61 protein-coding genes, 1 other RNA gene and 1 riboswitch (2 of these 63 running past the window's edge) are annotated in these 54742 nt (G+C 60.8%); of the genes, 23 read left to right on the top strand and 39 right to left on the bottom strand.

Features of this window, described 5'->3' with window-relative positions; all coding sequences use genetic code 11:
- The 7 genes from BBG20_RS05135 to rsmI form a co-directional block, all read right to left on the bottom strand.
- Window positions 1–873, bottom strand: the 5' portion of a protein-coding gene (locus tag BBG20_RS05135) for a UDP-N-acetylmuramoyl-L-alanyl-D-glutamate--2,6-diaminopimelate ligase (protein ID WP_065900812.1). The gene continues 591 nt to the left of window position 1, outside the view; the window shows 873 of its 1464 coding nt (coding positions 1–873); its start codon is at window positions 871–873; its stop codon lies beyond the left edge, outside the window.
- Window positions 873–2615 carry a peptidoglycan D,D-transpeptidase FtsI family protein gene (locus BBG20_RS05130; protein WP_168167055.1) on the bottom strand — a complete coding sequence of 581 codons (1743 nt, stop codon included), beginning with the start codon at window positions 2613–2615 and terminating at the stop codon, window positions 873–875. The genes BBG20_RS05135 and BBG20_RS05130 overlap by 1 nt, the downstream gene beginning before the upstream one ends.
- Window positions 2615–2908, bottom strand: coding sequence for a cell division protein FtsL (gene ftsL, locus BBG20_RS05125; protein WP_003188663.1), 294 nt, complete (start codon window positions 2906–2908; stop codon window positions 2615–2617). The genes BBG20_RS05130 and ftsL overlap by 1 nt, the downstream gene beginning before the upstream one ends.
- Window positions 2905–3852, bottom strand: a complete 948-nt coding sequence (gene rsmH / locus BBG20_RS05120; RefSeq protein ID WP_065900808.1) for a 16S rRNA (cytosine(1402)-N(4))-methyltransferase RsmH — start codon at window positions 3850–3852, stop codon at window positions 2905–2907. Before rsmH ends, ftsL begins: the two co-directional genes overlap by 4 nt.
- Window positions 3849–4304, bottom strand: a complete 456-nt coding sequence (gene mraZ, locus BBG20_RS05115) for a division/cell wall cluster transcriptional repressor MraZ (RefSeq protein WP_003171868.1) — start codon at window positions 4302–4304, stop codon at window positions 3849–3851. The genes rsmH and mraZ overlap by 4 nt, the downstream gene beginning before the upstream one ends.
- 354 nt (window positions 4305–4658) lie before the next feature.
- An RNA gene (gene rnpB / locus BBG20_RS05110) (RNase P RNA component class A) lies at window positions 4659–5012 on the bottom strand.
- Between the two features lie 95 nt (window positions 5013–5107).
- Window positions 5108–5980, bottom strand: coding sequence for a 16S rRNA (cytidine(1402)-2'-O)-methyltransferase (rsmI, locus tag BBG20_RS05105; protein ID WP_065900806.1), 873 nt, complete (start codon window positions 5978–5980; stop codon window positions 5108–5110).
- 209 nt (window positions 5981–6189) lie between these two features.
- Here rsmI and BBG20_RS05100 point away from each other — a divergent pair, with 209 nt between their 5' ends.
- From BBG20_RS05100 to BBG20_RS05085, 4 genes are all read left to right on the top strand, one after another.
- Window positions 6190–8001 carry a penicillin-binding protein activator gene (locus BBG20_RS05100; protein WP_065900804.1) on the top strand — a complete coding sequence of 604 codons (1812 nt, stop codon included), beginning with the start codon at window positions 6190–6192 and terminating at the stop codon, window positions 7999–8001.
- On the top strand, window positions 8001–8372 hold the full coding sequence (locus BBG20_RS05095; RefSeq protein WP_065900802.1) for a YraN family protein: 372 nt from the start codon (window positions 8001–8003) through the stop codon (window positions 8370–8372). The genes BBG20_RS05100 and BBG20_RS05095 overlap by 1 nt, the downstream gene beginning before the upstream one ends.
- A 92-nt stretch (window positions 8373–8464) precedes the next feature.
- Window positions 8465–9058 carry a phosphoheptose isomerase gene (locus tag BBG20_RS05090; protein ID WP_007972584.1) on the top strand — a complete coding sequence of 198 codons (594 nt, stop codon included), beginning with the start codon at window positions 8465–8467 and terminating at the stop codon, window positions 9056–9058.
- A complete protein-coding gene (locus BBG20_RS05085) occupies window positions 9055–9636 on the top strand; it encodes a BON domain-containing protein (RefSeq protein ID WP_065900799.1) in 582 nt (193 codons plus the stop codon). The genes BBG20_RS05090 and BBG20_RS05085 overlap by 4 nt, the downstream gene beginning before the upstream one ends.
- A 68-nt stretch (window positions 9637–9704) precedes the next feature.
- Here BBG20_RS05085 and BBG20_RS05080 read toward each other — a convergent pair whose 3' ends face one another.
- From BBG20_RS05080 to BBG20_RS05050, 7 genes are all read right to left on the bottom strand, one after another.
- The gene (locus BBG20_RS05080) at window positions 9705–10478 is read right to left on the bottom strand and encodes an OmpA family protein (RefSeq protein ID WP_065900796.1); all 774 of its coding nucleotides are present in this window, start codon (window positions 10476–10478) and stop codon (window positions 9705–9707) included.
- Window positions 10479–10712: 234 nt separating this feature from the next.
- A complete protein-coding gene (locus tag BBG20_RS05075) occupies window positions 10713–11357 on the bottom strand; it encodes an MBL fold metallo-hydrolase (RefSeq protein WP_065900793.1) in 645 nt (214 codons plus the stop codon).
- A 148-nt stretch (window positions 11358–11505) separates the two neighbouring features.
- Window positions 11506–14235, bottom strand: a complete 2730-nt coding sequence (locus tag BBG20_RS05070; protein ID WP_065900790.1) for a LuxR C-terminal-related transcriptional regulator — start codon at window positions 14233–14235, stop codon at window positions 11506–11508.
- A gap of 249 nt (window positions 14236–14484) precedes the next feature.
- Window positions 14485–15849, bottom strand: a complete 1365-nt coding sequence (locus BBG20_RS05065; RefSeq protein WP_065900787.1) for a DUF1329 domain-containing protein — start codon at window positions 15847–15849, stop codon at window positions 14485–14487.
- Window positions 15850–15879: 30 nt separating this feature from the next.
- Window positions 15880–17748, bottom strand: a complete 1869-nt coding sequence (locus BBG20_RS05060) for a DUF1302 domain-containing protein (RefSeq protein ID WP_065900783.1) — start codon at window positions 17746–17748, stop codon at window positions 15880–15882.
- A gap of 330 nt (window positions 17749–18078) precedes the next feature.
- Window positions 18079–19761, bottom strand: coding sequence for a fatty acid--CoA ligase (locus tag BBG20_RS05055; RefSeq protein WP_065900780.1), 1683 nt, complete (start codon window positions 19759–19761; stop codon window positions 18079–18081).
- 131 nt (window positions 19762–19892) lie between these two features.
- Window positions 19893–20525 (bottom strand): LysE family translocator, encoded by a 633-nt coding sequence (locus BBG20_RS05050; RefSeq protein ID WP_025855566.1) that lies wholly within the window; start codon window positions 20523–20525, stop codon window positions 19893–19895.
- A gap of 84 nt (window positions 20526–20609) precedes the next feature.
- On the opposite strand from BBG20_RS05050, the gene BBG20_RS05045 reads away from it, so the two are divergent.
- The 3 genes from BBG20_RS05045 (at window position 20610) to BBG20_RS05035 (ending at window position 23449) form a co-directional block, all read left to right on the top strand.
- On the top strand, window positions 20610–21575 hold the full coding sequence (locus BBG20_RS05045; protein WP_065900777.1) for a 2-hydroxyacid dehydrogenase: 966 nt from the start codon (window positions 20610–20612) through the stop codon (window positions 21573–21575).
- 30 nt (window positions 21576–21605) lie between these two features.
- A complete protein-coding gene (locus tag BBG20_RS05040) occupies window positions 21606–22604 on the top strand; it encodes a class I SAM-dependent methyltransferase (RefSeq protein WP_065900774.1) in 999 nt (332 codons plus the stop codon).
- Between the two features lie 50 nt (window positions 22605–22654).
- Window positions 22655–22776: riboswitch (yybP-ykoY riboswitch) on the top strand.
- An 88-nt stretch (window positions 22777–22864) separates the two neighbouring features.
- Complete coding sequence (locus tag BBG20_RS05035; RefSeq protein ID WP_004372026.1) at window positions 22865–23449, top strand: TMEM165/GDT1 family protein; 585 nt, start codon at window positions 22865–22867, stop codon at window positions 23447–23449.
- A 93-nt stretch (window positions 23450–23542) separates the two neighbouring features.
- Here the strand turns inward: BBG20_RS05035 and BBG20_RS05030 are convergent, their stop codons facing one another.
- From BBG20_RS05030 to BBG20_RS31620, 4 genes are all read right to left on the bottom strand, one after another.
- The gene (locus BBG20_RS05030) at window positions 23543–24361 is read right to left on the bottom strand and encodes a M48 family metallopeptidase (protein WP_065900771.1); all 819 of its coding nucleotides are present in this window, start codon (window positions 24359–24361) and stop codon (window positions 23543–23545) included.
- A gap of 275 nt (window positions 24362–24636) precedes the next feature.
- The gene (locus BBG20_RS05025) at window positions 24637–25257 is read right to left on the bottom strand and encodes an SOS response-associated peptidase (RefSeq protein ID WP_065900768.1); all 621 of its coding nucleotides are present in this window, start codon (window positions 25255–25257) and stop codon (window positions 24637–24639) included.
- A 36-nt stretch (window positions 25258–25293) separates the two neighbouring features.
- Window positions 25294–25554, bottom strand: a complete 261-nt coding sequence (locus BBG20_RS05020; protein ID WP_064450739.1) for a putative signal transducing protein — start codon at window positions 25552–25554, stop codon at window positions 25294–25296.
- 11 nt (window positions 25555–25565) lie between these two features.
- Window positions 25566–25748, bottom strand: coding sequence for a CPXCG motif-containing cysteine-rich protein (locus tag BBG20_RS31620; protein WP_083221335.1), 183 nt, complete (start codon window positions 25746–25748; stop codon window positions 25566–25568).
- Between the two features lie 133 nt (window positions 25749–25881).
- Here BBG20_RS31620 and BBG20_RS05015 point away from each other — a divergent pair, with 133 nt between their 5' ends.
- Window positions 25882–27045 carry a 1-acyl-sn-glycerol-3-phosphate acyltransferase gene (locus BBG20_RS05015; RefSeq protein WP_177343919.1) on the top strand — a complete coding sequence of 388 codons (1164 nt, stop codon included), beginning with the start codon at window positions 25882–25884 and terminating at the stop codon, window positions 27043–27045.
- Window positions 27046–27201: 156 nt separating this feature from the next.
- Here the strand turns inward: BBG20_RS05015 and BBG20_RS05010 are convergent, their stop codons facing one another.
- Window positions 27202–27459: a hypothetical protein gene (locus BBG20_RS05010; protein ID WP_065900763.1), complete on the bottom strand. Its 258-nt coding sequence runs from the start codon at window positions 27457–27459 to the stop codon at window positions 27202–27204.
- Between the two features lie 184 nt (window positions 27460–27643).
- On the opposite strand from BBG20_RS05010, the gene BBG20_RS05005 reads away from it, so the two are divergent.
- On the top strand, window positions 27644–27853 hold the full coding sequence (locus BBG20_RS05005; RefSeq protein ID WP_065900761.1) for a hypothetical protein: 210 nt from the start codon (window positions 27644–27646) through the stop codon (window positions 27851–27853).
- Between the two features lie 57 nt (window positions 27854–27910).
- Here the strand turns inward: BBG20_RS05005 and BBG20_RS05000 are convergent, their stop codons facing one another.
- Complete coding sequence (locus tag BBG20_RS05000; RefSeq protein ID WP_065900759.1) at window positions 27911–28495, bottom strand: YajG family lipoprotein; 585 nt, start codon at window positions 28493–28495, stop codon at window positions 27911–27913.
- A 194-nt stretch (window positions 28496–28689) separates the two neighbouring features.
- On the opposite strand from BBG20_RS05000, the gene BBG20_RS04995 reads away from it, so the two are divergent.
- Together BBG20_RS04995 and mqo are read left to right on the top strand one after the other, a co-directional pair.
- Window positions 28690–28923 (top strand): hypothetical protein, encoded by a 234-nt coding sequence (locus BBG20_RS04995; RefSeq protein ID WP_065900757.1) that lies wholly within the window; start codon window positions 28690–28692, stop codon window positions 28921–28923.
- A 727-nt stretch (window positions 28924–29650) separates the two neighbouring features.
- The gene (gene mqo, locus BBG20_RS04985; protein ID WP_065900751.1) at window positions 29651–31159 is read left to right on the top strand and encodes a malate dehydrogenase (quinone); all 1509 of its coding nucleotides are present in this window, start codon (window positions 29651–29653) and stop codon (window positions 31157–31159) included.
- 69 nt (window positions 31160–31228) lie between these two features.
- On the opposite strand, the gene BBG20_RS04980 is transcribed toward mqo, so the two are convergent.
- The 4 genes from BBG20_RS04980 to BBG20_RS04965 all read right to left on the bottom strand — a co-directional run bounded on the left by BBG20_RS04980 (window position 31229) and on the right by BBG20_RS04965 (window position 33255).
- Window positions 31229–31516: a PA4642 family protein gene (locus tag BBG20_RS04980; RefSeq protein WP_065900748.1), complete on the bottom strand. Its 288-nt coding sequence runs from the start codon at window positions 31514–31516 to the stop codon at window positions 31229–31231.
- A gap of 186 nt (window positions 31517–31702) precedes the next feature.
- Window positions 31703–32191 (bottom strand): hypothetical protein, encoded by a 489-nt coding sequence (locus BBG20_RS04975; RefSeq protein WP_065900746.1) that lies wholly within the window; start codon window positions 32189–32191, stop codon window positions 31703–31705.
- Window positions 32192–32226: 35 nt separating this feature from the next.
- Window positions 32227–32694, bottom strand: coding sequence for a WbuC family cupin fold metalloprotein (locus BBG20_RS04970; protein ID WP_065900744.1), 468 nt, complete (start codon window positions 32692–32694; stop codon window positions 32227–32229).
- 3 nt (window positions 32695–32697) lie between these two features.
- Entirely contained in the window at window positions 32698–33255 is a 558-nt protein-coding gene (locus BBG20_RS04965; RefSeq protein WP_025856323.1) for a hypoxanthine-guanine phosphoribosyltransferase, read from the bottom strand.
- A gap of 164 nt (window positions 33256–33419) precedes the next feature.
- Between BBG20_RS04965 and upp the strand changes: the two genes are divergently transcribed.
- Window positions 33420–34058 carry a uracil phosphoribosyltransferase gene (upp, locus tag BBG20_RS04960; RefSeq protein ID WP_024073483.1) on the top strand — a complete coding sequence of 213 codons (639 nt, stop codon included), beginning with the start codon at window positions 33420–33422 and terminating at the stop codon, window positions 34056–34058.
- A 2-nt stretch (window positions 34059–34060) separates the two neighbouring features.
- Window positions 34061–35335 carry a uracil-xanthine permease family protein gene (locus BBG20_RS04955; RefSeq protein ID WP_058422983.1) on the top strand — a complete coding sequence of 425 codons (1275 nt, stop codon included), beginning with the start codon at window positions 34061–34063 and terminating at the stop codon, window positions 35333–35335.
- Window positions 35336–35465: 130 nt separating this feature from the next.
- On the opposite strand, the gene hisC is transcribed toward BBG20_RS04955, so the two are convergent.
- The 10 genes from hisC to BBG20_RS04905 form a co-directional block, all read right to left on the bottom strand.
- The gene (hisC, locus tag BBG20_RS04950) at window positions 35466–36518 is read right to left on the bottom strand and encodes a histidinol-phosphate transaminase (protein WP_065900742.1); all 1053 of its coding nucleotides are present in this window, start codon (window positions 36516–36518) and stop codon (window positions 35466–35468) included.
- Between the two features lie 3 nt (window positions 36519–36521).
- The gene (hisD, locus tag BBG20_RS04945) at window positions 36522–37847 is read right to left on the bottom strand and encodes a histidinol dehydrogenase (protein WP_065900740.1); all 1326 of its coding nucleotides are present in this window, start codon (window positions 37845–37847) and stop codon (window positions 36522–36524) included.
- A 128-nt stretch (window positions 37848–37975) separates the two neighbouring features.
- Window positions 37976–38611 (bottom strand): ATP phosphoribosyltransferase, encoded by a 636-nt coding sequence (gene hisG / locus BBG20_RS04940; RefSeq protein ID WP_003188599.1) that lies wholly within the window; start codon window positions 38609–38611, stop codon window positions 37976–37978.
- A 230-nt stretch (window positions 38612–38841) separates the two neighbouring features.
- On the bottom strand, window positions 38842–40107 hold the full coding sequence (gene murA / locus BBG20_RS04935; RefSeq protein ID WP_065900737.1) for a UDP-N-acetylglucosamine 1-carboxyvinyltransferase: 1266 nt from the start codon (window positions 40105–40107) through the stop codon (window positions 38842–38844).
- A 23-nt stretch (window positions 40108–40130) separates the two neighbouring features.
- Complete coding sequence (locus BBG20_RS04930) at window positions 40131–40370, bottom strand: BolA family protein (RefSeq protein WP_017845972.1); 240 nt, start codon at window positions 40368–40370, stop codon at window positions 40131–40133.
- Window positions 40371–40484: 114 nt separating this feature from the next.
- A complete protein-coding gene (locus BBG20_RS04925) occupies window positions 40485–40790 on the bottom strand; it encodes an STAS domain-containing protein (RefSeq protein ID WP_065900732.1) in 306 nt (101 codons plus the stop codon).
- Window positions 40787–41434 carry an MlaC/ttg2D family ABC transporter substrate-binding protein gene (locus BBG20_RS04920; RefSeq protein ID WP_065900730.1) on the bottom strand — a complete coding sequence of 216 codons (648 nt, stop codon included), beginning with the start codon at window positions 41432–41434 and terminating at the stop codon, window positions 40787–40789. Before BBG20_RS04920 ends, BBG20_RS04925 begins: the two co-directional genes overlap by 4 nt.
- Window positions 41435–41445: 11 nt before the next feature.
- Window positions 41446–41913: an outer membrane lipid asymmetry maintenance protein MlaD gene (gene mlaD, locus BBG20_RS04915; protein WP_003171814.1), complete on the bottom strand. Its 468-nt coding sequence runs from the start codon at window positions 41911–41913 to the stop codon at window positions 41446–41448.
- Complete coding sequence (gene mlaE, locus BBG20_RS04910) at window positions 41913–42710, bottom strand: lipid asymmetry maintenance ABC transporter permease subunit MlaE (RefSeq protein WP_060754952.1); 798 nt, start codon at window positions 42708–42710, stop codon at window positions 41913–41915. The genes mlaD and mlaE overlap by 1 nt, the downstream gene beginning before the upstream one ends.
- Window positions 42710–43519, bottom strand: a complete 810-nt coding sequence (locus tag BBG20_RS04905) for an ATP-binding cassette domain-containing protein (RefSeq protein WP_065900728.1) — start codon at window positions 43517–43519, stop codon at window positions 42710–42712. The genes mlaE and BBG20_RS04905 overlap by 1 nt, the downstream gene beginning before the upstream one ends.
- A 311-nt stretch (window positions 43520–43830) precedes the next feature.
- Between BBG20_RS04905 and BBG20_RS04900 the strand changes: the two genes are divergently transcribed.
- From BBG20_RS04900 to BBG20_RS04855, 10 genes are all read left to right on the top strand, one after another.
- Entirely contained in the window at window positions 43831–44805 is a 975-nt protein-coding gene (locus BBG20_RS04900; protein WP_065900727.1) for a KpsF/GutQ family sugar-phosphate isomerase, read from the top strand.
- A complete protein-coding gene (locus tag BBG20_RS04895; RefSeq protein WP_034118123.1) occupies window positions 44806–45330 on the top strand; it encodes a KdsC family phosphatase in 525 nt (174 codons plus the stop codon).
- Window positions 45331–45338: 8 nt separating this feature from the next.
- Window positions 45339–45911 (top strand): LPS export ABC transporter periplasmic protein LptC, encoded by a 573-nt coding sequence (gene lptC, locus BBG20_RS04890; RefSeq protein WP_065900725.1) that lies wholly within the window; start codon window positions 45339–45341, stop codon window positions 45909–45911.
- A complete protein-coding gene (gene lptA / locus BBG20_RS04885) occupies window positions 45898–46473 on the top strand; it encodes a lipopolysaccharide transport periplasmic protein LptA (protein ID WP_065900724.1) in 576 nt (191 codons plus the stop codon). The genes lptC and lptA overlap by 14 nt, the downstream gene beginning before the upstream one ends.
- A complete protein-coding gene (gene lptB, locus BBG20_RS04880) occupies window positions 46473–47198 on the top strand; it encodes an LPS export ABC transporter ATP-binding protein (RefSeq protein WP_016974288.1) in 726 nt (241 codons plus the stop codon). The genes lptA and lptB overlap by 1 nt, the downstream gene beginning before the upstream one ends.
- Window positions 47199–47396: 198 nt before the next feature.
- Window positions 47397–48890, top strand: a complete 1494-nt coding sequence (locus tag BBG20_RS04875; RefSeq protein WP_065900722.1) for an RNA polymerase factor sigma-54 — start codon at window positions 47397–47399, stop codon at window positions 48888–48890.
- A gap of 75 nt (window positions 48891–48965) precedes the next feature.
- Window positions 48966–49271: a ribosome hibernation-promoting factor, HPF/YfiA family gene (gene hpf / locus BBG20_RS04870; protein ID WP_003171804.1), complete on the top strand. Its 306-nt coding sequence runs from the start codon at window positions 48966–48968 to the stop codon at window positions 49269–49271.
- Between the two features lie 10 nt (window positions 49272–49281).
- Window positions 49282–49746, top strand: a complete 465-nt coding sequence (gene ptsN / locus BBG20_RS04865; protein ID WP_065900720.1) for a PTS IIA-like nitrogen regulatory protein PtsN — start codon at window positions 49282–49284, stop codon at window positions 49744–49746.
- A gap of 2 nt (window positions 49747–49748) precedes the next feature.
- Window positions 49749–50606, top strand: coding sequence for an RNase adapter RapZ (gene rapZ / locus BBG20_RS04860; protein WP_065900719.1), 858 nt, complete (start codon window positions 49749–49751; stop codon window positions 50604–50606).
- Window positions 50607–50622: 16 nt separating this feature from the next.
- Entirely contained in the window at window positions 50623–50895 is a 273-nt protein-coding gene (locus BBG20_RS04855) for an HPr family phosphocarrier protein (RefSeq protein ID WP_016974292.1), read from the top strand.
- Window positions 50896–50982: 87 nt separating this feature from the next.
- Here the strand turns inward: BBG20_RS04855 and BBG20_RS04850 are convergent, their stop codons facing one another.
- The 5 genes in view from BBG20_RS04850 to BBG20_RS04830 are tightly spaced (at most 34 nt apart) and all read right to left on the bottom strand, a layout consistent with a single transcriptional unit that may run on beyond the window.
- Window positions 50983–51876 (bottom strand): ZIP family metal transporter, encoded by an 894-nt coding sequence (locus tag BBG20_RS04850; protein ID WP_065900716.1) that lies wholly within the window; start codon window positions 51874–51876, stop codon window positions 50983–50985.
- A 34-nt stretch (window positions 51877–51910) separates the two neighbouring features.
- A complete protein-coding gene (locus BBG20_RS04845) occupies window positions 51911–52522 on the bottom strand; it encodes a superoxide dismutase (RefSeq protein ID WP_065900714.1) in 612 nt (203 codons plus the stop codon).
- 1 nt (window position 52523) lies between these two features.
- Window positions 52524–52967 (bottom strand): hypothetical protein, encoded by a 444-nt coding sequence (locus BBG20_RS04840; protein WP_065900711.1) that lies wholly within the window; start codon window positions 52965–52967, stop codon window positions 52524–52526.
- Window positions 52968–52994: 27 nt separating this feature from the next.
- Window positions 52995–54371: a class II fumarate hydratase gene (locus BBG20_RS04835; protein ID WP_065900708.1), complete on the bottom strand. Its 1377-nt coding sequence runs from the start codon at window positions 54369–54371 to the stop codon at window positions 52995–52997.
- Window positions 54364–54742: the 3' portion of a FagA protein gene (locus tag BBG20_RS04830; protein ID WP_065900706.1), read on the bottom strand. Its footprint extends 17 nt past the window's final position; 379 of the gene's 396 nt are visible here — the last part of the coding sequence; its start codon lies off the right edge, out of view — the gene reads right to left on this strand; it ends in the stop codon at window positions 54364–54366. The genes BBG20_RS04835 and BBG20_RS04830 overlap by 8 nt, the downstream gene beginning before the upstream one ends.

The raw sequence follows: 54742 nt of genomic DNA, 5'->3' as shown, positions 1-54742 counted from the left end.
CAGGCTGCTGCGCAGATGGTGTTCGCCTTGTGGCGTCACCAGCGTGGCGCGCACGCCTTCGTCATTGAACTGGGCGTCGCGGCAATACAGGTAGGCGCTGGCATCTTCCAGGCTATAGCTGATCAGGCGCGACTCACGGTCTTCAGCCGCCAACTGCCGACCGAATTCGTCGTCCAGGTTCACTACCCGGCACTTAAGGTCATTCCAGGCAAACAGCTTGGCCTTCTCGGCGGCGTAGGCTTGCATGGTGCCGTGGTAGTCCAAGTGATCGCGGGACAGGTTGGTCATCACCGCCACATCGAAGGCCAACGCGGCAACACGCCCCTGGTGCAGCCCATGGGACGAAACCTCCATGGCAACCGCCTTGGCACCGGCCTTCTTCAGGTCGGCCAGGGTCGCTTGCACGGCAATCGGGTTCGGCGTGGTGTGCAGGCCGCTTTGCAGCGCGCCGTAGAAACCGGTGCCCAGCGTGCCGACGATGCCGCAATGCTGGCCCAACAGGTCCAGCGCTTGCGCGACAAGCTGGGTCACGCTGGTCTTGCCATTGGTGCCGGTCACGCCGACCAGGTTCAAGTGACGGCTCGGGTCACCATAAAAGCGCCCTGCAATGTCCGACAGCTGCGCAGCCAGGCCTTTGACCGGAATCAACGGCACGTCAGTGATCGGCAGCACGGTGGCGCCTTCGACTTCATAGGCCACGGCAGCCGCGCCGCGCTGCAGGGCATCGGCGATATGCGCACGACCATCGTACTTGCCGCCAGGCACCGCCAGGAACAGGTCACCGGCGCGCACATTACGGCTGTCCAGGCTCAGCTCGCGGATCAACAGATCGCGACCGGCATGGGCAAAAATCTTGTTCAGGCTAAGAGACATCAGCCGCGCCCTCCATTGGCTTTTGCGGCAGCGGCCGGTGGTCCGGCGTTCGCTTGTTGGGTCGGCGGCAGATTGTCCGGCGTGATGTTCATCAGGCGCAGGGTGCCGGACATCACTTTGCTGAACACCGGTGCCGAGACCAGGCCACCGAAGTAACCGGCTTTACTCGGTTCATCGATGACCACGACGATGGCGTAGCGTGGATCGCTCATCGGGCCGAAGCCTGCGAACAACGAACGGTAGGAGTTTTCGGCGTAGCCCTTGGTGCCCACCGAGGTCTTACGCGCGGTACCCGACTTGCCGGCCACGTGATACGCCGGCACCTGCGCACGGAACACACCGCGCGGTGCTTCGATCACTTGTTGCAGCATGCCTTGCATGGTCTTGGCGACGTTTTCCGGGATCACCTGGGTAGCTTTCGGTGCCTCGTCGACATGGATCAGGCTCAGCGGAACCATGCGGCCGTTGTTGGCCAATACAGAGAAAGCGTGCGCCAACTGAATCGCTGTCACCGACAGGCCATAGCCATAGGAAAGCGTGGCCGTCTCGGCCTTTTTCCAGTCGCGGTAGTTGGGCAGGTTGCCGACACGCTCGCCTGGGAAGTCCAGGCCGGTAGGCTGGCCGAGACCGATTTTCTGTGCCAGGTGGTAGATGGTCTCGCCGCCGATATCGAAGGCGACCTTACTCATGCCCACGTTACTGGAGTTGATCAGGATACCTGTCAAATCCAGCACCGGACCTTCGGTACGGGATACGTCACGAATGGTGTATTTGCCCAACTGCAAGGTACCCGGATACACCTCGACCTTGTCGCTGGGTTTCCAGCGCCCGGTTTCCAGGGCAGCACTCATGGAGATGGCTTTCATGGTCGAACCCGGCTCGAACACGTCGATCATGGCGCGGTTACGCATCATCGCCGGTTGCAGGTTGCGACGGTTGTTCGGGTTGTAGGTCGGCTGGTTGACCATGGCCAGGATCTCGCCGGTCTTCACGTCCATGATCACCAGGCTGCCGGCCTTGGCGCCGTTCTCGATGATCGCGTTACGCAGCTCGCGGTTGGCCAGGTATTGCAGGCGCAGGTCAATGGACAACGCCAAGGGCTTACCGGCCTTGGCGTTTTTGGTGACCTGGACATCCTTGATCAGTCTGCCGCGCCGATCCTTGATGACTTGTCGTTTGCCGGGAACCCCGGCCAGCCATTCATCGTAGGCCAGTTCCACGCCTTCGCGGCCGTGGTCATCGATATCGGTGAAGCCCACCATATGCGCGGTGGTTTCACCGGCCGGGTAGAAACGACGGAATTCCTCGATGCCATATACACCGGGGACTTTAAGGTCGAGCACCTGTTGGCCCTGCTCGGGAGTCAGGCCGCGAACCAGGTAGATGAATTCTTTGTTGGCCTGGGCCTCCAGGCGTTCAGCCAAGGCTTTCGGGTCCTGGCCGAGGGCGACGGCGAGTGCCGGCCAGCGGTCCTTGGCCACCTGCAGCTCTTTGGCGTTGGCCCACAGGGTCGTCACCGGCGTACTTACGGCCAGCGGCTCGCCGTTACGGTCGGTGATCAGGCCGCGGTGTGCAGGAATAGGAATATGACGCAGGCTGCGGGCATCGCCCTGGCCGATCAGGAAGTCGCGATCGACCACTTGCAGGTCGATGATCCGCCAGGCGATCGCCCCCACCATCAGTGCCAGCAAGCCGAGCACCAGGCGGAAGCGCCAAGGGTAGAGTGCGCCTTCGAGTTTCATCATGGCGCCACCATCCGAACTTCGGCCGCGCCCGGGATGTGCATCTTCAGCTGTTCGGTGGCCAGCACTTCGATACGGCTGTGGGCGGTCCAGGTGCTTTGTTCCAGGATCAACCGACCCCATTCCGCCTGGGCCTTATCGCGCACGCTCAACTCCCCGTAGAGGGTGTTGAGCAACTGGCGGTTCCAGTGGGCGCTGTAAGACACCGCAATCGCGGACACCAGCACACCGACAAACAGCAGCAACATAAAGAAGCTGCCGCCCGGGAGGGGCTTGGCGAAAAGCTTGCTCACCGCAACTTCTCCGCAACACGCATGACGGCACTGCGGGCACGCGGGTTGGCCTTGAGTTCGGCTTCGGAAGCGAACTGCGCTTTGCCATGGATTTTGATTTTCGGCACAAAGGCTTCGAAACGTACCGGCAGGTTGCGCGGCAGGTTATCGGACTCGCCCTTGACCAGGCGACGCATGAACAGTTTGACGATGCGGTCTTCCAGGGAGTGGAAGCTGATCACCACCAGGCGACCGCCCACTTCCAGCGCCTCGAGGGCAGCCTCGAGGCCAGCCTCCAGGTCGCCCAATTCGTTGTTGACGTGAATGCGCAGGCCCTGGAACGCGCGAGTTGCCGGGTTCTTGCCCTTTTCCCACGCAGGGTTGGCGACTTTCAGCACCTCGGCCAGATCGGCAGTGCGCTCAAATGGCTGGATTTCGCGGCGCTCGACCACGGCACGCGCCATGCGACCGGCGAAGCGTTCTTCACCGTATTCCTTGAACACACGGGCGATTTCTTCCACCGGTGCAGTGGCGATGAACTGTGCGGCACTGACACCACGGGTGGGGTCCATGCGCATGTCGAGCGGACCGTCGTTCATGAAACTGAAACCGCGCTCCGGGTCGTCAAGCTGTGGCGAGGACACGCCCAGGTCGAGCAAAACCCCGGCCACCTTGCCCGCCATGCCGCGCTCGGCCACTTCGGCACCCAGCTCGGCAAAGCTGCGCTGCACAACGACAAAGCGGCCGTCTTCGGCCGCTAGCGCTTGCCCGGTGGCAATCGCTTGAGGGTCTTTGTCGAACCCGAGGAGCTTACCGTCAGATCCGAGCTGGCTGAGTATCAAGCGGCTATGCCCGCCCCTGCCGAAGGTGCCATCCAGATAGCAGCCATCCGCGCGTACGGCGAGAGCCTCAACGGCTTCGTCAAGCAGTACGGTGATGTGGTTAAAGCCGCTATCAATAGTCACAGGATCAAATCACGCAGTTCATCAGGCATCGCGCCCGGTTGTTGAATAGCAGCCAGGTCAGCTGCAGAAACAGCATCCCAGGCATCTTCGTCCCACAATTGGAACTTGTTCAGTTGGCCGACCAGCATTGCGCGCTTATCGAGCTTGGCGTACTCGCGCAAACGCGGGGGCACCAGGAAACGACCACTGCCATCGAGTTCGAGGTCGACGGCATTACCAATCAGCAATCGCTGCAGACGGCGGTTTTCTTCACGCAATGAAGGCAAGGCGCGCAACTTGGTTTCAATCAACTCCCACTCATCGAGGGGGTAAACGCACAAACAAGGGTCAACGGCATCGATGGTGATGATTAACTGTCCGGAACTTCGCGAAATGAGCTCGTCACGATACCGGCTCGGCATGGCGAGACGGCCTTTTGCATCGAGACTGATAGCGTTAGCTCCGCGAAACACAGATGCGTTTCTCCAAATTTTAGCGTTTTACGTTCAAAAAACCCACTTTGTGCCACTTTCCGCCACTTGCGCACACTATAGGAATGCGCCTACCACACCGTCAAGGCGCGGATTCAAGGAAAAGCCTTACAGAACGGAGATTTAGGAGCGTAAAAGGAGGAGAAACCAGAGTTCGGCGATGTTTTGGGCCCAGCAAGCGCAGTTAGCTCAAAGAGCTATGGCTTAAAGTTAAAGTGATTTATTAAGAGTAAGATTTTTTTGGTATTACGAAGATGCATCTGCCAATGATTCGGCAGGGAGGGATTCTTGCGTTATTACCGGGTTTCTGCCCGAGATTCGGACAAAAGGAAAAAGGTGGAGAGTCGATCTGTAAGCCGGGTTCTGTCTTGAACAGTCATTCGTCTACGATGGCCATCACTGGACATCTTTAGCAACCTACCCGGTCCCAGCGCGGGCCACGCCTTGGGACCCTATTTGGTCTTGCTCCAAGTGGGGTTTACCTAGCCACGAACTGTTGCCAGACGTGCGGTGCGCTCTTACCGCACCTTTTCACCCTTACCGGCACCGAAGTGCTTAGGCGGTTATTTTCTGTGGCACTTTCCGTAGGCTCACGCCTCCCAGGCATTACCTGGCACTTCGCCCTATGGAGCCCGGACTTTCCTCCCCCCCCTAATTTTCATAGAGGGCAGCGACTGTCCAATCGACTCTCCGCCGCGCAGGTTAACGGCACGGCGGCTTGAGGACAAGTATTAAAGTGCAGCATTGCCATCACGTTCAGACGGAATACAGGATTAGCTGCGGAACTATTCGGTTTTCTGTTTATCCAGCGCAACTTGATACAACAGGTTCTTGCGCACCCCGGTAATTTCCGCTGCCAGGGCTGCCGCGCGCTTGAGTGGCATTTCCTTGAGCAACAAATCGAGGATGCGCGTCGCCTCACTGCCCACGGCGTCGTCCGCTTCCGGCGCAGTCCAACCTGCCACCAACACCACGCACTCGCCGCGCTGCTGGTTACTGTCACCCTCGACAAAGGCGCGCAGCTCTTCAAGCGGCAGCCCCTTGAGGGTTTCGAAGGTCTTGGTCAGCTCACGGGCAAGCAGCGCCAGGCGCTCGCCGCCGAACACCAGCTCCATGTCCTGCAGGCATTCGAGAATCCGATGAGGGGCTTCGTAGAAGATCAGGGTGCGCGGCTCTTCCTTCAAGGCCTGAAGACGCGCACGCCGCCCCACCGCCTTGGCGGGCAGGAAACCCTCGAAAATAAAGCGGTCCGACGGCAATCCTGCCGCGGATAATGCAGCGATCAGCGCGCACGCTCCCGGAACAGGCACTACATTGATACCAGCGGCCCGCGCCTGGCGGACCAAGTGATAGCCCGGGTCGGAAATCAGCGGTGTGCCCGCATCGGAGATCAGTGCCACATCGTCGCCGGCCAGCAAACGCACGATAAAACGGCTGCCTTCCTCCCGCTCGTTGTGCTCGTGGCAGGCGGCCAATGGCGTGCTGATACCAAAATGCTGCATCAAGCGCTGGGAGTGCCGCGTGTCTTCGGCCGCGATCAATTTAACCTCGCGCAACACTTTCAGCGCCCGGGCACTGATGTCGTCCAGGTTGCCAATGGGCGTCGCCACGACAAAAAGCGAGCCTGCAGTGGAATTCAAAGGACCTGGAGCAGTCAAAACGCACACCTCGATGGTTGGCAAAAGCCATATTGTAGCGCGTAGGCGCTTTGAAAAAATGCCATCAAGGCCGATGCCTTTTCAGCCGTCGACGCCCGACAGCAACATTTGCACCACCTAAATCGACGGTTTCACGCCAGTAACATCGCGCCTGGGCCAGTGCTTGGGTACAATTCCACGCTAATTTGATCGGTATCAGGAACACTTACATGATCGCTTGCCTGCGGCTGCTCTCCGCCCTCTGCCTCGCTGCCTTGCTGGCCGCTTGCGCCAGCTCGCCCTCGTCCAGCCTTGGCGACCTTCCACGGACCCCGGACGCCAGTATCGAGCAACTGCTCGAACAGGCCACTACCGCCAAGACGCCAGAAAAGGCCGCATTACTGCGCCTGAGTGCGGCTGACATGGCCTATAAGCAGAACAATCCTGGCCGCTCGGCGCAGATCCTTGCGCAGGTGCCACTGGACGTCCTCAAGCCAGCGGCGCAAGTCTTTGCCAGCACCCTGGCCGCTGAGCTGGCGATGGCTCGCAACCAGCCCAAGGCGGCGTTGACCGCCCTGAACCATCCAAGCCTGCAAAGCCTGAAGGACCTGCCGGCCGAACAGCAGATCCGCACCGGCAGCGTGCATGCCCGCGCTTATGAAGCCGATGGCCAGACGTTGGCCGCCGCCCGCGAACGCGTGGCCATGGCCCCGCTGCTGACCGGCGACGCCGCCCGCAGCAACCATGAAGCCATCTGGACGTTGATCGCCGCACTGCCGGCCGAACAGCTGCAAGCCAGCGGCAACCCGGTGCTCGATGGCTGGATCACCCTGGCCCAGTCGGTCAAGGGCGCCGGTACGTTGGAACAGCAGCAAGCAGCCATCGACACCTGGCGCGCGCAGAACCCGGGTCACCCGGCGGCCGTGCAGCTGCCGACGCCGCTGACCAAGCTCAAGGAGCTGGCCAGCCAGCCCTTGAACAAGATCGCCCTGCTGCTGCCACAGGACGGCCCGCTGGCCGGTGTCGGCAAGGCGTTGCGTGAAGGTTTCATGGCCGCGCACTACCAGGCTGAACAAGCCGGGCAGAAGCCGCCTGTCATCGAGTTCTATGACAGCTCGCGCCTCACTTCCCTCGACGACTTCTACGCCAAGGCCCAAGCTGCCGGCGTGCAACTGGTGGTCGGCCCGCTGGAGAAACCACTGGTCAAACAGCTGAGCGCACGCCCGCAATTGCCGATCACTACCCTGGCGCTGAACTACAGCGAGACCGATCAGAGCCCGGCGCAGCTGTTCCAGTTCGGCCTCGCGGCTGAAGACGAAGCTCGCGAAGTGTCGCGCCGCGCCCGCGCCGACGGCCTGCATCGCGCTGCCGCCATGGTGCCGCGTGGCGAATGGGGCGAGCGTGTCTACAAGGCCTTCCGCCAGGATTGGGAAGCCAACGGCGGCACCGTCGTCGGTGTCGAGTATGTCGACCAGCCTGTCGCCCTCGCCCAGCAAATTGCCGACTTGTTCCAGCTGCGTAAAAGCGAAGGCCGCGCCAAGAGCCTGCAAAGCACAGTGGGCACCGACGTAGCGGCACAGCCGTCGCGTCGCCAGGACATCGAGTTCATCTTCCTGGCTGTGACCCCGCAACTGGCCCAGCAGATCAAGCCGACCCTGAACTTCCAATATGCCGGTGACGTGCCGGTGTACGCGACCTCCCACGTGTTCAGCGCCAGCGGTGACAAGAACCAGTACCTGGACATGACCAACGTGATGTTCTGCGAAACCCCTTGGCTGCTGAACACCACCGACCCACTGCGCAACCAGGTTGCCGCGCAATGGCCACAAGCCAATGGCAGCCTCGGCCGCCTGTATGCGATGGGTGTCGATGCCTACCGCCTGGCGCCGCGCCTGGGTCAGCTCAAGGCGCTCCCGGATACCCGCGTTGACGGCCTTTCGGGCAGCCTGGGCATCAACGCCAACCAGCGCGTTGACCGCCAGATGCCGTGGGCCAAGTTCGTCGGTGGCGATATCCAACGCCTGCCGGACACCCCGCGCTGATGCCCGAGCGGTCCCGCGCGCAAAGCGGCAAGGATGCCGAACTTCAAGCTCTGAAACATCTGCAACAACAGGGTCTGCGCCTTCTGGCGCAGAACTGGTTATGTAAACGCGGCGAGCTTGATCTGGTCATGCTTGACGGCGATACAGTAGTATTCGTCGAAGTCCGCTACAGAAAACACGCACAATGGGGTGGCGCGCTCGCCAGTATTGACGGGCGCAAGCGTCAGAAGCTGATACTCGCCGCGCAGTTTTTCCTGCAGAAAGAGCATCGCTGGGCCGATTCCCCCTGCCGTTTCGATGTGGTTGCCATAGAAAGCACACCGTCGGGTTCTGCTGATCTGAGATGGCTCAAGAGTGCCTTCGACAGCTGATTCACCGGACATCTTCACCACACACTTTTGCTCTTTGCTTTGCGGGCTGCACATTCCTGTGCCAAACAGCCGCGCTACTTAAGGTCACACAGATGGACATGCAATCCCGAATTCGCCAGCTTTTCCAGGCCAGCATCGACACCAAGCAACAGGCGATGGAAGTACTTGCACCGCACATCGAGCAAGCCAGTCAGGTCATGGTCAACGCCTTGCTCAACGAGGGCAAAATGCTTTCGTGCGGCAATGGCGGTTCAGCCGGCGATGCCCAGCATTTCTCGTCCGAACTGCTCAACCGCTTCGAGCGTGAACGCCCGAGCCTGCCGGCCATCGCCCTGACGACCGACTCGTCGACGATTACTTCGATCGCCAACGACTACAGCTACAACGAAATCTTCTCCAAGCAGATCCGCGCCCTGGGCCAACCGGGCGATGTGCTGCTGGCGATTTCCACCAGCGGCAACTCGGCGAATATTATTCAAGCGATCCAGGCCGCACATGATCGCGAAATGATTGTCGTAGCATTGACCGGACGCGATGGCGGCGGCATGGCCTCGCTGTTGCTGCCTGAAGACGTGGAAATTCGCGTCCCGGCCAATGTCACCGCACGTATTCAGGAAGTCCACCTGCTGGCGATCCACTGCCTGTGCGATCTGATCGACAGCCAACTGTTCGGGAGTGAAGAATGACCGTTAAACGTCTCAGCCTATTGGCTATTGCGCTGTGCCTCGGCATCAGCGGTTGCAGCACGGCCATCACCGCGACACGAGACACCCCCATTCAGGATGACAAGGGTACCCGCACCTTCGGCAGCAAGATTGATGACTCGCTGATCGAAACCAAGGTCGAAGTGAACGTCGCCAAGGCCGCCACGGACCTGGGCAACGGCGCCTCGCGCATCGTCGTCACCAGCTTCAACGGTGTGGTGCTGCTCGCTGGCCAGACCCCGCGCGCCGACCTCAAGGCCCAGGCCGAACAAGCGGCGTCGGCCGTGCAGCGGGTCAAGAAGGTCCACAACGAATTGCAGGTCATGGAACCGATCACCCTGCTGGCCATCAGCAATGACGCCCTGCTGACCACCAAGATCAAGGCGCAGATGCTCACCGACAATGCGATCCCCGGTTCGCGCATCAAGGTCGTCACCGACAACGGTATCGTCTACCTGATGGGCCTGCTGACCCAGGCCGAAGCCACTCGCGCAGCCAACCTGGTGCAAGGCGTGTCCGGCGTGCAAAAAATCGTGAAGGTGTTCGAGTACATCGACTGATGTAACCGACAGCCACAAAAAAGGGCGCCGTGCATTGACTGCACGGCGCCCTTTTTATTGGCGAAAGTTTACTGGTACTGCGAGTACGGGTTGCCCTGGAACTGGTTGTTCTGCTGCGGCGCTTGTTGCTGGGCACCTGGCTGACCGTATTGCTGGCCAGGGATCGGGCCGAGGTTCACTTCGACGCGACGGTTCTGGGCACGACCGTTGACGTCAGCGTTGCTGGCAATCGGGTTATCCGGGCCGGCACCGCGGGCACTCAGGTTGGTCGGGCTGACGCCTTGCGAGGTCAGGTAGTTGGCCACGCTCTGCGCACGACGCTGGGACAGATCCATGTTCAGTTGGCGGCTGCCAGTGCTGTCGGTGTAGCCGACGATCTGAATGGTGTTCTGGTTGAACTGCTTGAGCGAGTTGGCCAGGTTATTCAGCGGCTGGTAAAAGCTGCTGGAGATCGCATCCGAGTTGGTGGCGAAGGTGATGTTGCCCGGCATGATCAGCTTGATCTGGTCACCCTGGCGCTGAACTTCAACCCCGGTGTTGGCCATGCTCTCGCGCAGTTTCTTTTCCTGCTGGTCGGCGTAGTAGCCGTAGCCTGCAGCGCCGATACCAGCGATGGCGCCACCGATCAGTGCGCCCTTGCCACGGTTGTTATGGTCGATGGCCGCACCTGCCAATGCGCCTGCCAGGGCGCCCAGGCCACCGTACTTGGCGGTCTTGCTGATACCGCCGGATTCATTACTCGCCTGTCCCTGGCTGCTGCCGTCATAAGGATTAGGTGAAGCGCAGCCGGATAACAGGGCTACGACAGTAGCGACAACAAGCAGACGACGCGAAGTGAACATGAGGGGAGCTCCTACTTTTGCATTCTGTGGTGCAAAGGACATTGGCAATGGACCTGTGCCGAGTTTGGAACACGACAGACGGTAAAAATTCCGCGACCACGTGCGGGCCTGTAACAAAACATTGGCCACCATCGCCGCTACAGAAACCGTAGCAGACGGTTCCTGAATGCGACCTGTGTTTTTTGCTACAACGTTTGCCCGCTAAAGGTCAGCCCTGCCCTTGGGATTAGTCCTTCACGCCCTTACAAACGGGTTCTCGCGCATCTCATCCCCCAGGCGCGTATCCGGTCCATGCCCCGTCACCACCGTCGCACCTTCGTCGAGTGTGTAGAGCCGCTGCTTGATCGAACGCACGATCGTCGCCTGGTCACCGCCCCACAAGTCCGTGCGGCCGACTCCGCGCCGAAACAGCGTGTCGCCGGCAATCAGCAGCTTGGCCTCCGCAAACCAGAAACTCATCGACCCCGGCGTGTGTCCCGGCGTATGCAGTGCCACACCGCAACCGCAGGCCAGCTCTTCGTCATCGGCCAGCCAGCGGTCCGGCGCGGGCACCGGGGTGTAGGGCACACCAAACATCTGGCATTGCATTTCCAGGTTGTCCCAGAGGAATTGGTCCTCCTTGTGCAGATGCAGGGTGGCGCCGGTTTTCTCTTTCAACTGGCCCGATGCCAGGAAGTGATCGAGATGAGCGTGAGTGTGGATGATGCTCACCACTTTCAGGCCCAGCGCATCGAGACGTGCCAGGATCAATTCGTGATTGCCGCCCGGGTCGACCACGATGGCCTTTTTAGTGACGGGATCGCCGATGATGGTGCAGTTGCACTGCAACGGGCCGACGGGAAAGGTTTCGCGGATGAGTGTCGGCTTGGGGGTGTTCATGGCGGGCCTCTGGTGCAAGTGCAAGGTGATGTTCTGATTGCACTATTAAAACAGAATGGCGCGGCGGCGCAGCCGAACGCGAGCAAGCTCGCTCGCCACAGAACGCTTGCTCCCCCTGACAGGCTCGGTCGGCAGGAAGCTGGATTCTTTACCCAATCAGCCTCAATTCCTGCGCCCGCGCCACCGCCTGGGTGCGCCGCTCTACCCCAAGCTTGCTGTTGATATGGCTCGCGTGGGTCTTGACCGTGTGCAGGGAGATGAACAATCGGTTGCTGATTTCCTGGTTCGAACAGCCCTGGGCGATCAATTGCAGGACCGCCAGCTCGCGGGCGCTCAAGGTTTCGTGGTTGGGTGACGCCTCGACCACAATGACCGCCGGCAACCGGGCCAGGAGGCTCTGATTGAGCAAACCGTGGGGATCCTTTCCGAGTTGCTCGCGCATCCAGTCCGGGTGGTTTTCCAGCAGCCGCTGGAACGGTTGCAGCGCGCCGCCCGCGCCCGCCTCCAGCGCCTGTGCCACTATCGGTCGAGCCTTGGCCTCGTCGCCGTTCTCGAGCAACAACTGCGCCTGTTGGGTCAGGGCCATCAGCGCAATCATCTGGCGCCCGCTGTTGTGGGCCTGTTGCGCCAGCGCTTCAAGCCGTTGCAGCGCCGCCTCGGGCTGATGGCGAGTGGCATCCAGTGCAGCCTGTTGCAGCCCGATATGTTGCGGCAAATGGGGATGAAACTCCGGCGCCGCGGCGGCGTGTTCACCGTTGTAGGTTTGCCCCAGGCGCGTCAGCCATGCGTCAGCCAGGTCGGTGCGGCCCTGGGCCAGCCAGAGTTCGCATTTGATCAGGGTAATCATCGCCAGGTAGTAGATCGGCGGCACGTCCCAGATGTGCATCAGGCGCTCGGCTTCGGCGAGTTCGGCGAAGGCCTTGGGGAAATCCGCGCGGCGCCCTTCGAAACTGGCGATCACACAATGTCCGATCAGCACACTGATGTCGCGGCACGCACGGGCCTCGGCGAGACCGGCACGCAGGCGAGCCAGGCCGGCCTCGGGCTCGAACCGCACCAGCAACAGATAACCTTCATAGAGCGATAACCGCGCGCGCACCGCATAAAGCCGCTGTGGAGCCAGCCCGTGCAGGCGCTGCAGGCCTTGGCGAACTTCATCCAAAGACCGCAGGATTTCACCGCGCGCCTGCAGTACCCGCGCGCGGTCGTAATGCGCCAGCGCCTCGAACAGCGGGTTGCCGACGCGCTGCGCCAGCTCCAGCGACTCGCGATTCAAGCCGCGCGCGCGCCACAGGTCGGCGTCGACGATGGCCAGGTTCGAAAGGGTCGACAGGCACATCAGCCGTTGGCCATAACGGCGTTGCGGCAGGCTTTCCAAGGCTTCGCTGCAATAACGCTGGGTCAGCTCGCGATCGCCCCGCCCACGCGCGATGATCCCGCTCAGCGCCAGCCATTGGGCCAGCATCGATTTCTGCGCGGTTGCCGACGGTGCCGGCAGGAAACGACTGAGGTAGCTCGACAACTCTTCCGCCGCGTCCAACTGGCAGGCCAGGCCCAAGGCCCAGCTGTAGAGCACGATCAAGCGCGGCGTACTGATCAACAGGCTGTCGGGCAAGTCCATTTTCCAGCGCAGCAGCATGCCGACATTCTGCTCGGCCAACAGCTGCTCCTCGGACAGGTTCTGCACCAGGTTGGCGGCCACGTCCAGATGCCCGGCGCGCAGCGCCTGCTCCACCGCCTCGTCGATCAAGCCCTGGGCGTTGAACCAACGGCAGGCACGCAGGTGCAGGCTGGCGGCAGGCAACACATTGCTGCTGGCACGGCGAGTGCGCAGCAGGTCGGAGAACAGATGGTGATACCGGAACCAATGGCCCTGCTCATCCAGCGGCACCAGGAACACCTGGTGGGATTGCAGGTACCGCAGGATTTCAGCGCTGTCGTGGGCTTCGCGCACCGCGTCGCACAGCTCGCTGCAAAAGCGCTCCTGGGGGGCGGTGTCGAACAGGAACGCCTGCACGTCGGCCGGCAGGCAGTCGATCACCTCCTCCAACAGGTAATCGCGAATCAGCCCTTCACCGCCATGCAGGCTTTGCGGCAAGGCGCCTTCACTGCCGGCTTCGGACGCAGCCAGCAACCAGAAACGCAGGCCGGCAACCCAGCCCTCGCTGCGGCGGATCAGGTTGTCGAGGGCCTCGCCGCGCAATGAACTGCTGTGGTGGTCCAGCACGGCCAGGGATTCGGCATGGGTCAGGCGCAAGTCCTGTTCATGCAACTCGAGCAAGTGCCGCGACAGGCGCAGGCGCGCCAAATGCCAATCCGGCCGCTGGCGACTGGTGACCAGCACCACCAGCCCATCAGGCAAATGATTGAGGAAAAATTGCAGGCAGCGGTCGAGCACCGGGCCCTGGGCCAGATGGTAGTCATCCAGCACCAGCAACAGCGGTGCACGGCTGGACAGGTGTACGGTCAGTTCATCGAGCAGGCCATCGAGCCACTCTTCAAAGGCGAAAGGCTGGTGACGCTGGCGCATCTTCAGCAGGCCCAGGGATTGGCCGCCAAGTTGCGGGAAGAATTGCTGCAAGCCATCGAGCAGGCGCTCGAGGAAACGCCCGGGGTCATTGTCGCGCGGGCTCAGGCCCAACCACAGGCTTTGCCAATGAGCAGGCAAGCCCTGGCAGAACTCCACCGCCAACGAACTCTTGCCGAACCCCGCCGGCGCGCTGACCAAGAGCAGGCGACCTTCCAGCCCAGCAGCCAGGCGTTCGCACAAACGCGGTCGCAGCACGTAGCCGTCAGGCAGCGGTGGCCTGTAGAAACGACCTTCCAGGGTCGGGATTACCGCGCTGGCAGGCCCTTGGATTCGGGACAGATCAGTCATCGCCGGGCTCTTGTAGAAGGCTGTTGTCGGCATTGCAGATGTCCGCAGACTAGCGGTAAAAGCGGCAGGTTTGTAGATCTTTGCAACAAATGACTGAAAAGAACTGCGACAAAAAATCTCACCACAAAAAGCAGGAGCTGGCTTGCCGGCGATGCAGGCGCCTCGGTCTGTCAGTTGCACCGAGGGGATGCTATCGCTGGCAAGCCAGCTCCTACACGGGGCCGGCTTACCTATCGAGGGATTGCGGGCTTAGCGAACACCATCCTGGCGCAGGGCTGCGGGGGTGAAGTCGCTGGTGGTGGCGGTGAAACCGAAGTCATAGGCCTGCTTCTCTTCGTTCTTCATGCCCAGGGCCAGGTAGCGGCCGGACTGCAGGTCGTAGAGGGTTTCCAGGGCGTACCACGGCACTTGCTTGTCGTAGTAGTTCTCGGCATGCGCTTCGGCGACGCGCCACAGTTGGCCACGACCGTCGTAGTGATCGATGACCGCGGCTTGCCAGGTGTCTTCGTCGATGAAGAAGTCACGCTTGGCATAGATGTGGCGCTGGCCTTCCTTCAGGGTCGCAACCACGTGCCACACGCGGCGCAGCTCGTAGCGTGCCAGGTCCTGGTTGATGTGGCCGGCCTTGATGATGTCGGCGTACTTGAGCTTCGGATCGTCGATCTTGTAGCTGTTGGAGGCGATGTAGATTTCCTTCTTGCCTTCCAGTTTCCAGTCGTAGCGATCCGGCGCACCGTTGTACATGTCGAGGTTGTCGGAGGTACGCAGGCCGTCGGCGGCGGTACCCGGGCCGTCATAGGACACTTGCGGCGCCCGGCGCACACGGCGCTGGCCAGCGTTGTAGACCCACGCCGAGCGCGGCTCCTTCACCTGGTCCAGGGTCTCGTGCACCAGCAGTACACCACCGGCCAGACGTGCCGGCGCGGTCACTTGCTGCTTGAAGTAGAACAACACGTTGCCCGGATTCTTCGGATCGAAATCCTTCATCTTGTCGCGGAATACGAACTGGTCTTTGAAGTACACCAGGCTGAACGAGCCGTTGGTTTGCGGCGTGGCCTGGGTCACCAGGCGGGTCACGCTGCCGCCGCGATAGCGGGTGATGTGGTTCCAGATGACTTCCACGCCGCTTTTCGGGATTGGGAACGGAATCGCGGTTTCGAAGTTTTCCAGGCCGTTGCCGCCGGACACCAGGTTGGTGGTGGTGGCGTTCTTCTTGATGGCGGCGAACACATCAGCCGGCACGGTGGCGCCGCGATGAGTCGGGTAGACCGGCATCTTGAAGGTGTCCGGATAACGCTTGAACATCGCGTATTGGCCCGGCGCCAGCTTGTCTTTGTATTGCTCGACGTTCGCCGCGGTGATGGTGAACTGCGGCTGTTCGCTGGCGTAAGGGTTGGCCAGGAAACCACGCGCGTCGACAGCGCCGGCGTTGGTCGGCAATGGCGTCCATTTCGGAATGGTGCCTGCCGCGTTACCGGCCATCTCGGCCCCCATCGGCGTCAGGGTCGTACCCAGCTTGGCCGCTTCATCCGCCGAGACCGCCGCCATGACGTTGCTCGCCAGGATCGACAGCCCAAGCACACCCACGTGCAACAGACTTTTAGTTATTTTCATGTTCTGGTTCTTCCTGAAAATACAGTGTGCTTAGAAGTTCACGCCGAGGCTGAGCGCAACAAAATCGCGGTCATTCACCGTAGTGAAATCGCCACCGAAGAAGTTGGTGTAGTTGAGGCTGGCGGTGTAGGTGTTCTGGTATTCGGCGTCCAGGCCAAGGCTCACGGCTTTGCGGCCTTCTTCAAAGTTGGCGCCCGGTCCAGGAGAGTAGCCCTTGACGTCATGGGACCATGCCACGTTCGGTTTGAGGTTCACACCCGCGAAGACATCCGGGTATTCCCAGATAGCCCGACCGCGATAGCCCCACGAAGTGGCTGTGGTGAAACCATCATTGTTGCAGTTGGTGTTCAGCCCGTTGGCATTACCCAGGCCGGCGCCTTGGGCAGTCGAGAGGTTCAATGCCGCACAGGCATTGTTAGGCAATGAACCCGGACCGAAGACAGGGTCGCGACCGTAACGTACGTCTGACTTGCTCTCCAGCCCGCCTACATGGGTAACGCCAACTTCACCTACCAGCGTCAAGCGGCTGGCACCCATGACTTGGTCGAAGAAGTGAGTAAACGTTGTTTGGAACTGGCTGATCTCTTTGCGGCGATAGCCATGCAAGTCCTGCCCCGGGCTGCCGTTGAGCAACGAAGCATTGCCCAGTACCGGCCCACCAATAGGTTTAACGCCGGCGAACAGGATGTCCGTAGAGTTCAACTGTACGGGCGCGTTAGGGCGGTAGCTCAACTCACCACTCCAGGCAGTACCTGTAGGAAGCGTGGTAGAGAAGCTCAAGCCATACAGACGGATATCTTCCGGGTACTCGATGAAGTAGTTGGAATTACCCGCGACAACCAAGGGCCGCAATTGTGGCGGCAGCCCAGGTGTAGGGCCGGTATAGGCCGATTGCGGTGCGCCCTGGGCACTGAAAATCGGCGCACGGCTGTGATAATTCATAAAGTAGGCGCCGAACTCTGTGTCCAGCGGCTCGAAGTTGTAATGGAACGCGACCCCGAACTGTCCGCTGTCACGGGCATCGCGGTCTGGACCGCGACGAACCAGCACGCCCTCGTTGTTGACGTCCACACCTGCAGCTGCCAACCCTGGGTTGAGTGCTGCCGGCAACGTACGACGGCTGTTCAGCACGCGCAGGTTGTCCTTGCAGCCATCGGAAACGATGTCCGGCTGCGAGAAAAACGTACCGCAGTTGTCGGTAACCGTCTGGTCCCACTCCAACTGATAGAACGCCTCCGCCGAAAGGTTATCGGTCAGTGTCTGCGACACATAGAACATGTTGACCGGAATCAAACCTTCCTTGACCTCAGCCCCCGGACGACGGAATGCAGACACATCGATCGGGTTGATGGAGTTGATGCCGCCACCGATAAAAGTACTTTCGCCCCAGCTCACTACCTGCTTACCGAACCGCACGCTGCCAGGTTGATCGGCAATCGCGTAGTTGTGGTAGATGAACGCGTCGAGAATCTGTCCACCCGAGGATTTCGCACCCTCTTTACGGTTGTTGTCGCTGATGTCCTTGAACTCGCGGCTTTCATCCTTGAGTTCGAAGTCATACCAGTACTTGCCACGCACAAATACGCCGGTATCGCCGTATTTCAGCTCCAGATCATGGATACCCTTGAAAATTTTCGAGAACGTCTCACCACGCTTGAAGTTCAAGTGGCCGTCATCGGATGTCTGGGACAGACCATTGCCGCCATTGTTGGCACCAATGAGATCCTGGTTGGGCTTGGCTGTCGACCAACTGGCCCCCACGGAAAGAGACGAGTCAAAACTCCCTTCGATTTCACCGATATTGAAACTGACGCCGAATGCGGGCCCGGCGAGCGTAGAGGCGAGACTGACGGCCAGGGGCAACTTCGCCCGGCGCCAGAACTGGTTTACTGAGGTCATCGACGCTACTCCATGTGCATTATTGTTATGGCAGTGAGTTCTTTCTGTGATGCGTGTAACGGCCGGAATACAACGATTCCAATGCCGCTCGGCAACCGGGCCCCCATGGCCCGAAGCGGAACATCCGTGAAAAACTCTGGAAGGGACTATAGCCAGCAGGGGGTAGCGCTTGATCCCTCTAAAGTGTGATTTGCATCACCAACCCGTCTGCCACAACCCTTTCGCCATGTCGGCGAGGGCCGACGCGGCAAGGATGGCTGAAAATTGGCAAATCACAAGTGAAGGCGCGAGATAGAGCATTGCCGTGCCTTTTGGGCACGGCCAAGCGGCTCAGAGGGTGGACAGGAACGTACTGTTGTTCGCCTGCCATTCAATGATGTCGATGCGGATACGTTTTTTGTCGAGTTTGCCGACACTGGTCTTGGGAATTTCCGTAACAACGGCGATCTGGTTCGGAATCGCCCACTTGCTCAAATGGCCCAGTTCCACGAACGGCTTGAGGTGTTCCTTGAGTTCACGGGCCCCTATCACATGGCCATCACGCACCACCAGCAATGCAAACGGGCGCTCGCCCCACTGCGGGTCGGCGATGCCCACCACCGCTACTTCGCGTACCGCCGGGTGCCGGCTGACCAGGTCTTCGAGGGCCAGGGAAGAGATCCACTCGCCCCCAGTCTTGATCACGTCCTTGATGCGGTCGCGGATATCGATCACGCCGAAGGCATCCAGCGTGGCCACGTCGCCCGTGTGCATCCAGCCACCCGCCCACAGCTCGGCGCCCTTTTGCGGCTCGTTGAAATAGCCCTCGGAGAGCCACGGCGCGCGCAGCACCAACTCGCCCTGGGACTCGCCATCGGCCGGCAGGAAATTCCCGTCGCCGTCGATTATCGCCGCCTCCACCAACGGCCCGGGTACGCCGGCCTTGATGCGATACGTGGTGCGCTCGTCCTCGGTGCCCGCCATCAGCTCTTCGTTGAGGTGGGCGCAGGACACCAGCGGGCCGGTCTCGGACATGCCGTACGCGGCGGTCAGTTGAATCCCGCGTGCCTTGGACGCTTCATACAGCGAACGGTTGAGGGCGCTGCCGCCGATGACGATTTTCCAGCCAGCAAAATCCACGCCCTGGGCAGCCTTGGCGTTGAGCAGCATCTGCAGGATGGTCGGCACGCAGTGGGAGAAAGTGACCTTTTCCTTGCGCCACAACTCCACCAGGTATTCGGGGTCGTAGCGGCCGGGATAGACCTGTTTCAGGCCGAGCATGGTCGCCACGTACGGCAAGCCCCAGGCATGCACGTGGAACATCGGCGTGATCGGCATGTACACGTCGTTGGTGCCGAGCAGGCGCACGCTGTCGACGCTGCCCATGATGGTCGCCACGCCAATCGTGTGCAGCACCAACTGGCGATGGGTGAAGTACACGCCTTTAGGGTTACCGGTGGTACCGGTGGTGTAGAAGGTAGTGGCGACGGAATTTTCGTCGAAATCCTGGAAATCGTACTTCGGGCTGGCGGCCGCCAGCAGGGTTTCGTACTCGCCGACCAGGTGGGGCAACTCGGCGGTTTTAGCGTCGCCGTCGGTGAGCAGCAAGGTTTTGTCGACGGTAGTGAGCTGCGAGGCGATAGCCTGGTAGAGCCCCACGAACTCGCTGTTGACCAGCACGAAGCGGTCCTCGGCGTGGTTCATGGTGTAGAGAATCTGTTCCGGCGACAGCCGCACGTTGATGGTGTGGATCACCGCGCCGATCATCGGGATGGCGAACATGCATTCCAGGTAACGGTGGCTGTCCCAGTCCATCACCGCCACGGTGTCACCGGCCTTGACCCCGGCCTCGGTCAATACGTTGGCCAGGCGGGCAACCCGTTCGGTCAGGGTCGGGTAGGTGTAGCGCAGTTTGTCGCGGTAGACGATCTCCCGGGTCTTCTCGTATCGGGTACCGGACATCAACAGGCGCTTGATCAACAGCGGGTACTGGTAAGCGCCTTCGGCGGGCGGGATAACACGGGTCTGCAACATAAGAATCCCTTTAATGACTGCACGGTCTTGGCTTGTAGGCCTGCACTTTAGAGACCTTATGTTTCAGCCAAATCAGCCAAAGGAATGATTTGCAGACCCCAATGAATGCTAGCTTTGCGCCAGCATTCAGCTTATTTCATGCTGGTGAATGCCAGCTTCACCCCAATCGCAATCAACACCGCGCCCATGGTCCGATCGAACCAGTGCCCCATCCGCGCAAAACCTGCGCGCACGCGCTGCTGGCTGAACAGCATGGCCACCAGGCAGAACCACAGCGCCGTCGCTACCGCCAGGTACACGCCGTAACCGGCCTGGATCGCCAGCGGCGTGTGCGGGTTGATGACGACGGTGAACAGCGAGAGGAAGAACAGCGTGGCCTTGGGGTTCAAGCCATTGGTCACGAAACCTGCGGTAAACGCGCCGCGCGGGGTGCGCTCACCGGCTTCACGGTGCAACTCGCCCTCGGCGGCAGGCTTGGCCGGCTGCGCGCGCAGGGCCTTGAAACCGATGTACAACAGGTAGGCCGCCGCCGCCCACTTGAGCGCGTTGAACAGCACGATGGACTGGGACACGATCAAACCGATACCGAGCAGCGAATACCCCACGTGCAGGAAAATCGCCGAGCCCACCCCCAGCGCGGTCCAGGTGCCGGCGCGACGGCCGTGGGTAACACTTTCGCGCACCACCACGGCGAAATCCGGGCCAGGGCTGGCCACCGCCAACAAGTGAATCAAGGCCACGGTCAAAAACTCGGCGACGTACATACTCACTCCATTAAGTAACTGATTATTTCATCTGATAGGCTCGGCAGATTACGCCTTCGAACTCAGTCGCAAAAGGTACAGTTGATGACGAACAATCGCCGCGCCGTCTTCCTTGATCACCCGTCCCTGGACCTAGGGGACCTTGACCTCAGTGAGTTGCGCAACACCTTCAGCGAGTTGCAGTTGTTCACCGACACCACGCCCCAGAACGTGGTCGAGCGCCTGCAGGGCGCCGACGTGGTGATCAGCAACAAAATCGCGCTGAGCACCGAAACCCTGGCGGCGTGCCCGCAACTCAAGCTGATCCTGGTGTCGGCCACCGGCACCAACAACGTCGACCTCGAGGCCGCCCGCGCGCATGGCATCACCGTGAGTAACTGCCAGGGCTACGGCACGCCGTCGGTGGCACAACACACGATCATGTTGCTGCTCAATCTGGCGACGCGCTTGAAGGACTATCAGCGAGACGTGGCCGCCGGCAAATGGCAGCAAGCCAAGCAGTTCTGCCTGCTGGACTACCCGATTGTCGAGCTGGAAGGCAAAACCCTCGGCCTGCTGGGCCATGGCGAGCTGGGCAGCGCGGTCGCACGCCTGGCCGAAGCCTTTGGCATGCGCGTGCTGCTCGGCGCGATCCCGGGCCGCCCTGCCCGCGCCGACCGCGTGCCGCTGGATGAATTACTGGCGCAGGTCGACGCGCTGACCCTGCACTGCCCGCTCAACGAGCACACCCGCGACTTTATCGGCGCACGCGAACTGGCGCTGCTCAAGCCCGGCGCGTTCATCGTCAACACCGCGCGCGGTGGCTTGATCAACGAGCAGGCCCTGGCAGACGCGTTGCGCAGCGGTCACCTGGGTGGCGCGGCGACCGACGTATTGAGCGTGGAACCGCCGGTCAACGGCAACCCGCTGCTGGCCGGTGATATCCCTCGTCTGATTGTCACCCCGCACAATGCCTGGGGCAGTCGCGAGGCGCGCCAGCGCATCGTCGGGCAACTGACGGAAAACGCCCGGGGCTTTTTCAGCGGCGCCCCGCTGCGCGTTGTGAGTTGATAAACTGCGCCCCTTTTAAAGGAGCAGACCATGGATCCGCGCAGTGAAGTACTGCTTCGTCAGGCCGAACTTTTTCAAGGCAACCTGCTGCTGGTAGGTTTGCCTGCCGACGACCTGCTGGGTCGCCTGCCCAACGCCCACGGCTGGAGCTGGCATGCCGGCGACCAGGCAGCGCTCGACGCGCGTTTCCCCGCGCGCAGCCAGTTCGGCGTGACGGTGCCCGAGCGTACGTTTGATGCGGCGGTGATCTTCCTGCCCAAGTCCAAGGACCTCACCGACTACCTGCTCAACGCCGTGGCCGCGCGACTGCCCGGCGCCGAGCTGTTTCTGGTCGGCGAGAAAAAAGGCGGCATCGAAAGCGCCGCCAAACAGCTGATCCCCTTTGGCAAACCGCGCAAGCTCGACAACGCGCGCCATTGCCAGCTGTGGCAGGTTACGGTGGCCAACGCGCCGCAGGCGGTCGACCTGCAAAGCCTCGCGCAGGTCTTCGACGTCCCGCTGGCCGAAGGGCCGCTCAAGGTCGTGAGCCTGCCCGGCGTGTTCAGCCACGGTCGCCTGGACCGCGGTACCGAGCTGTTGCTGGAGCATTTGGATAAGTTGCCGAGCGGCCATTTGCTCGACTTCGGTTGCGGCGCCGGCGTGCTCGGGGCTGCGGTAAAACGTCGCTACCCGCACAACACCGTGACGATGCTGGATGTGGATGCCTTTGCCGCCGCCAGCAGCCGTCTGACCCTGGCTGCCAATGGCCTGGAAGCCGAGGTGTTGACCGGTGACGGCATCGATGCCGCGCCGATGGGTTTGAACGCGATCCTGAGCAATCCGCCGTTCCATGTCGGCGTGCATACCGATTATTTCGCGACTGAGAACCTGCTGCGAAAAGCTGCCAAACATCTGGCAAAAGGCGGCGAACTGCGCTTGGTCGCGAATAGCTTCCTGAAGTACCAGCCGCTGATCGAGGAGCATCTGGGCGTGTGTGCGATCAAGGCCGAAGGCAATGGTTTTCGCATTTATCGTGCCAAGCGCGGCTAATGGCAATTTGAAAAAGAAGGCTTGCCGAATGGGTTTTGCCTAGGCAGAATCCGCTCCGTCCTAGGGGAGTAGTCTCCCACGAGCGCCACGCTCGTCCGGCATACGTCAACATACTTGGTCAACAGGCCATGGCGTATGCGACCCAGGAGTCCGCACAGACGGACCGGGGTTTGACAAGACCTATGACACGCACACCTTACCCGGGGCGGGAAGGCTGTACGTGTCATAGCCGTGTCGACCCGCCCCTGGAAACTTACCTGATGCTGGATTCACTACTCGTTCCTACCGCAATCGTTGCCTTGGCCGAAATCGGCGACAAGACGCAACTGCTCGCGCTCATTCTCGCCGCTCGCTTTCGCAAGCCCTGGCCGATCATCGCCGGCATCGTCGCCGCGACCCTGGCCAACCATGCGGCCGCCGGTGCCGTGGGGGCCTGGTTTGGCAGTTTCTTCTCGGATGCAGTGTTGCACTGGATACTCGCGGCGAGCTTCTGCGCCACGGCGTTGTGGACCCTGGTACCGGACAAACTCGACGATGACGAAGCCAGCACCACGCGCAAGTTCGGGCCATTCCTGACCACGCTGATCGCGTTTTTCCTCGCAGAAATCGGTGACAAGACGCAGATCGCCACGGTGATGCTGGCGGCGCAATACCCGGAGCTGTGGCTGGTGATTATCGGCACCACGCTGGGCATGTTGATTGCCAACGTACCGGTGGTTCTGGCGGGGAATTTTGCTGCAGAGAAACTGCCGCTGACCTTGATCCGCCGACTGGCCGCCACGGCGTTTTTCATCCTGGCGATCGTGGCGGTGTACAAGGCCATGCAAAGCAGCGGCTGGATCTAGCACACCACCTGCAGGAGTCCGGCTTGACGGCGATTGCGATCCTCAGGACGCCATCGCCGGCAGGCCGAGCCCCTACAAGGGCTCAGTGTTTAATCAAGATTTCTTGGCTTGCTGGTACAGCGGCATCACCTTCGGAATTGCCGCCTGCAACGAGGCGATTCGGCTGTCGGACGCCGGGTGAGTACTCATGAACTCCGGTGGCGCGCCTTCGGAAGCCTTGGCCATTTTGTTCCACAGCGTGATGGCGGCGTTCGGGTTGTAGCCAGCACGCGCCGCCAGCTCCAGGCCGATCAGGTCCGCTTCGTTTTCATTGCTGCGGCTGTTGGGCAAGGTCATGCCGTAGTTGGCCACCGTGTCCGCGAGTGCCAGGCTGTCCTGGCCCAGGCCGAACAACGCGCCGGCGCCCTGCTTCGCCATCTCGATCCCGTAGGCCTTGGACATGGCTTCGCGGCCATGTTCACGCAAGGCGTGGGCGATTTCATGACCCATCACCGCGGCCAGTTCGTCATCGGTGAGCTTGAGGTTATCGATCAACGCGCTGTACACGAAAATCTTGCCGCCAGGCCCGCAGTTGGCGTTCATCTCATCACTTTTGATCAGGTTCACTTCCCACTTCCACTGCGCCGCATCGGGGCGGAACGTGGGCGCCTGGGCGATCAAGCGGTTGGCGATCGCCTGCACGCGCTTGGCGTTGGCGCTGGTCTTGTCCACCAGGCCTTTGCCACTGGCTTCGCCCAGGGTCTGCTGGTAGGACTGGGCATACATCTGGTCGACTTCCTGGCTCGACAGCATGCTGAACATGTATTGCTTGCGCTCTACCCCAACGGCGCCGCCGCTGGTGGTATTGACCGACTGGCACCCGGCCAGCAACACCGCTGCCGCCAACACACTTACCGCCAATGATTTCTTCATAAACGCTCTCCCTGAAAACATGGCGCGTATCGTAGGCGCTCGTGTGTATCGACGCCAGATACAACAGACGTTTAACCACTCATTTTCGGATACATCCCACACGCCCTTACTGCGGCGGCGCCGCGGATCCATCCGTTCAAGGTTGAGCTTTCGGCGGTCTCGAGGGCCCTGTCGCAGGCAAGCCAGCGCTCACATCGGAGTGTACTCACAGTTCCAAATGTGGGAGCTGGCTTGCCTGCGATGAGGCCCGCACCTACACCCCATAAACCCCAGACTCAGGCCGGGGTCAGGCACTCCGGCCCGTTGAGCTTGGGATCATTGACCATATTGGCCAGGACCCGCTCGCGCAACGCGACGGGCTCACTGGCCAGCAGGCCTTGCAGCACATGCAGTGGGGTCTCCGGATCCAGCCAGGCGGCCTGCCCGGCAGCGTCCAGGATCAATGGTCGTCGCTGACTCTGCGCGGCTTGCGTCACTACCGCCGTGCTCAGCCACACCTGCTCCTGCACCGGGTAGGCCTCCCAGATCGCGGCAAAAAACAACGTGGAGCCCTCCCCCGGCGTCAGCCAATAGGGGCGTTTGCGCTGGGTACCGCGCCATTCGTAGAAACCATTGGCGGGCAGCAGGCAACGGCGCTGGCGAAACGCTTCGCGAAACATCGGTTGTTCGGCCAGGGTTTCAGCGCGGGCATGAGCCGGCGTGCGGGACAGGTCCGTCAGCCACGGCGGCGTCAGGCCCCAGCGGGCGCGAGCCAGGGTGCGCTGGCCTTCGCTCTGGCGCTGGATCAGCACCGAATCGTTCGGAGAGATGTTCCACTGGGCCTGCTGGTCCGCCGGAAAGCCCGGCAAGGCAGCAAAGGTGGGGTTCCAGCGAAACAGGGCATAACGTCCACACATGGGGCAACACGACTCTTGGGTAAACCGACCGACAGCCTAACAGACCAGCACGTCGGGGAAGCTGTCGGGTTCATCGCCGGGCAGCGGTTGCGCGCCGATGTAGGCGGTAATCAGCTCGCGGGCGTAGGCGGCCTGATCGTTGTCCACCTCCAGCCCCAGCAGGCCGAAGATCGGCAGCTCGCCGGTGCCGCCGAGCAAATGGCGGCCCACCAGATGCGCTTCGATACCCTCGCTGGCGAGCATCTGTTGCAGCAGCTCGCCTTCCATCAGGTTTTCCGGTTCGTAGATTCGCTGCATGGGCGCCCCCGCTATTCATTTTCGCTACGGGTTTCAAGCATCCATTCTTCATCATGGACCTGAAGAACGAAGGTAATTGGCCGGCAGCACACCTGGCAGTCTTCTATATAGGTCTGATCGCCACCCGATAAATCCACCGTTGTATCGACCACTTCACCACAATAAGGACAATCGTACGTCGCGGTTTCCAGCATCGCAGCCTCCAAGGTGACTTGTGCGTATAATCGCCGGTCTATTTACAGGGTTATCGTTCGGCCGAGCCCATTACTCCGGCCGCCCCCTGGTATTTCCTGTACTTACCCTAGCCGTTTCTAACAAGAGAGCATGATGGGCGAATTCGATACCATCCGACCTTACAACGACAGCGAAGTCCCGGCAGTGCTGGCCCGACTGTTCAGTGACAAGGCCTTTCTGGACATCCTGACCCACTTCCGCTTCCCGCGCTTTGCCGGCGCCCTGGGCTGGCTGCTCAAGCCGATGATCGCCCGCAAATTGCGCCGTGAGTTTGCCGGCGTCACTACCGTGGCCACGCTGCAGGACAAAGTCGAGTACTACGTCGATCACACCATCGACCGGGCGACCGACGGCGTGACCTATACCGGCGTCGAGCAGCTCAAGTCCGGCATCGCCTACCTGTTCCTGGCCAACCACCGCGATATCGTGATGGACCCGGCTTTCGTCAACTACGCCGTGTACCACGCCGGCCTGCCGACGCCGCGCATCGCCATCGGCGACAACCTGCTGCAAAAGCCGTTTGTCAGCGACCTGATGCGCTTGAACAAGAGTTTTATCGTGCACCGCTCGATCACCGGGCGAAAGGAGAAGATGGCGGCGTATAACCTGCTGTCGGCCTACATCAACCATTCGATCCGCAACGACTGCCAGTCCATCTGGATCGCCCAGGCCGAAGGCCGCGCCAAGGATGGGGATGATCGCACCGAGTCGGCGATCCTCAAGATGTTCCACGTCAGCCGCAAGGACGAGCCGTTTGCCGAGGTCATCCAGTCGCTGAACCTGACGCCGGTGTCCATCAGCTACGAGTACGACCCATGCGACGCGGCCAAGGCCCGCGAGCTGTATATCCGCGCCACCACCGGCACCTACACCAAGGCGCCGGGCGAAGATGACGTGAGCATTGCCTTGGGTATCACCGGCTACAAGGGCCGGGTGCACATCAACTTCGCGCCACCGATCACCGAGCGCTTCGAAGACACCAAGCTGCTGGCGGTAGAAATGGACCGGCAGATTCTCGGCGGTTACCGGCTGTTCCCGGTGCACTACCTGGCGTATCAGCAATGGAGTGACGCCGACCCGCAATTGCAGGTGCCGACGGCGGCCGAGGTGTTCCCGGCGGACGAACTGGCCAAGGCCAAGGCTGAATGGGAGCGGCGCCTGAACGAATGCCCGGCCGAGCACCGGCCGTTCCTGGTGGTGCAATATGCAACACCGGTGCGCAATCAATATCGGGTCAAGGCGGGAATTCCACTGTAACCGCTGTACGAACCCGCTTGTGTAGAAGCGGGCTTGTATAGGAGCCGTGCATGCCCGCGATGCAGACACCTCGGTGTATCAGTCGCACTGAGGTGATGCTATCGCAGGCAAGCCAGCTCCCACGCAAGCTCGCTCCCACATTTGTTCAGCGGTTTTTCAGAGGTGGGTGCTCAGCCACGAGATGGCCAGTGCCAACCCCAGGCAGGCGAACCCGACGCGGTAAGCCAGTCGATGCGCCCGTTCGGTGCGCACATCCAGAAACAACATCGGTTGGTCGATCGCGCGGTCTTCGCTTTGCGCGGCCAGGTCGGCCATCGCGCGCTGTTCGCGCAGGCGGGTAAAAAACAGCAGGGCCGCCCCAGGGCAGGCCACCAATAAAGCCACAGCGTTGATCAATAGTGCGGGCAGCGCCATCGCAAACCTCAGGAATACAGTGTCTTGGTATCAATTCAGATACAAACCTAAACGATAGTGGCCTCCAGCGCCCGAAAATGCTCCCTCCCCCATGAACGGCTAATGTATCCAGTAATTTACAGCGTCACCTGAACGTCACCTTAACAGGCCACTCTGTTGCCCTTCGAACGTTCGGGAGCTTGTCATGCTGCACGCGCAAAACCAGGATCGGTTGTATCTGATCGCCCCCAGCGATGAGCAAGAGGCGCTGATCGGCGGCCTGGCGTTCAACGTCCAGGACCGCCATTGGCTGGTGTATTGCGCCCTGGGCGGGCATCAGCATGCGGACCTGCCGGAGGCCGATGGGTTGACGGGGGTGAGCCTGCTGGATTTCTGTATCGACACCGCCGCATGAAACTGAAGGCGAAAAAAAGCCGGGCTCATCGCTGAGCCCGGCTTTTTTAGTAAGCGGTTATTGCGAGCTGAGCAATGAACCGATGCTTGGATCCTTGAACAGGCGAGTCAAGGCATCACTCAGCACGTCGCTGACCAGCTTGGTGTTGGTTTCCTGGTTCGGCGCCATGCCGAAACGCTGGTTGAGCGAAGCGCCGTAGCGGCCGCTGTAGCGACGCGTGCCGGCAGTGACGTCGGACTTGAACGTCGCGCCAATCGAGGCTTCAGTCACGTACAGGCCTTCCTTGGGCGACTGGTACTTCAGCTCGGCCAGGGTAATGGTCAGCTGAGGCGCGCCCGGCGAGTTGGCCGGGGTGAAACCCAGCAAACGCACGGCAGCTTCGGCCTGGGCCTGCAGCTTGGGCAACACGTCCTGACCGTTCACCGACACCAGGGCGGTTTCAGGGTACAGGCCACCACGGGAACCCAGGGTTGGCGACGGACGACCATCCACGACCCGCACCGACACCGGCTGGCCATGGCCCACCGGGGCCAGTTGCGTGGTGATTTTCGGCTCAGGGCTCAGTTGTTGCGGGCTGTTGGCGCAGCCAACCAGGGTCAAGCTGGTCACAGTGATCAAACCGAACAACAGGCGTTGCAACATGCTCTTCTCTCCAGAAATCAGGTACCGACAGGCCGGCAGTATAGCGGGGCGCCACTGCGCGGAACTAGCGCCAGTTACAACCTGTGACCTGTAGCCGAGATCGCGGTTCGTTGTAACCCAGATGTCACAGCCGTTACATGGGCTCGTCATCCCACGCGGGCATGCTTGGCCCCAATCTCAGGAGGTTGATCGCCATGCATTTTCTCTGGTCTCTGTTTACCCGCAAACCCGCCCTTCGCCAGTTCGCCCTGCTCGATGTGCAAGGTCGCTGCCAGGCCTTTAAAGAGTGCCACCAGCCTCCGGTCGGCGAAGGCTGGGTAGAAATCGAAGAGATTCGCCTGAGCTGGATGCACCACCCATTGCCGGCCAGCGCACGCGTCAGCCCACGCCCCGCGCGGTCGCCCCGCCACCAGCCGTTGGCCGCCTGACCGAAGTCCTAATAAAAGTCATAAAACACGCCCATTTCCTTGGCGTTCTTCGCTACAATCTCCCCCCGATTATAAGGACGTCTCCTGATCGGGCCTCGCAGCATCGTTATTGCCTCGGCAGTAACCTCAAGAATCGCCCACAGAGAGCCGCCCACACAGATCGAGTGAAGCTGGCGCGCTTGCTGTTTTCTTTGCAAACCACCCCTCTTTACCGAATCTGCCAGAGCTGCCATTGCGCTCGGCCACTTGAGTTGTTTGCCCGTCTTGCCGCGTCTCGGCAAAGGTTGTGCGGGCCAGGTGCCAGGCTGGGGCAGCCCTTTTTTGAGGTTCACGTCTTCAAAAGAGCGTGAAAAAAACGGGTTTTCACAACTTCACAAGAGTGTGGCGAGCAAATGAATAGTTTGGCGTTTGTACAAGCACCATCAGCGTCTGGAACAGCCCAACCACACAGGACCGAGTACTCCTCAACAACCGGAGCTTGAGCCTGTCCGTTACGGATTGGTTGCACGAATCGCACGCTTTGACCATAAGTCGAATTGCCACAGGCGCCCATGAATGCGTTCATAGGCAGATTAGCCGGCAGGAAGCGTGCGCTGAAATTGCAAAGAATTGCGAATCGGACATGGCGATCCTGGCCATGGGTAACCTGGGGCAACACGTGAACCGCCCCGTCACTCCTGGCAGCCATGCCGTCAATTTGGTGCTGCAGATTTTGGAGACGCGTTAAATGGCGCATAACGAAGCAGTCGACGTAGTACTGGTAGGGGCCGGCATCATGAGTGCCACCCTGGCCGTATTGCTCAAAGAGCTCGACCCCGGCCTCAAGCTGGAAGTCGTTGAGCTGATGGATTCGGGTGCCGCGGAGAGTTCCAACCCGTGGAACAACGCCGGTACCGGCCACGCCGGCCTGTGTGAGCTGAATTACACGCCGCAGGCCGCCGATGGCTCCATCGACATCAAGAAAGCCGTGCACATCAACACCCAGTTCGAGGTCTCGAAGCAGTTCTGGGCGTACCTGACCAAAAAGGGCACCTTTGGCTCGTCCAAGTCCTTTATCAGCCCAGTCCCGCACCTGAGCTTCGTGCAGGGCGAAAAAGGCGTGTCGTTCCTCAAGAAACGCTTTGAATCCCTCAGCCAGCACCACGCGTTCTCGGACATGCACTACACCGAAGACCGCAACGAGATGGCCGAGTGGATGCCGTTGATGATGCCGGGCCGCCCGCTCGATGAAAAAATCGCTGCCACCCGCGTGATGAACGGCACCGACGTCAACTTCGGCGCCCTGACCAACCAGCTGCTCAGCCACCTCACCAGTTCGCCGGATGCCCAGGTCAAGTACAGCAAGCGCGTGACCGGCCTCAAGCGCAACGGCGCCGGCTGGACCGTGAGCATCAAGGACGTCAACAGCGGCAACAGCCGCGAGGTGGACGCCAAGTTCGTGTTCCTCGGCGCCGGTGGTGCGGCCCTGCCGTTGCTGCAAGCCTCGGGCATCGAAGAAAGCAAAGGTTTTGGCGGTTTCCCGGTCAGTGGCCAGTGGCTGCGTTGCGACAACCCGGAAGTGGTCAAGCACCACCAGGCCAAGGTCTATAGCCAGGCCGCCGTGGGTTCGCCGCCGATGTCCGTGCCGCACCTGGACACCCGCGTGGTCGATGGCAAGAAGTCCCTGCTGTTCGGGCCATACGCCGGGTTCACCACCAAGTTCCTCAAGCACGGCTCGTTCCTCGACCTGCCTCTGTCGATCCGTGCCGGCAACATCGGCCCGATGCTCGCCGTGGCCCGCGACAACATGGACCTGACCAAGTACCTGGTCAGCGAAGTGCGCCAGTCCATGGAGCAGCGCCTGGAATCCCTGCGCCGCTTCTACCCTGAAGCGAAAGCCGAGGACTGGCGCCTGGAAGTGGCCGGCCAACGGGTGCAGATCATCAAGAAAGACCCGAAAAAAGGCGGCGTGCTGCAATTTGGCACCGAGCTGGTGGCGGCCAAGGACGGTTCCCTGGCGGCACTGCTGGGCGCCTCCCCTGGCGCTTCGGTGACCGTGTCGATCATGCTGGAACTGATCGAGCGCTGCTTCCCACAGAAGGCTGCAGGCGAGTGGGCAACCAAGCTGCACGAGATCTTCCCGGCTCGCGAAAAGGTCCTGGAGACCGATGCCGAGCTGTATCGCAAGATCAACGCGCAGAACAACATCAGCCTGGAACTCGTTGAGCAAAGCAACGAAGCCGAAAGCTACGCTTAAGGCCGTGCTGCAATAAAAAACGCCCCGCTCTCGGCCTGAGAACGGGGCGTTTTTTTATGGCCGGGATAATCAGCTGCGGGCGTTATCGATCAGCTCGATGTACTCGGCGGCGTTGCGCTGGTCCTTGATCAGGTCGACAAAGGTCTGGCCATGCTCGTCCTTGCCGTCCAGGTCCAGGCCGGCTTCCTTGAAAAAGCCCAGGAACCGTTCGAAATCGTCGATACGCAGGCCACGGTAAGCCTTGATCAGCTTGTGCAGGGACGGTGAAGTCGCGTCGACCGGCTCGAAGTCCAGGAACAACTTGATCTGATCGTCGCCGATCTCGTCACCAATCACCTGTTTCTTATCTTTACGCATTACCGACTCCAGCCTGCAGACATTTACACGGGAAACGCAGTTTACCTGCGGGGCACACGCTGCGGAAGCAACACACGTTCAATGTGGGAGCTGGCTTGCCTGCGATGCAGCCAACTCGGCCTGTCAGTACAACCGAAGCGATACCATCGCAGGCAAGCCAGCTCCCACATGTGTTCTGCAGCGCTGTCACTGCCTGGAACGAACGACACCGGTGTGCAAGTCCGCCCAGATATGCCCATTGGCATAACTGAGGAATTGCACATACACCGTGTCATTGCGCAGCAGGTCGACGATCACGCGGTACTGGGCCACCGGGTAGGACAAGGTCAAGGTTTTGCTCTTGTCGTCGTATGCCGGCTTTTTCAGGCTTTTGCTTTCGGCGTCGAAGTTGAGCACCACCTGGGCGATGGTCGCGCCCTTGTTCAGGGGCTTGCCTTTGAGGCGGATCATCAGCGGCGAAGTCACCGGGATCGGTTGCTGGTTGGATTGACGCTGGTTGCCGACCACCACCGCGTATTCAGTGACTTGCAGCAACTGCTGCTGGTCGGGCGTCTCGGCGCGCAGGGTAAGGTCGTCCGACGGCAGGAACTGACTGTGCATCGGCGCAGGCGCGGCGGCCAGGGGCAAACTGAGGGTCAGCGCCAGGGCGGCGCAGGTGCGTATCAACAGGCTCATGGGCCGCTCCATGGGAGATGGCCCAGCACTGTAGCTCAATCGAACTGGGCAAGCATCCAGCGCTGATACTCGACCACGCCGACATCGCCCTCGCGGGGCGCCCAACTGGCTGATTCGCCCTCGCCCACCGGCCGATAAGGCCCGGCTTTGCACTCGAACATCACTGTATCCGGTGCCAGCACCACCAAGCCGTGGAACACCCCTGGCGGCAGGTCGACACCGGCACACGCGCTGCCCGCCTGCATCACACGCTTGGCAATGACTTCACCGGTGTCGCTGAACACCAGCAGGCCCAGGCTGCCCTGGAGCACCAGCAGGGTTTCCGCCTTGTCGGCGCTCAGGTGCCGATGCGGCGGCACATAGGTGTCGGGCTGCAGGCCCACGGCCAGGCGATGGCAGGGCTCATCCATCTGATGGAAGTTGTGATGGTGCCGGCCACGCGGGCTGGCGGCCGCTTTCTCGGTCAATTCGGCGAACAGCGTCTGATCCAGAAAGCGGGTCATCAATCACATCCCCTTGACGGCGAAAATCCCGTTGGCATTGCGCCAGTAGCCTTTGTAGTCCATGCCGTAACCGAATATGTAACGGTCGATGCATGGCAGGCCGACGTAATCGGCTTTCAGGTCCGGGCGGGCCTTGCGGTCATGGTCTTTGTCGATCAGCACGGCGGTGTGCACTTTGCGTGCGCCGGCGTGTTTGCAGAAGTCGATGATCGCGCCCAGGGTGTGACCTTCGTCGAGGATGTCGTCGATGATCAGCACGTCACGGTCGATGAACGAGACTTCCGGCTTGGCTTTCCAGAACAGGTCACCGCCGCTGGTTTCGTTGCGATAGCGCGTGGCGTGCAGGTAGGACGCTTCCAGCGGGAACTGCAGGTGAGTGAGCAGTTTGCCGGCGAAGATCAGCCCGCCGTTCATCACGCAGAAGACCACCGGGTTGGTGTCGGCCATCTCGCGAGTGATGTGTGCGCCGACCTTGGCGATCGCTTCTTCGACTTGCGCTTCGGTGTACAGGCAGTCAGCCTCGCGCATGATTTGACGGATATGCTCGAGATCAGCGGACATGGCGCTCTCCAAGGGGGTGCTGTGGCAAGAAAAGCGGGCAAAGGTACGCATGTGAGGCGCAACGTTCAAGCCTTTATGGACTAACGTACTTGATGTCTATAGGACAACACCCTCGGATAGATTAATCTAGGCCGGTTTTTTTGCCCGCCGCCGGAGCCTTTCCCATGCCCACTCGCGAGATCCGCCACCCGCTGATCCGACACAAACTCGGCCTTATGCGCCGTGCCGACATTAGCACGAAGAATTTCCGTGAGCTTGCTCAGGAAGTCGGAGCGCTGCTCACTTACGAAGCCACCAAGGATTTGCCCCTGGAAAGCTACGAGATCCCCGGTTGGGCCGGTCCCGTCCAGGTGGAGAAAATCGCCGGTAAGAAAATTACCGTGGTGCCGATCCTGCGCGCCGGTATCGGCATGCTCGAAGGCGTGCTCAGCCTGATCCCGGGCGCCAAGGTCAGCGCCGTCGGCGTGGCCCGCAACGAAGAAACCTTGCAGGCCCACACGTACCTGGAAAAACTCGTTCCGGAAATCAACGAACGCCTGGCCATGATCATCGACCCGATGCTCGCCACTGGCAGCTCCATGGTTGCCACCATCGACTTGCTGAAAAAGGCCGGTTGCAAGGACATCCGCGCCATGGTGCTGGTGGCCGCTCCCGAAGGCATCGCTGCCGTCGAGAAAGCGCACCCGGACGTGCAGATCTACACCGCCTCCATCGATGAGCGCCTGAACGAGCACGGCTACATCATCCCAGGCCTGGGCGATGCCGGTGACAAGATCTTCGGCACCAAGCAGAAGGACGCGTGAGCATGCAGGATGAATTCAACGACCCGCTTTGGCGCCAGATCCTGTCCGGCGCACAGATGCTCTTCGTAGCATTTGGCGCGCTGGTGTTGATGCCGCTGATCACAGGTCTTGATCCAAACGTCGCACTGTTTACCGCTGGTCTGGGCACGTTGCTGTTCCAGGTGGTCACAGGGCGTCAGGTGCCGGTATTCCTGGCATCGAGCTTCGCGTTTATCACGCCGATCATTCTCGCCAAGGGCCAGTTCGGCCTCGCGGCGACCATGGGCGGGGTGATGGCGGCCGGTTTCGTTTATACCTTCCTCGGCCTCGCCGTGAAGATCAAGGGCACCGGTTTCATCGACCGGCTGCTGCCGCCCGTGGTGATCGGGCCGGTGATCATCTCCATCGGCCTGGCCATGGCGCCGATCGCCGCCAACATGGCGATGGGCAAGGCCGGTGACGGCGCCGAGCTGATCCATTACCAGACGGCGATGATGATCTCGATGCCAGCGCTGCTGACCACCTTGATCGTGGCGGTGTTCGGCAAAGGCATTTTCCGCCTGGTGCCGATCATCTCCGGCGTGCTGGTGGGGTTTGCCATGTCGTTCTACTTTGGCGTGGTCGACACGGCAAAAATCGCTGCCGCCCCTTGGTTTGCCCTGCCCCACTTCACCGCGCCGGAGTTCAACTGGCAGGCGATCCTGTTCATAGTACCGGTGGCCCTGGCCCCGGCGATCGAACATATCGGCGGTGTGATTGCAGTGGGCAGCGTGACCGGTCGCGACTACCTGAAGAAGCCCGGCCTGCACCGCACCCTGCTGGGTGACGGGATTGCCACCACGGCCGCCGGCCTGTTTGGCGGTCCGCCGAACACCACGTACGCCGAAGTGACCGGCGCGGTGATGCTGACCAAGAACTACAACCCGAAAATCATGACCTGGGCGGCGGTCTTTGCCATCAGCCTGGCGTTTATCGGCAAGTTCGGCGCACTGCTGCAAAGCATCCCGGTGCCGGTGATGGGCGGGATCCTGTGCCTGCTGTTCGGCTCGATCGCCGCGGTGGGGATGAACACCTTGATCCGCCACAAGATCGACCTGGGTGAGGCGCGCAATCTGGTGATTGTGTCGGTGACCCTGGTGTTCGGGATTGGCGGGGTGTTGGTCGGTACCGGCACCGGCCCGGATGATTTCGGCCTCAAGGGCATCGCCCTGTGTGCGGTGGTAGCGATTGGCTTGAACCTGCTGCTGCCGGGCAACGATGGCTGGAAGAACAAAAAATCTGATGAGCCGTTGATCTAACTAACACCGCAAAACCAAATGTGGGAGCGGGCTTGCTCGCGAAAGCGCAGTGTCAGTCGACAGCTATGTGACTGATACAACGCCTTCGCGAGCAAGCCCGCTCCCACATTTTTTTAAGCCTCAGTGTGGCTTAGAGCTCGCCCAACGCATCAATCAGCGCCTGGTTCTGCTCCGGCGTACCGATGCTGATCCGCAGGAACTGGGCAATCCGCTCCTGCTTGAAGTGCCGCACGATCACGCCCTGCTCACGCACCTTGGCGGCAAGACCCGCCGCGTCGTGCCGTGGGTGACGCGCAAAGATGAAGTTGGCTGCCGACGGCAACACCTCAAAACCCTTCTCCTCCAATTGAGCGACCAGCTTGTTACGGCTATCGACAACCAATCGGCAGGTCGCCTCGAAGTACTCACGGTCCTCGAACGCCGCCGCCGCGCCGACAATCGCCAGGCGATCCAGCGGATAGGAGTTGAAGCTGTTCTTGACCCGCTCCAGCGCTTCGATCAGGTCCGGGTGGCCCACGGCCAGACCCACGCGCAAACCGGCGAGTGAGCGCGATTTGGACAGGGTCTGCGTCACCAGCAGGTTCGGGTAGCGGTCCACCAGGCTGATGGCGGTTTCACCACCGAAGTCGATATAGGCTTCATCGACCACCACCACCGAGTCCGGGCTGGCCTTGAGGATCTGCTCCACCGCGTCCAGCGCCAGCACGCAGCCGGTCGGCGCGTTCGGGTTGGGGAAGATGATCCCGCCGTTGGGCCTGGCGTAGTCCGACACGCGGATCTGGAACTGCTCGTCCAGCGGCACCGGGGCGGACTTGATGCCATAAAGGCCGCAGTAGACCGGATAGAAGCTGTAGCTGATATCCGGGAACAGCAGCGGCAGATCGTGCTGGAACAGGCCATGGAAGATGTGCGCCAGGACTTCATCGGAACCGTTGCCAAGGAACACCTTGCCGGCGTCGATCCCGTAATACTTGGCTACCGCCTGCTTGAGCAGGTCGCTGTTGGGGTCCGGGTACAGGCGCAGGTTGTCGTTCAACTCGGCTTGCATCGCGGCGAGCGCCTTGGGCGACGGGCCGTAGGGGTTTTCGTTGGTGTTGAGCTTGACCAGCTTGGTCAGCTTGGGCTGTTCGCCAGGCACGTAAGGCACCAGGTCCTTGACGAAGGGGCTCCAGAATTTGCTCATGTCTCAGTTCCCCTGCTTGTCTTCAAGGATGCGATATTCGGCGCTGCGAGCATGCGCGCTGAGGGATTCACCACGGGCCAGCACCGACGCGGTCTTGCCCAGCTCGGAAGCGCCTTGTGGCGAGCAGAAGATGATCGACGAACGCTTCTGGAAGTCATACACCCCAAGCGGCGACGAGAAACGCGCGGTGCCCGAGGTCGGCAACACGTGGTTGGGGCCCGCGCAGTAGTCGCCCAGGGCTTCGCTGGTGTGGCGGCCCATGAAGATCGCACCGGCATGACGAATCGATGGCAGCCAGGTTTGTGGGTCGGCAACCGACAGCTCCAGGTGCTCCGGCGCAATGCGGTTGGCGACTTCGATAGCCTGTTCCATGTCACGCACCAGGATCAGCGCGCCACGACCATTGATCGACTTCTCGATGATCTCGGCGCGCTCCATGGTCGGCAGCAATTTATTGATGCTGGCGGCCACCTTGTCGAGGAATTCGGCGTCGGGGCTGACCAGGATCGCCTGGGCGTCTTCGTCGTGCTCGGCCTGGGAGAACAGGTCCATGGCAATCCAGTCCGGATCGGTCTGGCCATCACACACCACGAGGATTTCCGACGGGCCAGCAATCATGTCGATACCGACCTGGCCAAACACGTGGCGCTTGGCAGTGGCGACGTAGATGTTGCCCGGACCGACCACTTTGTCGACTTTCGGCACGCTCTCGGTGCCGTAGGCCAGCGCGGCAACAGCCTGTGCGCCGCCGATGGTGAAGACGCGGTCGACCCCGGCGATGCAGGCCGCAGCCAGCACCAGCTCGTTGATTTCGCCGCGCGGGGTCGGTACCACCATGACCACTTCGGTCACGCCCGCCACTTTGGCCGGGATCGCGTTCATCAGCACCGACGACGGGTACGACGCCTTGCCGCCCGGCACGTACAGGCCGGCACGGTCCAGTGGCGTGACCTTCTGGCCCAGCACGGTACCGTCGGCTTCGGTGTAGCTCCAGGAATCCTGCTTCTGTTTTTCGTGGTAGCTGCGCACCCGCGCTGCGGCCACTTCCAGGGCTTCGCGCTGCGGCGCAGTGATGCGCGTCAGGGCCAGCTCGAGGCGTTCGCGCGGCAGGATCAGGTCGGCCATGGACTTCACGTCCAAGCCGTCGAACTGGCGGGTGAAGTCCACCAACGCCGCGTCACCGCGCTCGCGCACGGCCTTGATGATGTCGAGCACCCGCTGGTTGACCGAATCGTCGGACACGCTTTCCCAGCTCAGCAGATGATCCAGATGATGGGCGAAATCCGGGTCGGCAGCGTTGAGTCGGGCAATTGCAGTGGACGTGGTCATAGCGAGGGCCTCAATAGAATTGGCAAAAACTCAGGCGCCCTAAACTAGCAGTCGTTTCCGCTTGGGCACCTGAGAATTCTGGCTATGAGGCGGATAGACGGGCGCAGCCTTCCGGCTACGCGGGTGAGTCAACCGCGGTGTCGAGACTCCACTGCCTTGCGCAGGGTGTCGATCAACGCCTGGATACGGGCGTGCTGCATTTTCATGGAGGCTTTGTTGACGATCAGGCGAGAGCTGATGTCGGCAATGAAATCCTGCGGCTCCAAACCGTTGGCGCGCAGGGTGTTGCCGGTGTCGACCACGTCGATGATCTTGTCGGCGAGGCCAATCAGCGGCGCCAGCTCCATCGAGCCGTAGAGCTTGATGATATCGACCTGGCGGCCTTGCTCGGCGTAGTAACGCTTGGCGACGTTGACGAACTTGGTGGCCACTCGCAGGCGACCCTTGGGCTCGACGTCACCGACACGGCCGGCCGTCATCAGTTTGCACAGCGCAATGCGCAGGTCCAGCGGCTCGTACAGGCCCTGGCCACCGTATTCCATCAGCACGTCTTTGCCGGCGACACCCAGGTCGGCCGCGCCATGTTCAACGTAGGTCGGCACGTCGGTAGCCCGAACGATCAACAGGCGCACGTCGTCCTGGGTCGTGGGGATGATCAGCTTGCGGCTCTTGTCCGGATTCTCGGTCGGCACGATGCCCGCTTCAGCCAGAAGCGGCAAAGTGTCGTCAAGGATGCGGCCCTTGGACAGTGCGATGGTCAACATGGGAAACGTCAGTCCTTCATCAGGCTATTGCGGTCCGGTCACAAACGGCGCCAGACACAGATCGAGGCCATTACAGCCTCGATTTGAAACAAACCATTTAACAACAAACACCTTCCCGTGGCGAGGACGCTTGCGCGCGCCGGGGCGCAGCGGCCCTGGAAATGGGACTGCCGCGCAGTCCAGCGGGAGCAAGCTCCCTCTCCACAGTGAAGGTGTTTGCAGTGCCGGGACTAGCCCGGTACGCGGCGGATTTTCGCGCCGAGCATCTGCAGTTTTTCTTCGATGCACTCGTAACCACGGTCGATGTGGTAGATGCGGTCGATCAACGTGTCACCTTCGGCGATCAGCGCCGAGATCACCAGGCTGGCCGAAGCGCGCAGGTCGGTCGCCATCACTGGCGCGCCCTTGAGCTTCTCGGTGCCGGTAACGATAGCGGTGTTGCCTTCGACCTGGATCTTCGCGCCCATGCGGTGCAGTTCGTACACGTGCATGAAGCGGTTTTCGAAGATGGTCTCGATCACGGCACCGGTACCTTCGGCAATCGCGTTCAGGGAGATGAACTGCGCCTGCATGTCGGTCGGGAACGCCGGGTACGGAGCGGTACGCACGTTCACGGCTTTTGGCCGCTTGCCATGCATGTTCAGCTCGATCCAGTCGGCACCGGTGGTGATTTCAGCACCGGCTTCCTTGAGTTTTTCCAGCACGGCTTCAAGGATGGTCGGATCAGTGTCCTTGACCTTGACGCGACCACCGGTGACGGCAGCGGCAACCAGGTAGGTACCGGTCTCGATGCGGTCCGGCATCACCTTGTAGGTGGCCGAATGCAGGCGTTTGACGCCTTCGATGGTGATGGTGTCGGTGCCGGCGCCGGTGATGTTGGCACCCATGGCGATCAGGAAGTTGGCCAGGTCGACCACTTCCGGCTCGCGCGCGGCGTTTTGCAGGACGCTGCGACCGTTGGCCAGGGCAGCCGCCATCATGATGTTCTCGGTACCGGTCACGCTGACGGTATCGAAGAAGAAATTGGCACCGCGCAAGCCGCCTTCCGGCGCCTTGGCCTTGATGTAGCCGCCTTCGACGTCGATGGTTGCACCCATGGCCTCGAGACCACGGATGTGCAGGTCAACCGGACGCGAGCCAATCGCGCAACCGCCAGGCAGGGCTACTTCAGCTTCGCCGAAACGGGCAACCATCGGGCCCAGCACCAGGATCGACGCACGCATGGTTTTCACCAGTTCGTACGGAGCGATCAGGGTCTTGATGGTGCGCGGGTCGATTTCGACGGCCAGTTTCTCGTCGATCACCGGCTCAATGCCCATGCGACCGAACAGCTCGATCATGGTGGTGATGTCATGCAGGTGCGGCAGGTTGGCCACGGTCACCGGGCCATCGCACAGCAGGGTCGCTGCCAGGATCGGCAAGGCGGAGTTTTTCGCACCGGAGATGCGGATCTCGCCATCAAGGCGGGCACCGCCGGTAATAATCAATTTATCCATAAGAATCTCGACGCCTTGGGGGCTCAGGTGCGCTCGGCCCAGGCCGCGCGGCTGAAAAATTTCATAGTGACCGCGTGGATGCTGCCATCGGTGATCCACGGGTTCAAATGGGCATAGACCTGCTGTTGACGCTTGACCGGGCTCAATGCCGCCAGTTCATCGCTAATCACGTTCAGCTGGAAGTTGCAGCCTTCGCCTTCAACTTCTACGTTCGTTTCCGGCAGCTTTCCTTCAAGGAAGCTTTTAACTTCTAGGGCCTGCATGCTCAACCTCTATCGGCGCCCAGTGCGCACGGGTCGCACATCATACAAAAAAGCCCCGCGCCTGCGAACCCCGCATAGCAGGACTCTGACGGGGGGCTTCTTTAATAATGTGTATTAAGGATGCGCCAACAGTTCGGTCAAACCGGAAACTTCGGCAATTTCACGCATGTCTTCGGGCAATGCACGGATGCTGACCGGCTTTTTGGCCGCCTCGGCATCGCGCATGAAGCACAGCAGCAACGACAAACCGACACTGCTGGACTTGGTCACCGCCGAACAATCCAGCACCAGTGCAGGCGCGGCGCTGGTCTTGATCAGCGCCTGGCCCTGCTTGCGCAGGTCAGGCCCGGTGCGGTAATCCAGCACGCCGCTGATGAACAGCTCGCCAGCGTCGCCGAGACGAACAGCCGACTCGGTCATTGCGCGGGCTTCCCGGCAGCTTTGTCGGTCTCTTCCTTGGCCTTGGCGACTTCACCGGCCCAACCATTGATGGTTTTGTCCAGGTCGTTGCCATTGCGCTGCATCGCGTCAGCGAACTGGTCACGGAACAGCTTGCCGATGTTGATACCGTTGATGATCACGTTGCGCAGTTTCCACTCGCCGTTGACCTTCTCCAGGGTGTACTGCACAGGATAGACCGCGCCGTTGTTGCCCTTGACGGTCATGCCAACGCTGGTGCGATCGCCCGACTCATCCTTGGCTGGATCAACGGTGATGCCCTGGTTGTTGTACTCAAGCAGTGCATTGCCGTAGAACTGGAACAGGCCTTTCTTGAAGTTTTCCTGGAACGTCTGCATCTGCGCAGGCGTCGCCTTGCGCGAATACTTGACGGTCATGATGCTGCGCGAAATACCTTCGGCGTCGACAACCGGGCCGACGATGGTGTTGAGCGCGTCGTAGAACTTGCTGGGATCCTGCTTGTACTGCTCTTTATGGGCAGTCAGGTCGGCCAGCATCTTGTTGGTCGTGTCCTGCACCAGATCGTGCGCAGAACCCGCTGCGTTAGCCATCAACGGCAGCGCCGCCAGCAGTACCAGGAGGCCACGTCGCAAGGTAGAGATCATGTACAGATTCCTCATTTGGCGTCTTTATTGACCGTATTGAGCAGGAATTTACCGATCAGGTCTTCAAGTACCAACGACGACTGTGTGTCGTGGATTGTCGAGCCATCCTTGAGCAAGGCTGTTTCCCCGCCCACGCTGACACCGATGTACTTCTCGCCCAGCAGACCCGCAGTGAGGATAGATGCAGTGGAGTCGGTCGGCAGATTATCTACCTTCTTGTCCAGTTGCATCGTCACTCGACCGGTGAAGCTGTCGCGATCCAGATCGATTGCCGTGACCTTGCCGATGGTGACACCGGCCATGGTCACTTTAGCTCTGACAGTCAAACCGGCGATATTGTCGAAGTACGCGTAAAGTTTATAAGTGTCGGCGGTGGGGCTCGCCGAAAGACCACTGACTCGCAGGGCCAGCAACAATAAAGCCAGGATGCCAGCCAGCAAGAAAAGGCCGACACCGATTTCCACAGTGCGGTTTTGCATCAGAAATCTCCAAACATCAAGGCGGTCAAAATGAAGTCAAGGCCCAGTACCGCCAGCGAGGCGTACACAACGGTCTTGGTGGTGGCGCGACTGATCCCTTCTGAAGTGGGCTCACAGTCGTAGCCTTGGAATACGGCGATCCAGGTCACTACAAAGGCGAAGACGATGCTTTTTATGATGCCGTTGAGCACGTCGCCGCTGAAGGTCACGCTGTTCTGCATGTTGGCCCAGTAGGAACCGTCATAGACGCCCAGCCAGTCCACCGCCACCCACGAACCGCCCCAGATACCCACCACGCTGAAGATCATCGCCAGCAATGGCAGGGAAATGAAGCCGGCCCACAGGCGCGGGGCAACAATGTACTTGAGCGGGTCCACGCCGATCATTTCCAGGCTGGACAACTGCTCGGTGGACTTCATGTTGCCGATTTCAGCCGTCAGCGCCGAACCCGCACGCCCCGCGAACAGCAGCGCGGTAACCACCGGCCCGAGTTCACGCAGCAACGTCAGGGCAACCATCTGCCCTACCGCCTGCTCCGAACCGTAGCTGGAGAGGATATTGAAGCCCTGCAGCGCCAGCACCATGCCGATGAACACACCGGAGACCACGATTATCACCAGGGACATGACGCCCACGGCATGCAGTTGCTTGACCAGCAGGCCAAAGCCGCCACCGATGCCGCCGCGGCCGAGCAAGGCGTGGAACAGGAAAATCGTCGAGCGGCCCAGGACTTCGACAATGTCGATGCCGGAGCGACCGAAAAGGCGGACCTTTTCGATAAGAGATGTCTTGCGCATCAGCGCTTCCCCAGAAGATCTGAGCGGTAATCCGCTGCCGGAAAGTGAAAAGGCACCGGGCCATCGGGGTCGCCGGTCATGAATTGGCGAATGCGCGGATTGTCTGCGTTCATCAGTTCTTCTGGCGTGCCCTGGCCCAGTACCTGGCCATCGCCAACTACATAGAGGTAATCGGCAATGCTCGCGGTTTCTGCAAGGTCGTGGGACACCACGATGCTAGTGATGCCGAGGGCGTCGTTGAGCAGGCGAATCAGGCGTACCAGCACCCCCATGGCAATCGGGTCCTGGCCGACGAAGGGCTCGTCGTACATGAGGATCTGCGGATCGAGGGCAATCGCGCGCGCCAGGGCGACCCGGCGCTTCATGCCGCCGGACAGTTCGTCGGGCATCAGGTCGATGGCACCGCGAAGGCCGACGGCCTGCAGTTTCAGCAACACGATGTCACGAATCATTTCGTCAGACAGCTGCGTATGCACCCGCAGCGGAAAGGCCACGTTCTCGAACACATCGAGGTCGGTGAACAGCGCGCCGCTCTGGAACAGCACACCCATGTGCTTGCGCGCATCGAACAGATCGCTGCGCGACAGCGTCGGCAGATTCTGGCCGTTGACCCACACTTCGCCGGCGCTGGGACGCAATTGCATGCCCATCAGGCGCAACAGGGTGGTCTTGCCGCAACCGGAAGGCCCCATGATGCCCGTGACCTTGCCGCGGGGAATGCGAATATCGACGTTCTCAAAGATGCTGCGCGTCCCGCGCTTGAAGGTCAGTCCCTTCAGCTCGACCGCGTAGGCGTTATCGGCACTCATCTAAACTCCTTGGGATGCAGCCTCTCACTCAGACACCACGCTTGCGACAAACGTTTGCAACGATTGCGCAATTGATAGCCACATGGGCTGGGCGGACCGAACTGGCGGCGAACTATATCACTGCTGGTACAACGCGCCCAAGGCCGGAACTGCGCTTGTTCAGATTGGGGACAGCGAAAAAACGTTGCCGGCTGTGTTACTGAAGAAGGAATCTCAGGCATCAGGTGAATAAAGCCTGACGAACTTGCGTGAGGGAATCGATCATTACCGTTATAATCGCCGACTTTTCGTCAGGCTATACGATTTCAGACATGAGCCAATCCAGCGACCTTATTCAATCCGCACAACGCACCATCCGCCTAGAGCTTGAAGCCGTGGAAGGCTTGCTGGCGCATATCGACGCGGATTTCGTACGCGCTTGCGAGATGATTCTGGCCAGCAAGGGCCGCGTTGTCGTGGTCGGCATGGGCAAATCGGGTCACGTCGGCAACAAGATCGCCGCGACCCTGGCCAGCACCGGGACCACCGCATTTTTCGTGCACCCGGCCGAAGCCAGCCACGGCGACATGGGCATGATCACCAAGGATGACATCATCCTGGCACTGTCCAACTCCGGCACCACCAACGAAATCGTGACCCTGCTGCCGCTGATCAAGCGCCTCGGCATCCAGATGATCAGCATCACCGGCAACCCGGAGTCGACGCTGGCCAAGGCCGCCGAAGTGAACCTCAATGTTCACGTGGCCCATGAAGCCTGCCCGCTGAACCTGGCGCCGACCTCCTCCACCACCGCTGCCCTGGTGATGGGCGATGCGCTCGCCGTGGCATTGCTGGAAGCACGCGGTTTTACCGCGGAAGACTTCGCATTTTCCCACCCAGGCGGCGCCCTGGGCCGGCGCCTGCTGCTCAAAGTGGAAAACGTCATGCATTCGGGCGATGAATTGCCCCACGTCCCGCGCGGCACTCTGCTCAAAGACGCGCTGATGGAAATGACCCGCAAGGGCCTGGGCATGACGGTCATCCTGGAAGCCGACGGGCGCCTGGCCGGGGTCTTCACCGACGGCGACCTGCGCCGCACCCTGGACCGCACTATCGACATCCATACAGCGACCATCGATGCCGTGATGACGCCCCATGGCAAGACCGCGCGCCCTGACATGCTGGCCGCCGAAGCCCTGAAGATCATGGAAGACCACAAGATTGGCGCACTGGTGGTGGTCAATGCCGACGACCGCCCGATCGGCGCCCTGAACATGCACGACTTGCTGCGTGCAGGAGTGATGTAAATGACCAGCGACCTGTTGCAACGCGGCAAAAACATCAAGCTGGCGATTTTCGACGTTGACGGCGTGCTGACCGATGGCCGCCTGTACTTCCTCGAAGACGGCAGCGAATTCAAGACGTTCAACACCCTCGACGGCCAAGGCATCAAGATGCTGATGGCAGCGGGCGTGCAAACCGCGATTATCAGCGGCAGAAAGACTCCCGTTGTGGAACGCCGCGCACAAAACCTGGGGATTCCTCACCTGTATCAGGGCCGCGAGGATAAACTGGTGGTCCTGGACGAGCTTCTTGGCCAACTCAACCTAAGCTATGAGCAGGTCGCCTACTTGGGCGATGACCTGCCTGACCTGCCGGTCATTCGCCGAGTAGGCCTGGGCATGGCCGTCGCCAATGCGGCGGCCTTTGTCCGCGAGCACGCCCATGGCATCACCACCGCGCGTGGTGGCGAAGGTGCCGCCCGCGAGTTCTGCGAGCTGATCCTGCGTGCCCAGGGCAGCCTTGAAGCGGCCCACGCCGCCTACTTATAGAGCGTTTTATGCTGAGTAAAAAGATTCGCAACTTCCTGCTATTCGGGGTCATCGCCGCGCTGTTCCTGGCGGTGGGCTACTGGAATATCAGCCCGGAGCGCTTTCTCGACCAGCCTGCTGCGCAGGTCGACGAAGGGGCTATCGACTACTACGCCATCAATGCCAAGAGCGTGCAGTTCCTGCCCGATGGCAAGGTGCAGTACGAGATGACGTCGGACAAGGTCGAGCATTTGAAGGCCACCGAAGTGACCCTGCTGACCAACCCGGACATGAACATCTACCGTGGCACCGAGTTTCCATGGCACGTCACCAGCAAGCGTGGCGAGGTCAACCCGGACGGCACCCAGGTAGAACTGATCGACTCGGTACGTGTTGCACGCACCGATGCGAAAAACCGCGACACCGTGATTACCAGCAGTCGCATGACCGTATTCCCGCAGAAGCAATATGCGCAGACCGAGCAAGACGTTAGAATCGACGGCGCTGGCGGTGTATCGACTGGCAAGGGAATGAAAGCGTATTTGAAAGAAAGCAGGATACACCTGCTATCGAACGTAAGAGGACAGTATGAGGCTCGTTAAAACTCTCCCTATTTTGCTCGGTCTGGGCGCAGCACTGGGAAGCGTGAGCGCCTGGGCTCTGCCGAACGATAGCCAGCAACCGATCCACATCTCGGCCGACGATGCGCAGCTGGATGACAAGCAAGGCGTCGCCACCTACACCGGCGGCGTGATCATCATCCAAGGCTCGATGAAGATCACCGGCAACACGGTGACGCTGACTCGCACCCAATCCGGCGACATCGACGTGGTGACGTCAGTGGGCAACCTGGCTTACTTCGAACAGAAGCAGTCCGCGACCGATACCGGCCCGATGAAAGGCTATGGCAAGACCATCCAGTATCACGCCCAGCAGAATCGCATTGTACTGATCGACCAGGCCAAGGTGCTCAGCCCCGACGGCAACTCCACGGAAGGTGAAAAAATCACCTATGACACCGTGAAGCAGGTCGCCAACGCCGGCCGCGCCACGGGCAGCAAGCTCAGCGCACCGCGTCCACGCATCGACATGGTTATCCAGCCGAAGAAGAAAGACGGCGCTGCCCAGCCTGCGCCTAAACCCGATGCGAAGAAGGCGAACTAATGGCAACCCTGAAAGCCCAGCATCTGGCCAAGGCTTATAAAAGCCGCCAGGTCGTGCGCGACGTCAGCCTGTCGATCGACAGCGGCCAGATCGTCGGCTTGCTCGGCCCCAACGGCGCCGGCAAGACCACCTGCTTCTACATGATCGTCGGCCTGGTCCAGGCGGACCAGGGTCGCGTCCTGATCGACGACCTCGACGTCAGCCACCAGCCGATGCACGGCCGCGCCCGCGCGGGCATCGGCTATCTTCCGCAAGAAGCGTCGATCTTCCGCAAGCTGTCGGTTTCCGACAACATCATGGCGATCCTCGAGACCCGCAAAGAACTCGACCGTGACGGCCGTCGCAAGGAGCTGGAAAGCCTGCTGCAGGAATTCCATATCAACCACATCCGCGACAACCTCGGCATGAGCCTGTCCGGTGGTGAGCGTCGCCGCGTGGAAATCGCCCGGGCGCTGGCCACTGCACCCAAGTTCATCCTGCTGGACGAACCGTTTGCCGGTGTCGACCCGATCTCGGTGGGTGATATCAAGCAGATCATCCACCACCTCAAGGCCAAGGGCATTGGCGTGTTGATCACTGACCACAACGTCCGTGAGACCCTCGATATCTGCGAAACCGCGTATATCGTCAACGATGGCCAGCTGATCGCCGAAGGCGACTCCGCCACTATCCTGGCCAACGAACTGGTCAAGGAAGTGTACCTGGGTCACGAGTTCCGCCTGTAAGCCTGCCTGTTTGAAAAAGGCGGTGGCAGGCCGTTCGCCAAGGTGCGCGGGAGTCAATGAAAACCTCCGGATTTTTATTGTTACCGCGCTCTAGGCAAAGCCCCCGATATCAGGCATATAATTTGCTTATGTTTGGCGCTCACGCGCCCTGTCGTGGATGGCGCATTGCGCCGGCGAATAAGGTGTTAAGCCCCTGCCATGAAACCATCGCTAGTCCTGAGAATGGGCCAGCAGCTGACGATGACACCGCAGCTGCAACAGGCCATCCGCCTGCTCCAATTGTCGACCCTGGACCTGCAACAGGAAATCCAGGAGGCCCTGGAGTCCAATCCGATGCTCGAACGCCAGGAAGAAGGCGACGACTTCGATAATGCAGACCCGCTGGCCGACAACATCGAGCAAAAACCCAATTCCGACGTGCAGGAACCCTCCTATCAGGAAACCGCCCCAACGGTGGATAACCTTGAGGAAGGCGACTGGAACGAACGCATCCCCAACGAACTTCCCGTGGACACCGCCTGGGAAGACGTCTACCAGACCAGCGCCAGCAGCCTGCCCAGCAACGATGATGACGAATGGGACTTCACCACGCGCACCTCAGCCGGCGAGAGCCTGCAGAGCCATCTGCTGTGGCAACTGAACCTGGCGCCGATGTCGGACACCGATCGCCTGATCGCCGTGACCCTGATCGACTGCATCAATAACCAGGGTTATCTGGACGAAACGCTCGAAGAGATCCTCGAAGCCTTCGATCCGGAGCTGGATATCGAGCTGGACGAGATTGAAGCCGTCCTGCACCGCATCCAGCAGTTCGAGCCTGCCGGCATTGGCGCGCGCACCCTCAGTGAATGCCTGTTGCTGCAACTGCGCCAACTGCCAGCCAAGACCCCTTGGCTGGTCGAGGCCCAGCGCCTGGTGACCGACTATATCGACTTGCTCGGCAGCCGCGACTACAGCCAGCTGATGCGCCGCATGAAGCTCAAGGAAGACGACCTGCGCCAGGTCATTGAACTGGTGCAGAGCCTCAACCCGCGTCCGGGCTCGCAGATCGAGTCCAGCGAAGCCGAATACGTGGTGCCTGACGTGATCGTGCGCAAGGACAACGAGCGCTGGCTGGTGGAGCTGAACCAGGAATCCGTGCCACGCCTGCGGGTCAACCCGCAATATGCCGGTTTTGTGCGCCGCGCCGACACCAGCGCCGACAACACCTTCATGCGCAACCAATTGCAGGAAGCGCGCTGGTTCATCAAGAGCCTGCAAAGCCGCAACGAAACCCTGATGAAAGTCGCCACCCAGATCGTCGAGCATCAGCGCGGCTTCCTGGAATATGGCGACGAAGCAATGAAACCGCTGGTCCTGCACGACATCGCCGAGGCGGTGGGCATGCATGAATCGACGATCTCGCGGGTGACCACGCAAAAATTCATGCATACCCCACGCGGTATATATGAGCTGAAATACTTTTTCTCCAGCCATGTCAGCACCTCTGAAGGCGGCGAATGCTCGTCCACGGCGATTCGCGCGATCATCAAAAAACTGGTTGCCGCGGAAAATCAGAAAAAGCCGTTGAGTGACAGCAAGATCGCTGGTTTACTGGAGGCACAAGGCATTCAGGTCGCCCGTCGAACCGTCGCCAAGTACCGCGAATCCCTTGGGATCGCGCCTTCCAGCGAGCGAAAGCGTTTGATGTGACGGGCGGGCCAAAGCGTTCCAGTGGCAGGCACCCCGGCCTGCCGCTTTATGCACTGGCAACGAAGGAGAAGCTGTATGCAAGTCAACATCAGTGGACACCAGCTGGAAGTCACCAAGCCCCTGCGTGAGTACACCGAGAGCAAGTTGAACAAACTTGCGGGGCATTTTGACAAGATCACCAACGTGCAGGTCATCATGGAGGTCGATAAGCTCAAGCAGAAAATCGAGGCCACCCTGCACGTACCGAATGCCAAGCTCGTCGCCAATGCGGAACATGAGGACATGTACGCGGCGATCGACTCGCTCTACGACAAGCTGGACCGCCAACTCATAAAGCATAAGGAAAAGAATCTGCACCTGATGCAAGGTACAGGTCGTTAACTCTCCCCCCATGATCCGACTTGAAACCATCCTGACCCCCGGCCGTTCCCTTGTGAACGTGCCGGGCGGCAGCAAAAAGAAAGCCCTCGAAGAAATTGCCAAACTGATCCATGGCCAAGTGCCTGAATTGGATGAGCAAGTTGTCTATGAGTCGCTGATCGCCCGTGAAAAACTGGGTTCGACCGGTTTTGGTAACGGCATCGCCATTCCACACTGCCGCCTGCAAGGCTGTGAAACACCTGTCAGCGCCTTGCTGCACATGGAAAAACCTATAGATTTCGACGCCATCGACGGCGCCCCGGTCGACCTGCTGTTTGTACTGCTGGTCCCACAGGCTGCCACCGATGCGCACCTGGAGCTGCTTCGGCAGATCGCCAGCATGCTCGACCGCAAGGAAGTACGCGACAAACTGCGCAGCGCTGCCACCAGTGAGGCGCTCTATCAGGTTGTCCTGGATGAACAAAACGGGCAGTAATCATGCGTTTGATCATCGTCAGCGGCCGCTCCGGCTCGGGTAAAAGCACCGCCCTCAATGTTCTTGAGGACAACGGTTTCTATTGCATCGACAACCTGCCCGCCGGCCTGCTGCCGGAATTGGCGGAACGTGCGTTGATCCACACCGAACTGGCGCAACCCCTGGTCGCTGTTTCGATTGACGCCCGCAACCTGCCCAGCCACCTTGAGCGCTTTCCGCAATTGCTCGAGGAAGTGCGCGCCAAACACATTCATTGCGATGTGCTGTACCTGGACGCCGACGAAGAGACGCTGCTCAAGCGCTTCTCCGAAACCCGCCGACGCCACCCGCTCAGCAGCCCTCATCGCTCGCTGGCTGAAGCCATCGAAGATGAGACCAAGTTGCTGGGGCCGATCATCGACCTCGCCGACCTCAAGATCAACACCACCAGCCTCAACCTGTACCAGCTGCGCGATGCCATCAAGCTGCGCCTGCTGAATCAGCCGGAGCCTGGCACAGCATTTCTCGTGGAGTCTTTTGGCTTCAAGCGGGGCATGCCGGTGGACGCCGACCTGGTGTTCGATGTGCGTTGCCTGCCCAACCCCTATTGGAAACCGGAACTGCGTGATCAGTCCGGGCTGGATCAGCCGGTGGCCGATTACCTGGCAGCGCAGCCGGATGTGGAGGAGATGTTCCAGGACATCTCCAGCTACCTGCTCAAATGGCTGCCGCGCTTTGCCGCGAGCAACCGCGCCTATGTCACCATCGCCATCGGCTGCACCGGCGGCCACCACCGTTCCGTCTACCTGACCGAGCGCCTGGGCCAGGTGCTGCAACAAACCCTCAAGAACGTCCAGGTTCGCCACCGCGACCTTAGCTGAAAGGAACACCCCCGCGATGCCCGCTCTGGAAATTGAAATCATCAACAAGCTGGGCCTGCACGCCCGCGCCTCGGCCAAATTCGTCGGTGTTGCCGGGCAGTTTCCCTGTCAGATCCGCGCCGGGCGCACCCCGGAATCCATGGTCGACGGCAAAAGCATCATGGCCATGATGATGCTGGCTGCCGGCAAGGGCACCAAGATTCATCTGAAGACCGAAGGTGAGCAGGAAGACGAAGCAATGGCCGCACTGGTGGCATTGATCAATAACTTCTTCGACGAAGGCGAATAACCTTCCGTAGGAGCCCGGCTTGCCGGCGATAGCGTCCTTCAAGACAGCGACCGATCGCCGGCGAGCCGACGCCTAACCGGGAGCGGTTTACCCCAGGGCTGTATCCATCACCATCATCAAGCAGAACCCGATGCACAATCCCAGGCTGGCGAGCTTCTCATGACCATTGCGCCGCGACTCCGGGATCACTTCGTGGGTCACCACCAACAGCATCGCCCCAGCAGCCAGGGCCAGGCCCAACGGCAACAGCACCTCGGCCAGGCTCACCAGCCATGCGCAAAGCACTGCAAATACCGGCTCCACCAAGCCTGACGCGGCTCCGATCAGGAAGGCCTTGACCCGCGACATCCCGGCCCCGGCCAATACCAACGCAATCACCAGCCCTTCGGGCACGTCCTGCAAGGCAATACCCATGGCCAAGCTATCGGCGTCCGGCATGCCGCCGCCGGCGGAAACGCCCACCGCCATGCCTTCCGGAATGTTGTGGGCAATAATGGCAAACACGAACAGCCAGATGCGCGGCGGGATCACCGGGTTGTCCGGCGTGCCCACCAACATTTCCGGGCTTGCGCCGGAGACCTTGCGGTCAACCAGATACAACCCGAATGCACCCAGCATGATGCCGAAGCTGATCAAGCCACTGGCGCCCCAGGGCGAGAGCCCGAGGCCTTCAGCCGCGGCAATGCCCGGCACGATCAGCGAAAACGCCGTCGCCGCCAGCATTACCCCGGCGCCAAAGCCCAGCAATGTATCGCTCAACGCCACCGGCATGCGCCGAATCACCAACACCGGCACCGCGCCGAGTGCCGTGCCGAGTGCACAGATTGACCCGCCCTGCAGGGCGCGCAAGATACGCGGCTCCAGGTCCAGCCAGGCCAGCCCATGGGCCACCAACAATGCAGTACCTGCCAATAGCAGCAGCGAGCCAAACGCATAACGAAACATTCGTCCGCTGCTGATCGCCAGTGTTTGCGTGCCCATAGTCGGCCTTAGATCGGGTTATGAAGGGTGAAGATCAGGCCAAGGCGGCCTGATAGCGCGCGGCAACTTCCGGCCAGTTAATAACACTGTAGAAGGCATTGATGTATTCCGGGCGACGGTTCTGGTACAGCAGGTAGTAAGCGTGTTCCCAGACGTCCAGGCCCAGGATCGGCGTATTGCCGTTCATCAGCGGGCTGTCCTGGTTACCACTGCTTTCCACCACCAGGGTCTTTTGCGGTGTCACGCTCAGCCAGGCCCAGCCACTGCCGAAACGCGTCAACGCGGCTTTGGTGAACGCCTCCTTGAAGCTGTCGAAACCGCCCAGTTGCTCGTCGATGGCCTTGCCCAGCGCGCCTTCTGGCTTGCCGCCGCCCTTGGGCGACATCACCGCCCAGAACAACGAGTGGTTGGCGTGGCCACCGCCTTGGTTGATGACCGCCGCACGCAGTTTTTCCGGCAGTTGTTGCACGCTGGAGACCAGTTTCTCTACCGGCCAGCCGGCGAACTCAGTGCCCTCGACCGCAGCATTGAGGTTATTGATGTAGGTCTGGTGGTGCTTGGTGTAGTGAATCTCCATGGTTTGCGCATCGATATGCGGTTCCAGGGCATCGTAGGCGTAAGGCAAGGCAGGCAAGGTGTAGGACATTTCAATGTGCTCCGTAATAAGGACTGTTGCGGGTCGACGCATCCGAGGGCGCCGCCGTGCTGCCAAGCAGCCGATGAGTACGCGGGTACTCGCCGTGGTCGCTGATGAAATTCAACAGCTCGACGTAGGTCTTGCTGCTCTGGCGCAGGGCCGCTTCACGCAATTGCGGGCTCAGGCGCGGGTCCTGCATGGTCTGCAAGAGGCGCTGGTGGATGGCGCAAAGGTATTCGGCGCTCTCCTCCGGCTGGTTCAGGCGCAGGTGCAGGTCCGCCAGGTTGTGATGGGAAATGACGCAAGCCGCCACCGCTTCGTCGGCATCCGCCCAGCGCTCGAACAACACCTGAGCCAGGGCCAGGGCCTGTAGATAGGCCTCGCGAGCGTCTACCAGCTCGCCCTGCATAAAGCAGCGATTGGCCCGTTCGATCGTGCGTTTCCAATGCTCCATGGTGAGCCTCCAAAGCAGTGTCGGTGATTACACGCCGCCGGCCGTGAGCTTTTCCGGGTCCAGCAGGACCTCCAGTTGGCTGCGCGGCAAGTCGGTGTGCTCGAGGGCGACATCAATCACCGGGCGGCCTTGCTGATAGGCCTTCTTGGCGATTTCAGCGGCCTTTTGGTAACCAATGATCGGGTTGAGTGCGGTGACCAGGATCGGGTTGCGCGAGAGCGCTTCCTTGAGCTTGGCCTCGTTGACCTTGAAGCTGGCGATGGCCTTGTCCGCCAACAGGCGACTGGAATTGGCCAGCAGTTCCAGGCTGCCGAGCAGGTTCTGCGCGATGATCGGCAACATCACGTTCAGCTCGAAATTGCCCGACTGGCCGGCGATGGTGATCACACTGTCGTTGCCGATCACCTGCGCGGCGACCATCGCAGTCGCTTCCGGGATCACCGGATTGACCTTGCCGGGCATGATCGACGAGCCAGGCTGCAGGCCCTCCAGTTCGATTTCTCCGAGGCCGGCGAGCGGGCCGGAGTTCATCCAGCGCAGGTCATTGGCGATTTTCATCAGCGAGACGGCAACGGCTTTCAACTGGCCCGAGACGGCGACGGCGGTGTCCTGGGAGCCAATCAACGCGAACAGGTTCTTGCCCGGGATGAACTTCACGCCGGTCAGGCTGCTCAGTTGCTGGCTGAAGCGTGCAGCAAATTCCGGGTGCGCATTGATCCCGGTGCCCACCGCCGTACCGCCCTGGGCCAGGGCTTGCAGGCTCGGCAGCAGGTCCTGCAAATGACCGATATTGGCCTTGAGCTGCTGCGCCCAACCGTTGAGCACCTGGCTCATGCGCACGGGCATGGCGTCCATCAGGTGAGTACGGCCGGTCTTGATGAACGGATGGACTTCTTCGGCCTTCTGCTCGATCACCTGTACCAGGTGCAGCAGTGCCGGCAGCGTTTGCTCGTGCAGCACCAGCGCGGCGCTGACGTGGATCGTGGTCGGGATGATGTCGTTGCTGCTTTGCCCGCAGTTGACGTGATCATTGGGATTGACCGCTTCGCCGAGCAAACGGCTGGCGAGGGTCGCGATCACTTCGTTGGCGTTCATGTTGGAGCTGGTGCCGGAACCGGTCTGGAAGATGTCCACCGGGAAGTGCTGCATGAAATCGCCTTCGAGCAAGCCCTGGGCGGCATCGACGATGGCCTTGCCCTGCCCTTCGCTGATTTGCTTGAGGTCGACGTTGACCTTGGCGGCCGCGGTCTTGGCCAGGATGAGGGCACGGATGAACTGCGCCGGCATGCGCTGATGGCTGATCGGAAAGTTGTTCACCGCGCGCTGGGTTTGCGCACCGTACAAGGCCTCGGCCGGTACCTGCAGTTCGCCCATGCTGTCGCGTTCGATACGGGTGTTACTCATCGTTAGATCCTTGCACCAGGTCGGAGTGAGAAATAGACGGCAGCAATTCGCAGGTCGCCAATTGCCAGGCAAAGGTCTGCCAGCGCTTGAGGCGGCAGGCACAGCGGGAGAGCTTTTCCAGGTCTCGCAGCGGGCGCCAGGCCTGGTCCAGGCAAAGGGATCGCCAGTGCCAGGGCAAGGCGATATCGCTGGCGGTGTCGATCAGCAGCCGGAATGACGTTTCAGCGATCGTCCACGGATGGGTGGCCGTGCAACACGCCAGGTATCGTCCTTCGTTGAGGTAATGTTCGATCAGGCGAGGTTCATTCGGATCCAGGCCACAGCGAATCTGACGACTCATCCAGCGCCAGCTCTCCAGGTACGGATCCTCA

The sequence above is a fragment of the Pseudomonas aylmerensis genome, from assembly GCF_001702265.1.
Taxonomy (GTDB): domain Bacteria; phylum Pseudomonadota; class Gammaproteobacteria; order Pseudomonadales; family Pseudomonadaceae; genus Aquipseudomonas; species Aquipseudomonas aylmerensis.
Note: the sequence above shows the minus strand (reverse complement) of the source record. Positions and strands in the feature narration are given on the sequence as shown.

Bases quoted from the DNA above. Each gene is read 5' to 3' on its own strand.
- BBG20_RS05130 (WP_168167055.1), bottom strand. From the start codon at position 2,615: ATGAAACTCGAAGGCGCACTCTACCCTTGGCGCTTCCGCCTGGTGCTC.
- BBG20_RS05100 (WP_065900804.1), top strand. From the start codon at position 6,190: ATGATCGCTTGCCTGCGGCTGCTCTCCGCCCTCTGCCTCGCTGCCTTG.
- BBG20_RS05095 (WP_065900802.1), top strand. From the start codon at position 8,001: ATGCCCGAGCGGTCCCGCGCGCAAAGCGGCAAGGATGCCGAACTTCAA.
- BBG20_RS05090 (WP_007972584.1), top strand. From the start codon at position 8,465: ATGGACATGCAATCCCGAATTCGCCAGCTTTTCCAGGCCAGCATCGAC.
- BBG20_RS05085 (WP_065900799.1), top strand. From the start codon at position 9,055: ATGACCGTTAAACGTCTCAGCCTATTGGCTATTGCGCTGTGCCTCGGC.
- BBG20_RS05080 (WP_065900796.1), bottom strand. From the start codon at position 10,478: ATGTTCACTTCGCGTCGTCTGCTTGTTGTCGCTACTGTCGTAGCCCTG.
- BBG20_RS05075 (WP_065900793.1), bottom strand. From the start codon at position 11,357: ATGAACACCCCCAAGCCGACACTCATCCGCGAAACCTTTCCCGTCGGC.
- BBG20_RS05070 (WP_065900790.1), bottom strand. From the start codon at position 14,235: ATGACTGATCTGTCCCGAATCCAAGGGCCTGCCAGCGCGGTAATCCCG.
- BBG20_RS05065 (WP_065900787.1), bottom strand. From the start codon at position 15,849: ATGAAAATAACTAAAAGTCTGTTGCACGTGGGTGTGCTTGGGCTGTCG.
- BBG20_RS05060 (WP_065900783.1), bottom strand. From the start codon at position 17,748: ATGACCTCAGTAAACCAGTTCTGGCGCCGGGCGAAGTTGCCCCTGGCC.
- BBG20_RS05055 (WP_065900780.1), bottom strand. From the start codon at position 19,761: ATGTTGCAGACCCGTGTTATCCCGCCCGCCGAAGGCGCTTACCAGTAC.
- BBG20_RS05050 (WP_025855566.1), bottom strand. From the start codon at position 20,525: ATGTACGTCGCCGAGTTTTTGACCGTGGCCTTGATTCACTTGTTGGCG.
- BBG20_RS05045 (WP_065900777.1), top strand. From the start codon at position 20,610: ATGACGAACAATCGCCGCGCCGTCTTCCTTGATCACCCGTCCCTGGAC.
- BBG20_RS05040 (WP_065900774.1), top strand. From the start codon at position 21,606: ATGGATCCGCGCAGTGAAGTACTGCTTCGTCAGGCCGAACTTTTTCAA.
- BBG20_RS05035 (WP_004372026.1), top strand. From the start codon at position 22,865: ATGCTGGATTCACTACTCGTTCCTACCGCAATCGTTGCCTTGGCCGAA.
- BBG20_RS05030 (WP_065900771.1), bottom strand. From the start codon at position 24,361: ATGAAGAAATCATTGGCGGTAAGTGTGTTGGCGGCAGCGGTGTTGCTG.
- BBG20_RS05025 (WP_065900768.1), bottom strand. From the start codon at position 25,257: ATGTGTGGACGTTATGCCCTGTTTCGCTGGAACCCCACCTTTGCTGCC.
- BBG20_RS05020 (WP_064450739.1), bottom strand. From the start codon at position 25,554: ATGCAGCGAATCTACGAACCGGAAAACCTGATGGAAGGCGAGCTGCTG.
- BBG20_RS31620 (WP_083221335.1), bottom strand. From the start codon at position 25,748: ATGCTGGAAACCGCGACGTACGATTGTCCTTATTGTGGTGAAGTGGTC.
- BBG20_RS05015 (WP_177343919.1), top strand. From the start codon at position 25,882: ATGGGCGAATTCGATACCATCCGACCTTACAACGACAGCGAAGTCCCG.
- BBG20_RS05010 (WP_065900763.1), bottom strand. From the start codon at position 27,459: ATGGCGCTGCCCGCACTATTGATCAACGCTGTGGCTTTATTGGTGGCC.
- BBG20_RS05005 (WP_065900761.1), top strand. From the start codon at position 27,644: ATGCTGCACGCGCAAAACCAGGATCGGTTGTATCTGATCGCCCCCAGC.
- BBG20_RS05000 (WP_065900759.1), bottom strand. From the start codon at position 28,495: ATGTTGCAACGCCTGTTGTTCGGTTTGATCACTGTGACCAGCTTGACC.
- BBG20_RS04995 (WP_065900757.1), top strand. From the start codon at position 28,690: ATGCATTTTCTCTGGTCTCTGTTTACCCGCAAACCCGCCCTTCGCCAG.
- mqo (WP_065900751.1), top strand. From the start codon at position 29,651: ATGGCGCATAACGAAGCAGTCGACGTAGTACTGGTAGGGGCCGGCATC.
- BBG20_RS04980 (WP_065900748.1), bottom strand. From the start codon at position 31,516: ATGCGTAAAGATAAGAAACAGGTGATTGGTGACGAGATCGGCGACGAT.
- BBG20_RS04975 (WP_065900746.1), bottom strand. From the start codon at position 32,191: ATGAGCCTGTTGATACGCACCTGCGCCGCCCTGGCGCTGACCCTCAGT.
- BBG20_RS04970 (WP_065900744.1), bottom strand. From the start codon at position 32,694: ATGACCCGCTTTCTGGATCAGACGCTGTTCGCCGAATTGACCGAGAAA.
- BBG20_RS04965 (WP_025856323.1), bottom strand. From the start codon at position 33,255: ATGTCCGCTGATCTCGAGCATATCCGTCAAATCATGCGCGAGGCTGAC.
- upp (WP_024073483.1), top strand. From the start codon at position 33,420: ATGCCCACTCGCGAGATCCGCCACCCGCTGATCCGACACAAACTCGGC.
- BBG20_RS04955 (WP_058422983.1), top strand. From the start codon at position 34,061: ATGCAGGATGAATTCAACGACCCGCTTTGGCGCCAGATCCTGTCCGGC.
- hisC (WP_065900742.1), bottom strand. From the start codon at position 36,518: ATGAGCAAATTCTGGAGCCCCTTCGTCAAGGACCTGGTGCCTTACGTG.
- hisD (WP_065900740.1), bottom strand. From the start codon at position 37,847: ATGACCACGTCCACTGCAATTGCCCGACTCAACGCTGCCGACCCGGAT.
- hisG (WP_003188599.1), bottom strand. From the start codon at position 38,611: ATGTTGACCATCGCACTGTCCAAGGGCCGCATCCTTGACGACACTTTG.
- murA (WP_065900737.1), bottom strand. From the start codon at position 40,107: ATGGATAAATTGATTATTACCGGCGGTGCCCGCCTTGATGGCGAGATC.
- BBG20_RS04930 (WP_017845972.1), bottom strand. From the start codon at position 40,370: ATGCAGGCCCTAGAAGTTAAAAGCTTCCTTGAAGGAAAGCTGCCGGAA.
- BBG20_RS04925 (WP_065900732.1), bottom strand. From the start codon at position 40,790: ATGACCGAGTCGGCTGTTCGTCTCGGCGACGCTGGCGAGCTGTTCATC.
- BBG20_RS04920 (WP_065900730.1), bottom strand. From the start codon at position 41,434: ATGATCTCTACCTTGCGACGTGGCCTCCTGGTACTGCTGGCGGCGCTG.
- mlaD (WP_003171814.1), bottom strand. From the start codon at position 41,913: ATGCAAAACCGCACTGTGGAAATCGGTGTCGGCCTTTTCTTGCTGGCT.
- mlaE (WP_060754952.1), bottom strand. From the start codon at position 42,710: ATGCGCAAGACATCTCTTATCGAAAAGGTCCGCCTTTTCGGTCGCTCC.
- BBG20_RS04905 (WP_065900728.1), bottom strand. From the start codon at position 43,519: ATGAGTGCCGATAACGCCTACGCGGTCGAGCTGAAGGGACTGACCTTC.
- BBG20_RS04900 (WP_065900727.1), top strand. From the start codon at position 43,831: ATGAGCCAATCCAGCGACCTTATTCAATCCGCACAACGCACCATCCGC.
- BBG20_RS04895 (WP_034118123.1), top strand. From the start codon at position 44,806: ATGACCAGCGACCTGTTGCAACGCGGCAAAAACATCAAGCTGGCGATT.
- lptC (WP_065900725.1), top strand. From the start codon at position 45,339: ATGCTGAGTAAAAAGATTCGCAACTTCCTGCTATTCGGGGTCATCGCC.
- lptA (WP_065900724.1), top strand. From the start codon at position 45,898: ATGAGGCTCGTTAAAACTCTCCCTATTTTGCTCGGTCTGGGCGCAGCA.
- lptB (WP_016974288.1), top strand. From the start codon at position 46,473: ATGGCAACCCTGAAAGCCCAGCATCTGGCCAAGGCTTATAAAAGCCGC.
- BBG20_RS04875 (WP_065900722.1), top strand. From the start codon at position 47,397: ATGAAACCATCGCTAGTCCTGAGAATGGGCCAGCAGCTGACGATGACA.
- hpf (WP_003171804.1), top strand. From the start codon at position 48,966: ATGCAAGTCAACATCAGTGGACACCAGCTGGAAGTCACCAAGCCCCTG.
- ptsN (WP_065900720.1), top strand. From the start codon at position 49,282: ATGATCCGACTTGAAACCATCCTGACCCCCGGCCGTTCCCTTGTGAAC.
- rapZ (WP_065900719.1), top strand. From the start codon at position 49,749: ATGCGTTTGATCATCGTCAGCGGCCGCTCCGGCTCGGGTAAAAGCACC.
- BBG20_RS04855 (WP_016974292.1), top strand. From the start codon at position 50,623: ATGCCCGCTCTGGAAATTGAAATCATCAACAAGCTGGGCCTGCACGCC.
- BBG20_RS04850 (WP_065900716.1), bottom strand. From the start codon at position 51,876: ATGGGCACGCAAACACTGGCGATCAGCAGCGGACGAATGTTTCGTTAT.
- BBG20_RS04845 (WP_065900714.1), bottom strand. From the start codon at position 52,522: ATGTCCTACACCTTGCCTGCCTTGCCTTACGCCTACGATGCCCTGGAA.
- BBG20_RS04840 (WP_065900711.1), bottom strand. From the start codon at position 52,967: ATGGAGCATTGGAAACGCACGATCGAACGGGCCAATCGCTGCTTTATG.
- BBG20_RS04835 (WP_065900708.1), bottom strand. From the start codon at position 54,371: ATGAGTAACACCCGTATCGAACGCGACAGCATGGGCGAACTGCAGGTA.